This window comes from Spirosoma daeguense, assembly GCF_054776875.1.
The window spans coordinates 456,797-502,870 of sequence record NZ_BAAHBF010000008.1; the positions used below are offsets into that span (position 1 = coordinate 456,797).

The 46,074-nt window shown below is 47.0% G+C and carries 40 protein-coding genes; 26 read left to right on the forward strand and 14 right to left on the reverse strand.

Annotation, left to right across the window (positions count from 1 at the left end):
- The 10 genes from ACYVD4_RS25905 to ACYVD4_RS25950 all read left to right on the forward strand — a co-directional run.
- On the forward strand, positions 1-703 hold a 703-nt coding region (locus ACYVD4_RS25905; protein ID WP_460950636.1), incomplete at its 5' end, for a hypothetical protein.
- A gap of 187 nt (positions 704-890) precedes the next feature.
- Entirely contained in the window at positions 891-1,640 is a 750-nt protein-coding gene (gene sufC / locus ACYVD4_RS25910; protein WP_460950637.1) for a Fe-S cluster assembly ATPase SufC, read from the forward strand.
- Between the two features lie 114 nt (positions 1,641-1,754).
- Positions 1,755-3,080, forward strand: coding sequence for a Fe-S cluster assembly protein SufD (gene sufD, locus ACYVD4_RS25915; protein WP_460950639.1), 1,326 nt, complete (start codon positions 1,755-1,757; stop codon positions 3,078-3,080).
- Between the two features lie 152 nt (positions 3,081-3,232).
- Entirely contained in the window at positions 3,233-4,147 is a 915-nt protein-coding gene (locus ACYVD4_RS25920; RefSeq protein ID WP_460950640.1) for an esterase-like activity of phytase family protein, read from the forward strand.
- A gap of 82 nt (positions 4,148-4,229) precedes the next feature.
- Entirely contained in the window at positions 4,230-5,468 is a 1,239-nt protein-coding gene (locus tag ACYVD4_RS25925; protein ID WP_460950642.1) for a SufS family cysteine desulfurase, read from the forward strand.
- 20 nt (positions 5,469-5,488) lie between these two features.
- On the forward strand, positions 5,489-5,719 hold the full coding sequence (locus tag ACYVD4_RS25930; RefSeq protein ID WP_460950644.1) for a hypothetical protein: 231 nt from the start codon (positions 5,489-5,491) through the stop codon (positions 5,717-5,719).
- Positions 5,716-5,868, forward strand: coding sequence for a hypothetical protein (locus tag ACYVD4_RS25935; RefSeq protein ID WP_460950646.1), 153 nt, complete (start codon positions 5,716-5,718; stop codon positions 5,866-5,868). The genes ACYVD4_RS25930 and ACYVD4_RS25935 overlap by 4 nt, the downstream gene beginning before the upstream one ends.
- Before the next feature lie 134 nt (positions 5,869-6,002).
- On the forward strand, positions 6,003-6,425 hold the full coding sequence (locus tag ACYVD4_RS25940) for a SufE family protein (RefSeq protein ID WP_460950648.1): 423 nt from the start codon (positions 6,003-6,005) through the stop codon (positions 6,423-6,425).
- A gap of 88 nt (positions 6,426-6,513) precedes the next feature.
- Positions 6,514-6,825: a DUF59 domain-containing protein gene (locus tag ACYVD4_RS25945; protein ID WP_460950650.1), complete on the forward strand. Its 312-nt coding sequence runs from the start codon at positions 6,514-6,516 to the stop codon at positions 6,823-6,825.
- Positions 6,826-6,933: 108 nt separating this feature from the next.
- Positions 6,934-7,365: a BrxA/BrxB family bacilliredoxin gene (locus ACYVD4_RS25950; RefSeq protein WP_460950652.1), complete on the forward strand. Its 432-nt coding sequence runs from the start codon at positions 6,934-6,936 to the stop codon at positions 7,363-7,365.
- 117 nt (positions 7,366-7,482) lie between these two features.
- On the opposite strand, the gene ACYVD4_RS25955 is transcribed toward ACYVD4_RS25950, so the two are convergent.
- The 3 genes from ACYVD4_RS25955 to ACYVD4_RS25965 all read right to left on the reverse strand — a co-directional run bounded on the left by ACYVD4_RS25955 (position 7,483) and on the right by ACYVD4_RS25965 (position 11,242).
- Positions 7,483-8,505, reverse strand: coding sequence for an SPASM domain-containing protein (locus ACYVD4_RS25955; protein WP_460950654.1), 1,023 nt, complete (start codon positions 8,503-8,505; stop codon positions 7,483-7,485).
- Between the two features lie 74 nt (positions 8,506-8,579).
- On the reverse strand, positions 8,580-10,565 hold the full coding sequence (locus ACYVD4_RS25960) for an alpha-amylase family protein (RefSeq protein ID WP_460950656.1): 1,986 nt from the start codon (positions 10,563-10,565) through the stop codon (positions 8,580-8,582).
- A gap of 101 nt (positions 10,566-10,666) precedes the next feature.
- Positions 10,667-11,242 (reverse strand): hypothetical protein, encoded by a 576-nt coding sequence (locus ACYVD4_RS25965; protein WP_460950658.1) that lies wholly within the window; start codon positions 11,240-11,242, stop codon positions 10,667-10,669.
- 162 nt (positions 11,243-11,404) lie between these two features.
- Between ACYVD4_RS25965 and ACYVD4_RS25970 the strand changes: the two genes are divergently transcribed.
- Positions 11,405-11,905 (forward strand): OmpA family protein, encoded by a 501-nt coding sequence (locus ACYVD4_RS25970; RefSeq protein WP_460950660.1) that lies wholly within the window; start codon positions 11,405-11,407, stop codon positions 11,903-11,905.
- An 87-nt stretch (positions 11,906-11,992) separates the two neighbouring features.
- Entirely contained in the window at positions 11,993-14,527 is a 2,535-nt protein-coding gene (locus tag ACYVD4_RS25975) for a heavy metal translocating P-type ATPase (protein ID WP_460950662.1), read from the forward strand.
- A gap of 73 nt (positions 14,528-14,600) precedes the next feature.
- On the opposite strand, the gene ACYVD4_RS25980 is transcribed toward ACYVD4_RS25975, so the two are convergent.
- Complete coding sequence (locus ACYVD4_RS25980; RefSeq protein WP_460950664.1) at positions 14,601-15,947, reverse strand: hypothetical protein; 1,347 nt, start codon at positions 15,945-15,947, stop codon at positions 14,601-14,603.
- Positions 15,948-16,402: 455 nt separating this feature from the next.
- Here ACYVD4_RS25980 and ACYVD4_RS25985 point away from each other — a divergent pair, with 455 nt between their 5' ends.
- The 3 genes from ACYVD4_RS25985 (at position 16,403) to ACYVD4_RS25995 (ending at position 19,020) form a co-directional block, all read left to right on the forward strand.
- Positions 16,403-17,185: a phytanoyl-CoA dioxygenase family protein gene (locus tag ACYVD4_RS25985; RefSeq protein WP_460950666.1), complete on the forward strand. Its 783-nt coding sequence runs from the start codon at positions 16,403-16,405 to the stop codon at positions 17,183-17,185.
- 149 nt (positions 17,186-17,334) lie between these two features.
- Positions 17,335-18,243, forward strand: a complete 909-nt coding sequence (locus ACYVD4_RS25990; RefSeq protein WP_460950667.1) for a sugar phosphate isomerase/epimerase family protein — start codon at positions 17,335-17,337, stop codon at positions 18,241-18,243.
- A 66-nt stretch (positions 18,244-18,309) separates the two neighbouring features.
- On the forward strand, positions 18,310-19,020 hold the full coding sequence (locus ACYVD4_RS25995) for a helix-turn-helix domain-containing protein (protein WP_460950668.1): 711 nt from the start codon (positions 18,310-18,312) through the stop codon (positions 19,018-19,020).
- Between the two features lie 8 nt (positions 19,021-19,028).
- Here the strand turns inward: ACYVD4_RS25995 and ACYVD4_RS26000 are convergent, their stop codons facing one another.
- The gene (locus ACYVD4_RS26000) at positions 19,029-20,927 is read right to left on the reverse strand and encodes an AAA domain-containing protein (protein WP_460950670.1); all 1,899 of its coding nucleotides are present in this window, start codon (positions 20,925-20,927) and stop codon (positions 19,029-19,031) included.
- Positions 20,928-21,024: 97 nt separating this feature from the next.
- Between ACYVD4_RS26000 and ACYVD4_RS26005 the strand changes: the two genes are divergently transcribed.
- A complete protein-coding gene (locus ACYVD4_RS26005) occupies positions 21,025-22,890 on the forward strand; it encodes a CocE/NonD family hydrolase (RefSeq protein ID WP_460950671.1) in 1,866 nt (621 codons plus the stop codon).
- A gap of 122 nt (positions 22,891-23,012) precedes the next feature.
- On the opposite strand, the gene ACYVD4_RS26010 is transcribed toward ACYVD4_RS26005, so the two are convergent.
- The 4 genes from ACYVD4_RS26010 to ACYVD4_RS26025 all read right to left on the reverse strand — a co-directional run bounded on the left by ACYVD4_RS26010 (position 23,013) and on the right by ACYVD4_RS26025 (position 31,053).
- Positions 23,013-24,200 carry a hypothetical protein gene (locus tag ACYVD4_RS26010; RefSeq protein ID WP_460950673.1) on the reverse strand — a complete coding sequence of 396 codons (1,188 nt, stop codon included), beginning with the start codon at positions 24,198-24,200 and terminating at the stop codon, positions 23,013-23,015.
- Between the two features lie 51 nt (positions 24,201-24,251).
- The gene (locus ACYVD4_RS26015; protein ID WP_460950675.1) at positions 24,252-26,861 is read right to left on the reverse strand and encodes a T9SS type A sorting domain-containing protein; all 2,610 of its coding nucleotides are present in this window, start codon (positions 26,859-26,861) and stop codon (positions 24,252-24,254) included.
- Between the two features lie 253 nt (positions 26,862-27,114).
- The gene (locus ACYVD4_RS26020; protein WP_460950677.1) at positions 27,115-30,150 is read right to left on the reverse strand and encodes a ligand-binding sensor domain-containing protein; all 3,036 of its coding nucleotides are present in this window, start codon (positions 30,148-30,150) and stop codon (positions 27,115-27,117) included.
- Positions 30,151-30,162: 12 nt separating this feature from the next.
- Positions 30,163-31,053, reverse strand: a complete 891-nt coding sequence (locus ACYVD4_RS26025; RefSeq protein ID WP_460950678.1) for a LytR/AlgR family response regulator transcription factor — start codon at positions 31,051-31,053, stop codon at positions 30,163-30,165.
- 192 nt (positions 31,054-31,245) lie between these two features.
- On the opposite strand from ACYVD4_RS26025, the gene ACYVD4_RS26030 reads away from it, so the two are divergent.
- The 7 genes from ACYVD4_RS26030 to ACYVD4_RS26060 all read left to right on the forward strand — a co-directional run bounded on the left by ACYVD4_RS26030 (position 31,246) and on the right by ACYVD4_RS26060 (position 35,477).
- Positions 31,246-32,331 carry a hypothetical protein gene (locus ACYVD4_RS26030; RefSeq protein WP_460950680.1) on the forward strand — a complete coding sequence of 362 codons (1,086 nt, stop codon included), beginning with the start codon at positions 31,246-31,248 and terminating at the stop codon, positions 32,329-32,331.
- Positions 32,328-32,876, forward strand: coding sequence for a globin domain-containing protein (locus ACYVD4_RS26035; protein ID WP_460950681.1), 549 nt, complete (start codon positions 32,328-32,330; stop codon positions 32,874-32,876). The genes ACYVD4_RS26030 and ACYVD4_RS26035 overlap by 4 nt, the downstream gene beginning before the upstream one ends.
- Positions 32,877-32,921: 45 nt before the next feature.
- The gene (locus ACYVD4_RS26040) at positions 32,922-33,284 is read left to right on the forward strand and encodes a hypothetical protein (protein WP_460950682.1); all 363 of its coding nucleotides are present in this window, start codon (positions 32,922-32,924) and stop codon (positions 33,282-33,284) included.
- A 43-nt stretch (positions 33,285-33,327) separates the two neighbouring features.
- A complete protein-coding gene (locus ACYVD4_RS26045; RefSeq protein WP_460950684.1) occupies positions 33,328-33,732 on the forward strand; it encodes a DUF3592 domain-containing protein in 405 nt (134 codons plus the stop codon).
- Between the two features lie 196 nt (positions 33,733-33,928).
- Positions 33,929-34,576 carry a hypothetical protein gene (locus ACYVD4_RS26050; protein ID WP_460950686.1) on the forward strand — a complete coding sequence of 216 codons (648 nt, stop codon included), beginning with the start codon at positions 33,929-33,931 and terminating at the stop codon, positions 34,574-34,576.
- Between the two features lie 51 nt (positions 34,577-34,627).
- Positions 34,628-35,014, forward strand: a complete 387-nt coding sequence (locus ACYVD4_RS26055; protein WP_460950687.1) for a DUF805 domain-containing protein — start codon at positions 34,628-34,630, stop codon at positions 35,012-35,014.
- A gap of 94 nt (positions 35,015-35,108) precedes the next feature.
- A complete protein-coding gene (locus ACYVD4_RS26060) occupies positions 35,109-35,477 on the forward strand; it encodes a hypothetical protein (protein WP_460950689.1) in 369 nt (122 codons plus the stop codon).
- Between the two features lie 6 nt (positions 35,478-35,483).
- On the opposite strand, the gene ACYVD4_RS26065 is transcribed toward ACYVD4_RS26060, so the two are convergent.
- The 4 genes from ACYVD4_RS26065 to ACYVD4_RS26080 form a co-directional block, all read right to left on the reverse strand.
- Positions 35,484-36,302, reverse strand: coding sequence for a 5'-methylthioadenosine/adenosylhomocysteine nucleosidase (locus ACYVD4_RS26065; RefSeq protein ID WP_460950690.1), 819 nt, complete (start codon positions 36,300-36,302; stop codon positions 35,484-35,486).
- Positions 36,303-36,409: 107 nt separating this feature from the next.
- The gene (locus ACYVD4_RS26070) at positions 36,410-37,735 is read right to left on the reverse strand and encodes an NCS2 family permease (RefSeq protein WP_460950692.1); all 1,326 of its coding nucleotides are present in this window, start codon (positions 37,733-37,735) and stop codon (positions 36,410-36,412) included.
- Between the two features lie 87 nt (positions 37,736-37,822).
- The gene (locus tag ACYVD4_RS26075) at positions 37,823-38,545 is read right to left on the reverse strand and encodes a glucosamine-6-phosphate deaminase (RefSeq protein ID WP_460950694.1); all 723 of its coding nucleotides are present in this window, start codon (positions 38,543-38,545) and stop codon (positions 37,823-37,825) included.
- Between the two features lie 229 nt (positions 38,546-38,774).
- Positions 38,775-38,987: a hypothetical protein gene (locus ACYVD4_RS26080; protein ID WP_460950695.1), complete on the reverse strand. Its 213-nt coding sequence runs from the start codon at positions 38,985-38,987 to the stop codon at positions 38,775-38,777.
- A gap of 174 nt (positions 38,988-39,161) precedes the next feature.
- Here ACYVD4_RS26080 and ACYVD4_RS26085 point away from each other — a divergent pair, with 174 nt between their 5' ends.
- The 3 genes from ACYVD4_RS26085 (at position 39,162) to ACYVD4_RS26095 (ending at position 45,692) form a co-directional block, all read left to right on the forward strand.
- The gene (locus ACYVD4_RS26085; RefSeq protein ID WP_460950696.1) at positions 39,162-43,532 is read left to right on the forward strand and encodes a DUF7619 domain-containing protein; all 4,371 of its coding nucleotides are present in this window, start codon (positions 39,162-39,164) and stop codon (positions 43,530-43,532) included.
- Positions 43,533-43,628: 96 nt separating this feature from the next.
- Positions 43,629-44,882 (forward strand): diaminopimelate decarboxylase, encoded by a 1,254-nt coding sequence (gene lysA / locus ACYVD4_RS26090; protein ID WP_460950698.1) that lies wholly within the window; start codon positions 43,629-43,631, stop codon positions 44,880-44,882.
- Positions 44,883-44,978: 96 nt separating this feature from the next.
- On the forward strand, positions 44,979-45,692 hold the full coding sequence (locus tag ACYVD4_RS26095; protein ID WP_460950700.1) for a YebC/PmpR family DNA-binding transcriptional regulator: 714 nt from the start codon (positions 44,979-44,981) through the stop codon (positions 45,690-45,692).
- A 121-nt stretch (positions 45,693-45,813) separates the two neighbouring features.
- On the opposite strand, the gene ACYVD4_RS26100 is transcribed toward ACYVD4_RS26095, so the two are convergent.
- Positions 45,814-46,074: T9SS type B sorting domain-containing protein (locus tag ACYVD4_RS26100; protein WP_460950702.1), on the reverse strand; the 261-nt coding region annotated here is incomplete at its 5' end.

Genomic DNA, 46,074 nt, shown 5'->3' on the forward strand with positions numbered 1-46,074 from the left:
CATGGCTACCGTCAGCCTGCCCGGTTGCAGCACCACCACTGCTACGTACTCGGCACCAGCTTCCTGTTCTGTAGCACCTATCTGTTCGCTGACGGCCACAGCTACCGGAGGACTCTGTCAGCTAGCCACCAACTCTTACTCGGCTTACGTGTCGGTCAGCCTGAGCAATCCAGTGGCGGGCACGATTTCGGTGAGCATTCCGGGGGCAGCTCCGGTGAGCCAGACGGTGACCTCGGCCACTACGTCGTTGACAGTGATTGTGAGAGGTTTACCATCGGATGGAGCGACTCATACGGCGACGATCAGCCTGCCGGGTTGTGGCACTACCACCGCCAACTATACTGCACCAACGTCTTGCTCAGTAAGTTCAAGCTTGAGTCTGACGGTTGTTGATCCGGGTCCATGTCAGCCGGGTTCTAATACGTACTCGACTACGGGCGTAATCGGCTTCACGAATGCACCATCGGGAGTAGCTACGGTTACGGATGGTGCCAAGAGCCTGACCATAGCTATTGCGGCCGGAACGACTTCGGTGCCTTACTCAATGACTGGTTTGCCAAGTGGAACAGGGCTTCATACGGTAATTGTTACGTTTGCCGGACAAACTGCACAGGCCACTTACACCGCTCCAGACTCATGTGTATGCCCAACGTGCGTACCGTTTTCGATTCAACGTACCCGAACATCCAGACAAAGACGGTAGAAGTGGGTTGCTGAATTCTTGAAATAAAGCAAAGCCTGCCCTCTTCGGGTGGGCTTTGTTCATTTATCCACGAAGAAGACAAGCCAAGGTCAACTTTTAAACCCCTGATTTTGTTATCCTACAGAGTAGATACTGTTTCATCTGCTATCTTTGCGGCTTCATTTGGCCGTCACGCTATAATTCTATTATGTTATCCATCAATAATTTACAAGCCGTAATTGGCAACAAACAGATATTGAAAGGCCTTGACCTGGAAGTTAATGCAGGTGAAGTTCACGCCATTATGGGTCCAAATGGAGCTGGTAAAAGCACACTGGCATCAGTACTGGCAGGCCGACAAGACTATGAAGTGACGGGCGGTAGCGTATTGTTCGACGGAAAAGATTTGCTGGACCTCTCTCCCGAAGAACGGGCGGCTGAAGGTATTTTCCTGGCATTTCAGTATCCCATCGAGATTCCGGGCGTTAGCACAACCAACTTTCTGAAAACAGCATTGAACGAAATTCGGAAATATCGAGGACAAGATCCGCTCGATGCTGTGCAGTTTCTGAAGTTGATGAAAGAAAAAATGAAACTCGTTAACATCGACCAGTCTTTATTGAGCCGGTCGCTGAACGAAGGTTTTTCGGGTGGGGAGAAAAAACGGAACGAGATTTTCCAGATGGCCATGCTCGAACCGAAACTGGCAATTCTGGACGAAACCGATTCGGGGCTGGATATTGATGCACTACGTATCGTTGCCGATGGCGTAAACAAACTTCGTTCGCCAGAGCGGGCTACAATCGTCGTTACGCACTATCAGCGTCTGCTCGATTATATTGTTCCAGATTATGTTCATGTACTCTATCAGGGACGTATCGTGAAATCGGGTCCGAAAGAGCTGGCTCTTGAACTGGAAGAAAAAGGCTACGACTGGATAAAGGCAGAAGCAATCTGATGTATGATGTATTAGATGGGATATATGAATTAACTGATTGTTAGCCACTAATACGAGTTATTGACCGGTAATCCCGATATTATACAACACTACATCATACATCATACATCAACTATGACTCCATCCTACTCATCCTATAGCGATTTTAAAGAGCAGTTGCTGGCCGCTTTCCGCGATAACGAAGAACGCATGAACGGAGCCAGTAAAACGGCTTTACATCAGCTTCGCCGGGCGGCTCTGAAACGCTTTGATCAATTAGGATTCCCGACCATTCGCAACGAAGAATGGAAATACTCCAGCGTAAGTGGTTTGCTCAAAGAATCGTTCGACCTCGACGAAAGCACTACGTTAACGACCGACGATCTGGCTCCGCTCGAAATTCCGAACCTCGACGGTAATATTCTTTATTTTGTCAATGGTCGGTATCATCCTGAACTCTCGCGCATAATCAGCCCTCGTGAGCAGGTTCAGATTACCAGTTTTGCCGACGCGCTCAAAACCGAGCCAGACTTTATTGGTGCTCACTTTGCGAAGTACGCTGATTATCAGGAACATGCGTTTACTGCCTTGAACACCGCTTTGGCCAACGATGGTGTAGTGGTTCGGGTACCTGATAACACTACTGTCGAAGAGCCTATCATTCTTCGCTTTATTACCGACACTCGCGAAAAAAACAGCACGTCGCAGCCACGTAATCTGGTGGTGGTAGGCAAGAATGCCGAGGTTATGATGGCTGAATCGTATCGTACCTTGGGCGATCATGCCAGTTTTCTGAACGTAGTTACTGAAATTGTGCTTGATCGCGATGCACGGATGCAGTACTACAAAGTGCAGAACGAAACCGAAAAAGCGTATCACGTTGGTACAACACAGGTTCAACAGGCCGATAACAGCCATTTTTATTCGGCTACGGTTACGCTCAACGGCAATTTTGTTCGTAACAACCTGAACATTGTTCTCAATGGTCAGCATGCCGAAGCCTTCATGTACGGCCTGTATATGCCGAACGGAAAGCAACATGTTGACAATCATACGCTTGTTGACCATGCCATGCCAAACTCATACAGCAGCGAACTGTATAAAGGCATTCTGGACGACAGCAGTAAAGGCGTATTCAACGGAAAAATCTTCGTTCGGCCCGATGCGCAGAAAACAAATGCGTATCAGTCCTGCAAGAACGTAGTGTTGTCGCCGAATGCGTCGATGAATACCAAACCGCAGTTGGAAATCTTTGCCGACGACGTAAAATGTTCGCACGGAACCACCACCGGCCAGCTGAACGACGAAGCGTTGTTTTACATGCGTTCGCGCGGTATTCCAAAAGATGAAGCACGTACCCTATTGCTTTACGCGTTTTCGCAGGACGTACTGAGCCAGATCAAAATTCAATCAATTCGGGAATACCTCGAACGGGTTGTTACCGAGAAACTGACGAAATAATACGTAGTAATGCATAACAGGCAATGAAAAATGGATAATGGCCGTTCGGTTGTTATCCATTTTTCATTACAAGAGAAGTTGCCGAACAGCAAGGTTATACTCTAGCTGTCAATATATTGCCTAAATAATCTTCAAATTTTCATTCCCCATAAATGCGTTTTCTACTTATACTTTTTTTATCGCTGACAACCGGAGTCTTATCAGGCCAAAGCCTACAATTTGCATTTGAAGGCGATTCGATAACAGTCCCGTTTGTACGCGATAGTTTGCGGGGTATTTCGGGACTGGAAACGGTTTCGGGCGACTGGCATTTTGTGAGCGACCGAGGCTGGCACTACGTATTCACCAATATTAAAAATATCAATGATTTACGTGATAGTACCCACCTGAAATTGGCAAATAAAACGCCATTCTGGTTCGAAGGCGTACGCTATAACCCAAAAAACGCTACGTATTTCTGGACCGACGAGCACGAATTTGTTACGTCGTTATGGGCCGGGAAATCGCTGGGTGATACGTCAACCGGGAAAATCCTACTGAAGATGCCTCTTGCCAGCGAGAATAAAGGACTGGAAGGCATTGCGCTCACTCATTCAGGTGCCCTTTGGGTAGCTCCCGAAGCCGGTTGGGAAGGACAAACCCAGATGACGCAGGACACTATTACGTTTTTTCGCTACGCCAATCCATTAGCTGCTGACCCAGTTGTTGAACGCTACGCCTATCCGATGAATCGCTGCGATTTTGCGCAGGGTGAAGAACGGCAGAACGGAATTTCGGAACTATTGGCCGTCGATGAAAATCAGTTGCTCGTTCTCGAACGTTGTTACGATGCCCGTCAACGGCAGCTTACTGCCCGTCTCTACGTAGCAACATCGGACGTAGCAACACACACGCTACGTCGGGAATTGGCCTTCGACTTCAATCAGCAGTTTCCCGGCATCGTTTGTAATCTGGAAGCAATGGCCTGGACCGACGATACAAAACAAGCCATCGTGCTCATGGCCGACGATAATTTCCGGCGGAACCGAACCTTACGAAATCAGATGATTGTTCTACGAAAACGCTAATCACCGAACCGAACCACGGTCGATTACTGTTTTATAGACGACAGGTCAAGCGACGTTACGTCCTATTATTTCTGCGAATTTCATGCAATCAGCCACAGCTACTCCCCTCGATATTCAGAAAATACGGCAGGATTTCCCGATACTAAATCAGGAAGTTAACGGTCGGCCACTGGTTTATTTCGACAATGCCGCCACTAACCAGAAGCCACTGCCGGTAATAAATGCGCTTACCCGTTACTACGAAGGGTATAATGCTAATATTCACCGGGGTATCCACCATTTGGCCGAACAGGCAACGGCCGCTTTCGAAGCTTCACGCCGGGCCATTCAGGAGTTTCTGAATGCCAAACACTGGCAGGAAATCATCTTCACCTCTGGAACTACCGATGGTATAAATCTGGTAGCACAGACTTACGGACGGCGATTTCTGAAGGAAGGTGATGAGATAATTATCTCGACCATGGAGCACCACTCTAACATCGTGCCCTGGCAAATGCTGTGCGAGGAAAAAGGTTGTGTACTGAAGGTGATTCCGGTAAATGACAACGGCGAATTGCTGTTGGACGAGTACGAAAAACTGCTTACCGAACGTACCAAATTTGTTTCGTGCGTACACGTATCGAATGCACTCGGAACGATCAATCCGGTTAAAACCATTATCGACAAAGCCCACGCCGTTGGTGCCGTTGTTCTGATTGATGGTGCACAGGCCAGCTCTCACCTCGACCTTGACGTGCAGGCGCTTGACGCCGATTTCTACGTACTGTCGGCGCACAAGCTTTATGGTCCAACCGGTATGGGCGTTTTGTATGGCAAGAAGGAAATTCTTGATTCGATGCCACCCTATCGGGGCGGGGGTGAAATGATTAAGGAAGTTACGTTTGCCAAAACTACCTACGCTGACTTGCCGTATAAATTTGAAGCCGGTACGCCCAATATTGCCGACGTAGTAGCTGTAAAAACGGCACTGGAATATATGGCAGGGCTAGGCAAAGAGAATATTGCTGCCCACGAAAACGACTTGCTCCAGTACGCTACCGAGCAACTTACTACGTTGGATGGACTACATATCATTGGTCAGGCGAAAGAAAAGATTGGCGTTATTTCGTTTGTTATTGACGGCATTCATCATCAGGACATTGGCGTCATTCTCGACCAGCAAGGCATCGCGGTCAGAACAGGACACCACTGCACTATGCCGCTTATGCAACGCTTCGGAATTGCCGGAACTACACGGGCCTCGTTTGCCGTTTATAACACCAGAGACGAAGTTGATCGGCTGATAACAGGCCTGCGTCGGGTTCAGAAAATGATGTTGTAACTAACTATAGATTATTTAGTATGGAGCCGGAGACATTGCTGGACAAAAACCAGATTATTGAAAGCTTTAGTAATTTACCTGATCAGGTAACGGCCGATCAATTAGTTGAACGTATTTTGTTCATCCGCTTAATTAATGAAAGGCTTCAGGAAGCATCAACTACACCTGGCACGTCTCACGAGGATTTTATGCGCGAACTTGACGAAATGAAAGCCCAAAAAAAGGATGAGAAGAACAGAAGTAACGCATGAATTTAATCTGGAGTGACAGTGTAAAAGAAGAGGTTAGAAAAGCTTACAGTGATTACTATGATTATTCGCCTGTTTTAGCAGAAGATTGGTCAGATGAGTTAAACAAAAAAGTGGACTTACTGCTGAAATTTCCTGAAATGGGCGTATAGTACCAGATATCAATGTAAGTTTTATTCGAGAAGTGTTTGTACGAAAGTATAGGTTAGTTTATCAATATCAGGACACAACAATCCGAATATTAGCACTTCGTCCAATGGGCCAGCCTTTAGGCAGACTATAAATTATGACAATTAACGAAAAACAGGACGAAATAATTGAGGAGTTTGATTTGTTCGACGATCAGCTCGATAAAACGCAGTATATCATCGACTTAGGTAAGAAATTGCCGCCGATGCCTGAGTCACAGAAAACCGACGAGAACCGAATTATGGGTTGTCAGTCGAAAGTATGGGTCGATGCTGAACTGAAAGGCGACAAATTGTATTTTTATGGTGATAGTGAACCAACGGCGCAGATTTCGAAAGGGCTGGTGGGCTTGCTGATCCGCGTTTTATCAGGCGAAAAACCCGAAGATATTGCCAATGCCGACCTTTATTTTATTCCGAAAGTGGGCATGGGAAATTTGATTACATCGCTGCGGGCTGGTGGGCTGGCGTCGATGATTGAACGAATGAAAGCGTATGGTCGGGCCTATTCAACCGTGTAAATAATGAATAATGACCAGTGAAGAATGTATAATTATCGAGTCGGTAGAAAACCATTAATCATTATCCATTTTTCATTAAAATAAAGCAATGACAGACGAAGAATTAAAAGAACAAGTTGTATTGGCGCTGAAAGGCGTATATGACCCCGAAATTCCGGTAGACGTCTACGAACTAGGTCTGATTTACGAAATCAAGATATTTCCGATCAATAACGTGTATATCCTGATGACGCTAACATCACCTTCGTGCCCATCGGCAGGTTCCATTCCGGCTGAAATCGAAGAAAAAGTCCGGGCTATTGAAGGCGTTAACGACGTAAGCGTTGAGCTGACATTCGACCCACCCTACTCAACCGAACTAATGTCGGAAGTAGCTAAATTAGAATTAGGATTTATGTAAAAATAGGCCCCGACAGGCTCAGGCTGTCGGAGTCGCAACAGCGACTAACAAGTTAGTAAATGTGTAACCGACAGCCTGAGTCTGTCGAGGCCAATAACAACTAAAATTATGTATCCTCCTCATTTGCTTGTCCCAATGCGGGAAGACCTGACCAGCGTTGGGTTCGAAGAATTAACTACTGCTGCCGAAGTTGATGCGGCTTTGGCCGATCAGAAAGGTACGGCATTGGTTATGGTAAATTCGGTTTGCGGTTGTGCCGCTGGTGCAGCCCGGCCCGGTGTGAAAGCTGCCTTGGCCGCCAGTGCTGTCAAGCCTGATCAACTGTACACCGTATTTGCCGGTGGCGATCTGGAAGCAACCGCTAAAATGCGTGAATACCTGCTGCCTTATCCACCATCGTCTCCAGCAATTGGCATTTTCAAAGATGGCGAACTGGTACATTTCATCGAGCGGCACCATATCGAAGGTCGTTCGGCACAGATGATTGCCCAGCACCTCGAAATGGCACTGGACGAATTCTGTACGCCAGCAAACGCATAAGGAATAAAGCGTCAAAAATTAGGCCCTGACAGGCTCCGGCTGTCGGTTGTGTTGTAGCTACTAAGTAAGCCACTAACGCGACTCTAACAGCCAGAGCCTGTTAGGGCCTTACTTTTTTTATGCCCACACTTTTGTGCCTTCGGTACAGTTACGACACATTTCGATTTCGGAACGCGAACGTAGCAGTGTCTTACGGAAATCTGTATACGCATCGCCTTGCCAAAGATCAGCGAACGATTCCTGCTGAAGATTGCCCAGCCGATGATGTGCATCTTTATCGAAGCAACAAGGTACTACCAGTCCATCCCACGTAATAACGCAGGAGTGCCACATCTTCCAGCAATGATCGCCAAAACCATTTTTGATCCGATACGTACCATCGCTCTGAGTAGCATAGCGGCTGTATTTATCAATAGTTGGAATCAGGTCGGAACCTTGTTCATAATCGTAAATCTGCGCAGTTTTCAACCCAACTTCATCGACACCTAATTCATGCGCTAGTTGCTTCACCTCCGCAATCTGATGTTCGTTCGGTTTTACCACCAGAAACTGAAACACTACGTGGGGCGTCCGCGATTTTAGCTCTTTCTTCCAACGTAGTATGTTCTTCGTGCCTTCGAGTACTTTTTCGAGTTTTCCGCCTACCCTATACTGTTGATACACTTCCTGCGTAGTACCATCAATGGAAATGATGAGCCGATCCAGACCCGACTCAACAGTTTTGCGGGCATTGGCATCGGTCAGATAGTGCGCATTTGTGCTGGTGGCCGTATAAATATTACGTTCGGTTGCATAACGTACCAACTCCAGAAATTGCGGATGCAGATACGGCTCACCCTGAAAATAGAAAATCAGATAGAGCAGCGTTTCATGAAGCTCATCAATCGTGCGTTTGTATAGGTCTTCACCTAACATACCCGTTGGACGTGTAAACGAACGTAGTCCGCTCGGGCATTCGGGACAGCGCAGGTTGCAGGACGTAGTAGGCTCGAACGATACCGACATCGGCAGTCCGCGCTGTACTGGACGACCGGTTTGTTTCGCTACATAGTAACTCGACAGCACCTTCAGCGCATTAGCTACGCGTTTCGGAGTTAGTTTCGAAGCGAAATTAAGGCCATCTCTCAGGTTGCGATTCATAGAGTAAAGATACGCTCATCCGACTAACAAATCGCCATCTGGTGAAATCGCTACGTAGTTGCCCGAGGAAATTGTTAACCTTTGGCCATGCGCCAGACGCAGCAACCTGCTTCCTCAAAAACGAGTTCGCCCGATGGGATTTTTGCCAATGTTTTCGGCAATTTATCGGTCATGCTGGCCACGAAGACGTAACCTGTTGGCTCAGTATGCGCCCAGGCAATGTAGTTTTCCTTACTATCGGGCGGTATGAGCCAGCGGGTTTCTTTACCAGCAATTTCCGGCCAGATACTTTCAGCAAACAACCGAACCCGCAGGATAGCCTCAAACTGTTCAGCGTTTTGACCCCATACAAAAGGCTCGTGCGTCACTTTATCGGGCTGGCGGTCGTCTTCAATCTGAAACACGTAGAGCTTTGAGTATTCTTCATTAGCACCACGCTCTTCGTGCAGATTACGCACCTCAAAACCCAGGCCAACGTAGCTGGGCATATCGGTCAGAAAAAGTGCTGTGAAGTACCGAAATAGATTACCCGTTCGATAAAAGAGATCGAAACGAGGGTCATCTTTATCGGCGGTGATGACGGTAAAATTGGGTGCAAACTGGCGATTTTTCAGATGCTCATAATACGTACCAAACTGTTGCCGGAACGTATTCGAACCAACAACCATCGATTGTAAATCACCCAGTGTCGAATCGGCTTCAATGGCTTCCAGATGGTCGGGTTCGTTACCATAGCCCATCGTGTCGGGCGGTGCCAGAAACGTTTCGGCAAAAAAGGCGTAATACGGTACGTTCTTCTGTACGTATTTTTTGATAGCACGTAGCGGGTCATACCAATCGTCAATTTCTGTGGGTACGCCTTCCGGACGCATCTGCACGTGCGCCATATCGCCCCGCATAAAATCGAAACCATACTTCCGCTGGCAATCGCTTACATGCTGACAAATGTATTCCCAGGCGGGTAGATTGGGGCGACTGAAATCCAGCTCCCAGTTCTGATTATTATCCTTCGATTCGTAGAACCGATAACGCGCTAATGGCCCAAACACCCGCGACATGGTCTCTGGTTTATCAAAAGCGTATTGATACCAGGTTTGGCCGTATTCGTCGATGACGTAATCGTTTTCATCAATATGAATACCCCGATACGGTGGTCCCATCGTCATCGGTAGAGTTTCGTAACCTTGCCCGTTCAGATGCCGGATAAGCGCAATTCGACGCTTCTGTCTACCCTGATAATCATGCGGATAACCGAACAGAATTTGCTGACGCAGATTATCGCTCATGCCAACGAGGCTAGTACTGAGACCGAAAAAAGCATCTTTAGAAAACGCCAGCGGTGTTCCGTCGGCGGCTCCGTGAAATTTCAGAAATTGCCAGATGGCTTCTTCAACGTAACGGCACACCATGCTCGAGTGATCGAGCAATTTGGTCGGATTACCGGATTTTTCGTCTCGTTGCACCCACTCAAATAACGACGGACGGGTGAGCACCATTTCCGAAAACCGGTCGGTATGCGGAATCACATCCATACCCACGGTACGTCCCATGGCATGAAGCAGATTGACTACTACTTTCAGTTGTTTTTCAATCGAATTAAGCGCGGGTACGAACTTCGCCAGTTCTACGTCGAAAAATTCAGGATTGATCTGCCAGCTTACCATACCATATAAACTGCCCACAACGCCCGGCTCCCAAATGGGCAACAGGTGAATACTGTCGTGGCTGGCCGGAATTGTCAGTACGTAGTTGATCACATTCCAGAATGAGCCAATGGTACGAACGTTGATACCTACCATATTGCTACGTTTCAGCCACGAACTATCCGTAAAGTTTTTTACCGGACTATCGACGGTTTCGTTGGGATCGAGTGCCCGACGTAGCATTTCATTCCCCAGCCGTTTGTGCAGTATATCGAGCGTCTGATAAATGGTAAACCGCATGGCTGTTTGTGGCAGCAGTTGCGGTATAAACGATAAAGCTCCTGACTGGTAGGTGTTTGCGTGCTTCGCATACTCCCGATACCAGTTCGACTGTAAATCGGCAATTGTGTTCGGCATAAAGCAAATGTACTGGGTTTTTCTAAAAACAATTAAGTGAGGTTGGAGGGTTGTAAGGTTCTAACCCTATAACCTTACAACTATATAACTTTACAACTCCCCTAGTATGTTCGAAGCACGCGCAGGCGGTGGTTTTTGTTGACGCGAATGTGTGGATTACTTAACCTATTAAATATAATACCACTTAATACTAACGAACCCGTTACGGGCAATACGTTCCGGTTTAGCATTCCATTATTAACAAAATCGGCCAGCATATACACGCCACCCGCCAGTGGAAAAAGCATCCCTGCCGCCGTTATAAACGGAATTCGACGGTGAATGAAAACCTTCTGCACATCCTTTAACCGGAACGTGACAGGCTCATCCCGGTTCATAACTTCATTGGCCATTAGCACACTGAACGTACTATCGGTTACGTCGTAAATTTCCTCGCGGTATTTTTCTCCATTTGCCTTAAAGTGAAACTCATCGCCGATAAAAAAACGATACCGACGAAATCCGCCTAAATTGTGATTGACATCGAAAGCCAGATAGCGCGAAGGACGTAGCAAGGCCGTATACGAAGTGCCTTTACGTTGCAGAAGCTGTTCGGTAGTCAGCGTATCCTGAGGTTGTGCATAACCAATCGACGTAGTGAGTATGCTTAAAAGAGCGAAGTAACTGTAGAATCGCATGGTAACGTTAAGTAAAGTGGGTGGTTTTGTCTTGCAATGTAAAACCAAAACCGACTGCATTGTTTATTAAAAAAGCCTAAGCTGACAAAAGTCAGGCTTGTTTTAGAATTCCATGACGTAATTTCAATACGTATCGAGTTGTTAACCTGGCTAAACGCTACAATGATCGATTTTCTTTTACTAATTTCCATGCTTGTTTACGGCCATCTTTCCAGCCAAAAAGAGCCGCCAATAACGTATCAGACATGGTCTCAAATCAAGGCCAGCTTAGGCATCAACGTGTTGTCTTCGGTAGCACATAAACTCTCTGAACCAACCCAGCTCAACCTTCAAATCTATATTCTGTATTTCGATCAAAGTAGCTACGCGCTACGTCCTGGTGTGAAAAATCAGTTGGATTCAATTGCCCGACAACTCGTAGAACAGCCTAACTTACTGGCAACATTAACGGGTTATACAGATAATGTTGGTAGTCGGGAATTGAATTGGCAATTAGCTGAACGGCGCACAAAAACGGTAGAAAGTTATCTGAAACAACGTAGCGTTCGGGCAAACCAAATCAAGGTAAACTGGGAAGGGCCCGATACAAAAGATGCGGTCGGAAATCCGGGAACGGTAAAAACAATCAGTCGGCGAGTGATTCTCCAGCTCTCTCCGCGTTAACAAACGGCTCGATTATCCGATTTTTACGTTAATTCCCAATAACGGCCACCCTTCCAGCCCTAGGTCTGCCAGTTAATATGTAATTGAATGGAAAAACTACAGATAGATTTACCCGTACTGCTGCCCAATTTGCCCGACGAAAAAGACCAGTGTGTTCGTCGATTAATTGATTTATTGGAGGAACGTAGCGGTATCGATAAAGTACATATTCGCACAGAAGAACGTAACGATGCTACGTTGGAGCATACGTCTCAATTGTGCATTCACTATGACCCGCAGGTTATCTCGCTCAATCGGGTGCAGACGCTGGCGCAGCAGGCCGGTGCCGATATTACGCATCGCTACGGGCACTACGTTGGTTATCTGAAAGGCATTCGTCACGCGCGCCATGCCCGAACGGTAACGGAGCAGATTCGCGATTGGCAGGGTGTAGTAGAGGCTTCTGTATCGGCTTCGGGCGCGGTGCATCTGGAGTTCGACCAGCAGAAAACCAGCCTTGCTACGTTGCTGAATCATTTACGAGACAACGATACGCCCGCCGAAATCACTCCGGCAACTTCGCATAATCACTCACACGATCATAGTCACGACCACGATCATCACGATCACAAAGGGCAAGCCCACGGCGGGAAATCGGATAGTCATGCCGGACATTCGCATTCGGCGGGCGATGGACATAACCATGACCACGGCGGGATTTTTGGGCCAAATTCTGAGCTTATTTTTGCCATTCTGTGCGCCGTTTGTCTGGGCATTGGTTATGGCCTGTCATACGTAGCGAACCTGCCCAATTGGGTGAGCCTGAGTTTGTATGGACTAGCGTATATTTTCGGTGGTTTTTTCACGGCTAAAGAAGCCATTGAAACCATTCGTCGGGGGCAATTTGAGATTGATTTTCTGATGCTGGTAGCAGCTGCTGGAGCGGGTGCGCTGGGCGAATGGGCCGAAGGTGCGCTGCTGCTGGCGTTGTTCAGTATTGGGCACGCCCTCGAACACTACGCCATGAACCGCGCCCGAAAATCAATAGCGGCTCTGGCTGACTTGAGTGCGAAAACGGCCACTGTACGACGTAACGGCACAACTGAAGAAGTCGACGTAGCAGACTTGCAAATTGGCGATATTGTTTTGGTGAAACCCAACAGTAAAATTGCGGCTGACGGCGTAGTGGTGAAAGGTAGCGGCCCCGTGAATCAGGCGCCAATTACCGGCGAAAGCGTACCCGTCGATAAAATAGCTCTGACCGATCCAGATGTTGATATAGCAACGGCGAAAGCTGAAAATCGAGTGTTTGCCGGAACCATAAACAGTACCAGCGCCCTCGAAATAAAGGTTACTAAAGCAGCTAATGACTCTACACTGGCACGACTGATTAAACTCGTCAATGAAGCTGAATCACAACAATCGCCCACGCAGCAGTTCACCGACCGTTTCGAGAAATGGTTTGTTCCTGCTGTATTGATTTTGGTGATTAGTCTGTGTTTTGCGTTTCTGGTGATTAACGAACCGTTTTCGGCCAGTTTTTACCGGGCAATGGCTGTTTTGGTAGCCGCAAGCCCTTGTGCATTAGCCATTTCTACACCATCGGCGGTGCTGAGTGGAGTAGCTCGTGCCGCGCGTGATGGCGTACTGATTAAAGGCGGTCGGCCGCTGGAAGATCTGGGCGAACTGACGGCGGTAGCGTTTGATAAAACCGGAACCCTGACACAAGGCAAACCCAAATTAAACCAGATCATAACCCTCGACGGTACCGAAGCTGAACTCCTCAACGTAGCGGTAGCCGTCGAGCGTCTGAGTGACCATCCGTTGGCAGCGGCCATTGTGCAGGGAGCATCCGAAAAACTTGGTAAGGAAACCGTTTCTGAAGCCAAAAACCTGAAAGCGTTAACGGGGCGGGGTGTTCAGGCAGAGGTTAATGCTAAACCTGTTTTTATCGGCAACAAAGCCCTGTTCTATGAACAGAAAACGCTGACCGACGTAGTACGTAGCAAAGCCGATGAACTGGAAGCCAGCGGTCACACGGCTATGATTGTTCGTCAGGGCGATACGTTTCTGGGCATTCTGGGTGTCATGGACGTACCGCGCGCGGAAGCTAAATTAACATTAGCGGCTCTGAAAGACCTCGGAATCCGCCGTATGATTATGCTGACTGGCGATAATCAGCGGGTGGCCGATAGCATTGCGAAACAGGTAGGATTAACCGACGCGCTAGGTGATTTATTACCCGAAGCCAAAGTGCAATCGGTGCAACAGCTACGGCAGGAGGAAGGCAAAGTGGCGATGGTGGGCGATGGCGTTAACGATGCCCCAGCGATGGCCAAAAGCACCGTCGGTATTGCGATGGGAGCAGCCGGTTCGGACGTAGCACTCGAAACCGCCGATATCGCGCTCATGGGCGATAAGCTCGAAAAACTGCCGTTTGCTATCGGTTTGAGCCGCGCTGCCCGACGTATCATCCGGCAGAATCTATACATCAGTTTAGGTATGGTAATTATATTGATTCCACTCACTATTCTGGGCGTGGCCAGTATTGGTCCGGCAGTTATCGCGCACGAAGGGTCTACATTGGTTGTGGTGTTCAATGCGCTACGTCTGCTGGCGTATCGGAATAAATTTGCCGACTAAAACCAACACGCCACGTAGTCATCTTTGACAAAGTTTTGAACTTTGTCAAAGATGTTGTTTCCTGTAAAATTCGTTACTGAAGTCGCTTGGCTACAAAATAACCGTCGATTGTAAATCGATCCACTTCTTTTCCGCTACCTGTATCGAGCAGGCCAGCATTTGTTGCCGTAAACGTTCCTTTTACATAACCACCGACGTTTTCCATCTCCTCAATCTCGATAGAGCCGCCACTATTAATCGCGTGTTTATCTTCGTTTACGTACCAGCTCGATATGACAAATTTGGGAGCACCTTTCGCCGAAAAACTGGATAAGTGCTGTAGCGTATTAGGGTATTTTGGAGCGGGGTCTGTATAGGCATTCCACGTGTATTTGCCAACTCCTCCCCGCCAGAGAATCGTGAGTGATTCATGGATATAGTTGTCGGAAGAATCCTTTCGTATGGCAGATACGCCAAAGTAACCGGGTATGCCCTGCCCAACAACAGCACCCGGAATAAACGTCCAGACGCCTTTATTGATCCGATAAGAAAGCCCCGACTTTGGCGTAACGGTAATGGTTGAAAAGAGCATGTACTCGCCCGTAAAACTTCCGGTTGGATCAATCAGAACCACCGCCACACTAACATCGGTTGGTTCTTTTACAAAATCAGGCGCGGTATACGTAGCCGCCGAGCCACTACCAACAATCTCGCCCGGCCCACCAACCTGCCAGGAAGCACCTTTACCGCCATTTTTAACGTAGCGAGGATCAAGCGGTTTGGCATCACGCATATACATGTCTTTGGGCAATGTCTCGAATGGGTCTTTGCTGCCATCTTCCGAACTGATGAAATAATCGACAACCTGCAAATATACGGTACCGCCTTCTGGCGTGTTTTCGTAGCGCGGTTTTAGACTAAACCAATGTGCTAACGTCCAGTCGCTGAAGTGCGTAGTCGTAACCGAAACCGTTTTTCTGTTTTTGTTGACAACCGGATTCGCTGCGAATTTCCAGAATCCTTTTTCATCCTGATAAGCCAATCCCAACGCCTGCGTCGATCCCATTTTTGTGGCTACGTCGGCATAAGAAAGCTGTACTGTAATGGGCTTTTTGAATTGAATATCATGCGGTAACAACCGAAAACTTTGCCCCAGACCAGCCGGAGCCGTAGCCTCAACGGGCTGAATCGTGATTTTGGTGGGCGTACTCACAGCGCCAGCTGGAATCGTAAGTTTCAGCGAATTGTCAGGCAGGTCATAGTCGCCACCGGCCGACGTAACGGTGAAAGTGGTTTCGCCCCCCGTAGGTTGCCCGATAGGAAAAGCGGTTGGTACTTCGGGTTTATCTGATCCGGGATCAACATCAAGTGGTTCTTTCTTACATGACGTAGTGAGGGCAATAAACGTCCCGGCCATCATTACGTAACGGCTGATTTTCATGATAGTAGTAGTTGTGTTTACTGAGGAATGATCTGTTCGGCAGTAACCCGATTTGATACGTATCAAGCTGAAACAGACCGACAGTCAATGTCAAGACGAAGTTATTTTGACGCTACGTTCTACGTAGGTTATTTCTGGTGAGCTGCGTATTAATTGAGTCGAATCGATTATAAATAGCGCTGAATAACTTATAGCGTATCTGTAAAGAACGTATTGATTTTTCTGGGTTTACGGTAACTTTGTAATATGAGGATGGCACCAATGCTTTACTAACTTCTCCTTACTGTCTGTCTGACAGTACTGCCTTTTTTAGGCCCGGTTTCCTATTGCCTTTACTGAAGATTACGACCGAAACCGACACTATTCGTTGTGTTCGTATACTCTCTTTGGGCTTTCAATGGCTCGAATTCAGGAACAGGCGTATCTCTTATCTTCTCAATAGCAATTAAGTAATCATGGATAACGTATTGAATAAAAGTCAAATAGATCAGTTTATTAAGGAGGGGTTTGTTCGTATCGACAATGCATTTTCTCCGCAAACGGCGCAGGCGGCATGTGGCATTCTCTGGCACGATACGGGCCTTGATCCAAACGATTCAACCACCTGGACGAAGCCTGTTATTCGATTAGGAATGTATTCGCAGGAACCGTTCCTTCAGGCTGCCAATACACCAATATTGCATCAGGCATTTAATCAACTGGTTGGTTCAGGAAGATGGATTCCGCCGATGAGTATCGGCACGTTCCCGATTCGATTTCCATCGGATAAAGACCCTGATGATTCTGGCTGGCATGTTGATGCCAGTTTTCCCGGCGCTGAGCCTGCCAATTATTTCGAATGGCGAATTAACGTTCGTTCGAAGGGGAGAGGATTATTGATGCTGTTTCTTTTTTCGGACGTCAGCGAAGAGGATGCACCCACTCGCCTACGTATCGGTTCGCATCTGGACGTAGCAAGATTGCTGGAACCTACTGGCGAACAGGGACTTTCATTTATGGAGCTTGCCGAAAAATTAGCTGATTTGCCTGAGCGAGACGTAGTGCTGGCAACGGGTCAATCGGGGACTGTATATTTATGTCATCCGTTTCTGGCTCACGCTGCGCAGCCTCATCATGGCAAAAAACCGCGCTTTTTAGCGCAACCGCCATTACTGCTCAAAAAAGGATTGGTCATTAACGGTGATGAAGCTGAATTTTCGCCCGTAGAAGAAGCAATTCGTCTGGCATTGAAAAGCTAGTAACAACGTGAATGTTGTATTCTGACCGACTGATATCTAGCTCGGTCAGAATACATTGCTAAGGTATAAATATTGAAACGCGTTCTTTAAAAGCGTGTTAGCGTATAGCTTTGCGAAAATTCACCTATCTACGAATACAACCATCCTTTATGAAAACGCAGAATACAATTGCACGGAGAGATTTTCTGAAATATACGGCCGGAGCTTTGGCCGCCATCCCTACACTACCCACATTCGGCCAGCCGCTTACCCACGACGCGCCAACCGCCGGATTTTCGCTGCCATTGGGTGTCTGCACTACGTATGACAAAGCCGATTTATTGAAAAAACTAGGCTACACATTTGTGGAGGAGAGCGTAGGTAAATTTTTAATTCCTGATTCGGGCGGTGATACTCAGTATGAAGCCAATAAAACCGCGTTGAAGAAAGAAGGTGTGCCAGTACGTTCTTACATTTACTTTTTTCCGGGAAAGCTCAAGTCCGTCGGGCCCGATATTCACCACGAGGCCATTTTAGAACGGGCTGATCTGGCACTTCGGCGCGCAAAGGAGTGTGGCTCAAAAAATATTGTGTTTGGCAGTGGAGGTTCCCGATTCATTCCCGACGGTTTCGATCGGGATAAAGCCAAAGCGCAACACATCGCACTCTGCCAGAAAATGGCCCCTCTTGCCGAAAAACACGGCGTCACCCTTGCCGTTGAGCCATTAAATAGGGGCGAAACCAACTTTATCAATAGCCTTGCCGATGGCGTCGAAATTATTCGGGCGGTCAATAATCCGTGGTTCAAATTGCAGTGCGACATCTACCACATGTTGAAAGAAAGTGAAAGTCCCGATGAAATTGTAAAATATGCCGATTATATCACGCATTGCCATATTGCCGAAAAAGAAACCCGAAGCGCACCGGGTGTGAAAGGCGATGATTTCCGGCCGTACTTCCGGGCTCTGAAAAAAATAAAGTATAAGGGCGGCTTATCGCTGGAATGTGTCTGGACAGATTTCGACGCAGAAATTACCAAAGGTATAGCCGTAGTGAAACAGCAATTGGCTGAGGTTTAATATCCATTTAAGATTGGTTGCATTCGGTAACTCAGACAGCAAGATGCTGTCTGGGACAATTCATTTATGTATTCACTACGTAGTGACTTGGGTGTCATGTCGTTTATGGCCCCTGACCAAATCGTGACGTGGCACCCCGATGATGTTCCGGCAACTGAAGGCTGGTTGCTGATTTTCCATACCCATTTCATTCGAAATTACCCGCTGGGGCATAAAATCAGAGAATATGGCTTCTTTGGGTATGCGGTTCACGAAGCCCTTATTCTGTCGGAAGAAGAAGAACAGACTGTCGAAAATCTTATCCTATCAATACGTCAGGAAAGTCAGGCACGTATTGATACGTTTAGTCAGGACGTCATTGTTTCGCAGCTTGATTTACTACTGACGTATTGCAACCGATTTTACAGCCGCCAGTTTATCACCCGAAAAACGGCGAACAATGATTTACTGTCGAAGGTAGAAACGCTCTTGGCCGATTATTTCGATCAGGATAAAGCACAGCTCACTGGCTTGCCAACCGTTACGTATCTGGCCGAACGACTGAACATGTCGCCCAAATACCTGAGCGACATGCTACGTAATCTGACGGGCCAAAGTGCGCAACAACACATCCACGATAAGCTCATCGACAAGGCAAAGGAAATTCTGGTAACTACCAATTTATCCGTCGGCGAAATTGCGTATCAACTTGGTTTCGAATGCCCGCAATCGTTCAATAAGTTGTTTAAAAACAAGACGAACGTATCACCGCTAGAATTTCGACAATCGTTTAATTAAGCTACGTATTATATCCATTCCCAGGCGCTTTGGTAAGCATTGAGGTTTTCGGCATACGTAATGAAATCGGTGTAAAAGGGCAGGCTAGCCAACGTAGCACTGTCGCCCACCACGATTAATTTTTTACGGGCGCGGGTCATCGCTACGTTCATCCGCCGAATGTCGGACAGAAAACCAATCTCTCCTTCTGAATTGCTACGTGTCAGCGAAATATACACAATATCGCGCTCCTGACCCTGAAAACTGTCGATGGTATTTATCGAAATTTTATCAATATAAGGCTGTAATTCAGGGTTTTGCGTTAGTGAATCTTTCAGGATGCTGATTTGCTGTTTGTAGGGAGAGATAACCGCAATAGTTGGGAAATCTGCCGGAACGTAGCGCGTGCTCAAATCGGTTACGAGCTGCACAAGATGCTTCATCAGCAGGGCTGCTTCTTCGGGATTGGTTGAACTAGTGCCCTCCAGTTTTTCCTCGAAACCAGCTCCCGCCGTATCGACAAACGCCAGCGACGTATCGCCGTCAAACAACGCATGTCGGGCCACCGATTCGTGGGCTTTTACTTTGTTCTCGTAAAACACCTGCGACGAATAACCCATAATGTGTTCGTGCATTCGGTATTGCTCATCGAGCAACGTAACTGCCTCTGGATGAAGTAGTACGCATTTTTCCAGCAACGTAGTAGCCAGTCCATTGCGGGCTGCTTCGGCCGATTTTATAGTTGGTGGAAGCTGACAATGATCGCCAGCCAACACGACTTTTTGAGCTTTCAGAATCGGAATCCAGCAGGCCGGTTCAAGTGCCTGACCAGCTTCGTCAATCACAACGGTATGATACGTCAGATGTCGGACGGTGTAGTGATTAGCCCCGACCAACGTAGCGGTAATGACCTGTGCTTTGGCAATCAGATCGTCGATCACGTACTGTTCGGTGTTGGCTACGTCTTTCATGATCCGGTGTGCTTCATCGAACAGGGCTTTTCGTTGTTCTCGTTCGGCCTTACCGAAATTTCGCTTGTACTTATGTGCCATGTTCCGAAACTCATTCGCCTGTTTTTTCAGCTTTTTGGCTTCTTTCATGGCACCATGTTCAGCCACTTTATGATCGAGCGTCAACGCCATCAAACGGTCTGAAACGCGGGCAGGATTACCGACACGTAACACGTTAAGTCCTTCATTATGAAGTTTTTCGCTTAGTAAATCGACAGCCGTATTGCTGGGAGCCACCACCAGAATCTTCTTATTATCCTGTTTATGAAGTGCTTTTATGGCCTGTACCAACGTAGTGGTTTTGCCCGTACCGGGAGGGCCATGCACAATCGACAACTCGTTTGCTGTCAATATATTACCAACTGCTGAACGTTGACTTGGATTCAGTTTTTGAATAAATAGGGGTGGAGTCTCAGCATGAAACGTCGGTGATTTTTCGCCAGTCAGAATGTTAATCAGCCGATTTTCGGATTTATCGGCCAGCGTATTGGCCGTTTTCAGGGCCGTTTCCATTTCATCGTAGCTATTGTCGTCGAACAACGCTTCAACGCCCAGCTTGCCATCGCGCGACCAATCGGGGAGTTCGTCGGTACGTAGCGTTATTTTGAGTCGGTTGCCGCTCTGGTGCGTAACGGTGCCTTCTACGCGGTCATTTTTAGGGTCGTGATTGCTGAACAGAACGGCGGGCATACCAAACCGCAACTGATGCGGAATGTCCTGATGCGTAGTACGTTCTACCTCAACGGTCAGGTAATCGCCCCGGCTCATTTCGTTGCCGCGAATGGCAATCGGATACCACGTAAGACCATTGGCCCTTCGCTCGGCAATGGATGTTGATTCGGTAAGTTTTTGGTATTGTAAACGATCTTCTTCTCGCTCAATCTGAAGTAACTGGAGAAGATTTTTAAAGTAATCCATTCACAAAAATACGATTTCCTGAAACAGTACAGGTTTCGACAAAAAATACGGTTGTTATACGTATACTTGTTAAGCGAATCTTTTAAATACAACCTTCATGAAACGACTCTATTACCTTATTTTCCTGCTTTTCGCCACTTTGGCCAATGCGCAGACCATCGACTCGACCTGGTTCAGGGCCAATTACACCAAACTGGAACAGCAAATTCCGATGCGCGATGGAACCAAGCTGTTTACGTCTATTTACCTGCCCAAAAGCAATACCGAAAAACACCCGATTCTGATGAGCCGGACGCCGTATTCGTGCGCTCCCTATGGCGAAAATGCGTACCGACCTTTCTATTCGAACCACTACAAAGAATATCTGAAAGAAGGCTATATCATGGTGGTACAGGACGTTCGCGGACGCTGGATGAGCGATGGTGTGTTTGAAGACGTCCGTCCGTATAGCACAATCAAAAAAGGAAAGGATTTTGACGAGGCCAGTGATACGTATGACACGATTGACTGGCTGGTGAAGAACCTACCTAGCAACAATGGAAACGTGGGCGTATTTGGAATTTCGTATCCCGGTTTCTATTCAACGATGGCTGCCTTGAGCAATCACCCGGCGTTAAAAGCAGTAAGTCCACAGGCCCCCGTAACCGACTGGTTTTTAGGTGATGATTTTCACCACAACGGCGCATTTATGGCAATGGATGCGTTCAATTTTTACCTGCGCCGTGGCTTTGGTTTTCCGCATCCCAAACCTACTACGGTTGGCCCTAAAGGTATTTCTGTTCCTACAAACGACAGTTATGAGTTTTTCCTACGTAGCGGTGCCCTGCCCAATCTGACGCGATTTGCAGGCGATAGTGTACGGTTCTGGAATGAAATGATGCAACACCCAAATATGGATGCGTGGTGGAAGGCACGGAACGTCCGCAATTTTGTCGGCGCTATTTCGCCCAATATTGCTACGTTAGTGGTTGGCGGGCTGTTCGACGCCGAAGACTGTTTTGGTGCCTGGACAACGTATCAGGCTATTGAAGGTAAAGCGAAAAACAACAACCGGATTATTATGGGCCCCTGGTTTCATGGACAATGGGCGGGTCGTGGCAGCGATGGATCTTCACTTGGAAATGTACAGTTTGGTAGCCCAACCAGTACGTATTACGCTGATAACGTAGAAGTTCCGTTTTTTAATTATTACCTGAAAGGCAAAGGCGACGTCGATAAAATCAAGGAAGCAAACATTTTCTTCACTGGCGAAAACCAGTGGCATCAATTCGACAAATGGCCGCCTGCTGCTACGTCGAGCCGGGATATTTATCTGCAATCGGGTGGAAAATTAGGCTTTACGAAACCATCGGCGGGTAATACGTTCACTGAGTACGTGAGTGATCCGGCCAAACCTGTTCCGTATGCCGAAGGAGTGAAAGCCGCCCGCACCCGCGAATACATGACCGACGACCAACGGTTTGCTGCCGGACGTCCCGACGTACTGGTTTTCCAGACCGACGTATTAACCGAAGATTTAACGCTGGCAGGGCCGCTCGTGGCTGATTTGCAGGTCAGTATGACGGGTACAGACGCCGACTTTGTGGTGAAGCTAATCGACGTATTCCCGGATGATTTTACGTATAGCCCAACGGATAAATATATCATGAACGGCTATCAGATGATGGTACGTGGTGAAGTGATGCGGGGTCGTTTTCGTAAAAGCTTTGAAAAACCTGAGCCATTCGTGCCGGGGCAGATCAGCGAAGTGAAATACAGCTTGCCCGACGTTGCCCATACGTTCAAAAAAGGTCATCGGCTCATGGTGCAAATTCAAAGTACGTGGTTCCCGCTAGTAGATCGGAATCCGCAGAAGTATGTAGATATCTATCATGCTAAAGATTCTGATTTCCAGAAGTCGACTATTAAAATTCACCACGGTGCTACGTCTGCCAGTAAGATCAGTTTGCCGGTGAGTAAGTGATAAGGGTAAGCCACAGAGATGCCCGGAGGTAAAAAGAGATTCACAAAGAATAACCTCTGCGTATCTCTTTTTACCTCCGGGCATCTCTGTGGCTTAATTTAATTCGAGGGAGCAGGTGATTATCAAGGTTCCATGCACGATGCTTTGGTCGTTAAAAAGAGTGCTTTAAATTCCTTTTCCATTTGCTGATCTGGCGTTGCATAAGGAACGGGTTGTGTAACGAAACGCCACCAGCCCTGCATCAATTCTACCTGCGCCATCGCCACCCGATCAGTACGGTTGTATTTGTTTTTGAACTCATGTTCTAATTGTTCTGGTAATCCGCTGGTCTTTTTCTGGTCTTCGTGAAGCTGTTTCCAGTCCGATAGGAGTGATGTTGAATCGCCCGAAATGAGCGCATCAACATAAGGCTCAGCCGCTTTATCGTAAATAGTCTGACGTAGCAACGCTGGATTTTTATAGGCGTTGATAGCTAGTTTTTTTAACTGATATTCCGATTCCAGCGATTGTAACCGCTGCTCCTTCAGTTTCTTCCAATAAGGCACATCAACAACGGTCAGTTTTTTCAATTTCTCCTTCGTGCGTAGATAGTCCTGATGGAGTGTGTCGAGGTTGAGCTGTTGTATATCATCGGGAATGCCCGCAATGAAAAACGACTCAATATACCAACTGTCGAGCCAGAGAGCAGACGTAGCTGCCAATTGTGATTCGGTGTAACGCCACGGGTCATACGTACTCTCATACTCACATTGTTCCGTAGACCATTTATACGTCAACGTGTCGGACGTAGCGCTTTTTGGCACCTTTTCAGTGGCTTGCTTCGTTTCTGTTTTTCGGTTGCAGCTTGTCCACAACAAAATCACGGTTAAACTACCGATAAGTATAAATGTCCACTTCAGAAGCGGTCGAAAATCCCATTTCAACCACGTAGCGATAGTGACTATACCCACGCCTACCAGCAATAGGAACCAGCCTACCGGAATGGTGAGGAACAGCGTAGAGCCAACTCCAGAGTTGCGAGTGTCGTTATAATCGATTCCCTCAATCAGGGTTAGGTTAATGGCAATTACACCAATTAGTCCTGCTACGCCGATACGTAGCAACCACCACCACAGATTGTCGTTAATCCAGAATAAAGGGACGAAGGAAACCAGAACGCCCAGCAGCGCCAGATACCATTGCAGATTTTCGAGTTGGGCATTTCCGTCGGGCGTGGCAGGTTGGTTATTGCTGGTCAATATACGAGCAAAAATGAACAACAAGATCCAGACCAGTTCGGGGCCAATTAGATAAGGAGTCAGACGGTTCATGATGTTTGGTATTTCCTGATACCAATACCAGTATCAGGAAATACGTCTGGTTTAAGGTTTAATGATTCGGATTACTTTACTACGTCCTAACCCGCTGACACGTAGCAACAGGATGCCCGACGGTTGATTGCTAACATTTATCGTCTGGTGTTCCAGCGACTGAGCCTGTGCTACGTTCCGTTCGGTGATGCTACGTCCCTGTGTATCGAACAATTCCATACGTACTGGCTGGTTTTCGGCACCTTTAATTTCTAATTCAATCTCATTGTTAGTCAACGGGTTTTCCAAAACGACAACCGTTAATTCCGGGGTCTTTTCGGTTGAAATGCCTTGCCGTGCACCATTTACCGGGCACTGCGCCCGAATGTTCCAGCTATAGCTCACTTCCTGACCACTCTGACGGGCACGTAGTAAAATCGGAGCCGCATCAGCAGCAGTACGTAGTTCAGTATCGACAAACTGATTCGGGTTAGTGCTCCAGTCGGTTATGCCAATGGCCCGAAACTCAATTACGGCTCCGTTTCCGCCAGTAGTTTGGAATGTGAAGGCTCCACTAGTGCAGTTGTAGACAGGTGCCACCAATTGCAACGTACTACCACCGGGTGCAGGAGGATTTCCACCCACCGGACACAATGCACGAATATCCCACAAGTATGTAATCACCTGACCATTCTGGCGAGCCCAGAGCAGAATCGGAGCCGCATCAGCAGCCGTACGAAGTTCTACGTCCACAAACTGATTTGGATTCGAATTCCAGTCGGTTATACCAATGGCTTTAAATTCGACCGTTGATCCATTGTCGCCGGTCGTTTGAAAGGTGAAGGCTCCACTGGCACAGTTGTAAATAGGCGCTACTAGTTGCAACGTATTACCGCCGGGTGCGGGAGGGTTCCCACCTACCGGGCACTGCGCCCGAATGTTCCAGCTATAACTCACTTCCTGACCACTCTGACGGGCATGTAGTAAAATTGGAGCCGCATCGGCAGCCGTACGTAATTCACTATCGACAAACTGATTCGGGTTAGCATTCCAGTCCGTAATACCAATAGCTTTAAATTCAATGGGTGAGCCGTTTCCGCCAGTGGTTTGGAACGTAAACGCTCCACTAGTACAGTTATAGGTTGGGGTAATTAATTGTAAGGCCGCATTGACCGGGCCAACCGTTGCATTTACATTGACATACGCTACTGGCGTATTGGAAGGCCATAACTTATTCGTAATCTGGCCGGTATACGTACCGTTCGGCAAGTTATTCTTCAGCCGAACCTGGATATATTGATACAGACTTCCGTTTGCGTCCACATCCAGCGTCAGAACATCTGAGTAGGCTATTGGCGACGGTAGGGTTAATTCGTAACCCGTAGGCGCTGTAATCTGTAGTTTCTGTCCGGCCGGAGCTTTGACAACCGTTACCGTATACAGATTCAGGTAATCCGGTCCCGAAAAAGTCAGATTGTTGGGCTCGGCAATTACCGAAGTTATGTTAGGATCAACGCTTGGGCCTTTATACCGGAGGTCCATTGCCAGGACAGCAATATCACTCTTGTCATATTGCTTCGCCTGAATAACGGTAAATGCACCGAACGTAACTGTTGCGTTAGTCGGAACAGGGTAATTAGACGCAGGCAGTCGGACGTAAACGGTCAATATGCTTTGGCCAGCAGGCCAATTGAGCGCCAGTTTCTGAGTGAAAGTTCCGTTGGGCTGTGTGCTGAATTCAGCTAAAGTGGGCAACGTTTCAATGTTGAGCGTCAGGGCTTGCGACGGATCAACTTTTGATAACGTAATCGGTTGTGCGGCCGATGGTTGCAGATTCTGTGCTTCAAAGGGCTGAAACGCGGGCGACGTAACGGTAAAAAATGAATTGCAGGCGGGCGCAATGGCAAATGCGGCACTTGGCTGACTAGGTTTTGAATCGGGGATAATTGGCAGGGTCGAAAAAGGGTCGAGATAAGACGAAACCAGACGAATTTTATAGTTTCCACCGGCGGGTACATCGAAGGGAATTGGTGCGTAAAATGTTGTCCCAAATACGAAGCCCTCTAAAATTGGATACATGTTGGCAATCAAACGGGGTTGGTTGAAGTTTCCCTGCGCATCCGACAGAAATACTTTGTAGGTAGCCATATGATCGGCGAAATCACAATCGGTCAGGTTAAACTCGACTTTCATAAATCCACCCACACATATCGGTCTGGCTGGCTCCACCGCGCTAACCATAGGTGCACCTATAAAACCCGGTTCTGTAACTGTTAATACGGTACTAGCCGGACTTGTTGCCAATAAATTTCCGCCCATATAAGCCGCAACCTTGAGTTTATATTGGCCGGTGGCAGGGAACGTACCACTAGCCAGTTCCTGCATTCCCAGAGACGTAGTGGTTAAAATAGGATTCGTCAATACGTCCGGGAAATTGACCTCTGCATCCGACATATAAACCCGAAACTGGGTATTGGCCGGAAACGGGCATCCTGCATTGTTGTTGCTCAATAAAATGTTGATCGGTTGATAACGACATACGCTCACTTTGTTCATTTCGGGGCCTTTCAGTGCGTACGTGCAGAGTGGTTTGGCTTGTAGCTGCGAGACGCATAACAACACAAACAGAAAATTGAGCGCACCCCAGCAATTGGAGGAGAATTGACGTAGTAGATGTGTCATGAGGAGTATTTGTTGTAAGACAGGTCAAAAGTAGAGTCGCCGATTTGGCCTGCCTAAAAAGCTTCATCCACTGGGTGCTACGGTCGGTTGAATGGTGGAGAAGACCGCTTGAAAAGTTTGTGTAGACGTAGCATTAAAAAAAGGTTGTGCCACGGAGATGCACGAAGAAGACACAAAGATTTACAGAGTTTTTATCTTCTTCTCTGCGTATCTCTGTGTCTTCTTCGTGCATCTCCGTGGCACAAGTAAACGTCTAAAGCAACGGCACTTTTACCACGAACGTATCAGGTGTTTCTTCGATCAATAGTGGTCGTTCACTCAGGTAAGCGTATAGTTTTTTCAGGCTATCGAGCCCTTGTTTGTTCGACGTTTTTACAATGGCCTTGCGCTGAAGTGTATTCACTACGTTCAGGTAATCGTCTGCTACGTACACCTGTATACGTAACGGGCTATCTTCTTCGGTCGTGTTGTGTTTGATCGCGTTTTCGAACAGGTTCTGGAGCGTAACCGGAACAATTTCGTAGGAAAGATAATCCGACGGTACGTCTATCGTAATCTGCAAACCGTCCTCAAACTGAGCCTGTTGCAACTCAACGTAGTGTTGTACAAAAGCTAGTTCGCTGGATAGGCTAACAGTATCTTTTTCTTTGTTCTGTAAGATGTACCGATAAATAGACGATAACTTTTGAAGAAACGAAGACGCCTGTTTGGGATTGATGATAATCAGACTACCCAGCGAGGTCAGGCTATTGAAAAGGAAATGAGGATTGAGGTGATTGATCAGGTTTTGGTACTGAATTTCGGTTTTGTCGCGCTCCAGTCGGCTGGCCTGAACCTGCAAATGATGCAGTTGAGCCGTTTGCCTGACCCGGTAACGAATTAAAGCGATGCCTATGCCGATCAGCGATAACAATACGAGTGCACGGAAACCGGCTGTCTGATAGAAAACCGTATCGATATGGATCGCTAGCGAACGTATCGGAGTCGCCTGATTCGTGATCGAAATAGCCTTTACCTGAAACACATAATCGCCACCGGGCAGTTTATTATACCAGGCTGTAGTCTGATTGCTGGCCTTACTCCACTGATTCTCATAACCTTCCAGCTTGTACTGGTATTGATACTGATTCCCGTTTAGTGGACCTAATACCGCGTATTGAACCGAAAATGAATTGTCGGACGATTTCAGGCTTACGGATGGTGAAGGGCCGTTCAACAAATGGGTCGAATCGCCTGACGTCAGCCCACCCAGCAAAACTTTACCCGGTTGGGTCGTAAGTTGCGATAACACTTCCGGTTTAAATTCAATCAGATAATCATTGATCGAAGCCAGAATATGCCCATTACGTAGCCGCCAGAGATAGTTGAAATAGCCCCGGCTGTCTTCACTATAGGGAAGCGTAAGATTCAACACCTGATGGCGAGCTGGCGTAACCACAGAAAAAAGATTGAACGACCCAACCCATATATTGCCATACTGATCGGGTAAGGCCGCCAGACAGTGGTCGTCGCTTAGTCCATCCGACGAACGCCAGAAACGGTATTTTCGCGTATGGGGGTCATACCGGGCTAACCCATAGCCATTCGTAGCCATCCAGAAATACCCGTTTTTATCGCTGGTAAAACTGGAGATTGTATTTTCAAATTCGGGTTCGGCTGGGCCTGCTTCCACCCGAAAATGGCCTTTTGAGGGTATAAAACGGGCAAACCCTTCTGGATAAAGCTCCAGCCATAAGTCATTTTTTCGGTCGACCAGCGCGTGCCTGACCCAGAATTTCGGGTGCGTCGACGTAGAGAGAATCGGGTACTGATGCCATTGACCCGTCGAAATAGTATAACAAAGCCCTTGTTTACTCTCTGAAAAAAGCCAGATTAAGTCCTTCTGCCGAAGAATCTGGTATCGACCGGAACGTATTTTTTCCGTTTTAACGTAACTGGGAAACGGTATAGTTGTGTATTGACGCGTTTTTTTGGAGAAACGTAGCAATTGAGTTTGATTGGCTATGTATATATCTGACCCATACGCACAAAGCCCCCAGGCCACAAACGTACCGGGTGAGGGGAATATTTCGACCTGATCCATGCCGGGTGCGTGATGAATCAGCCCACGGGTATAGCCTTCGGTTCCCCACCAGGAGCCATCGTCCTCATCTTCATAAAAACCGCCGATCATTATCCCCGTTTTACGGGCGGGAAATCGCTTTCTTAGATCATAGGCTTCGTACAACGCACGGGTTGGATTGGTATACGAAATACCATTGAACGTACCCAGCCAGACAGTGCCATCGGTATCCTGCCAGCCCGACAGAAACGCACTCCCCGCAATGGACGTACGGCGGGTGTTGTCATGCATAATTTCGACGGGTCGATACGGGCCAGCTTTTATGTAGAACATCACATTTCCCCAACTACTGACCCAGATATTGTGTTGCCGATCCACAAAAACAGTTTGCACTTCGTCCATGCTACGTCCGGTCTGGCTAACGGGTGCAATAGTGCGGGTAATCTGCCGACTTTTCAGGTCATACATGATTATCTGCTCCGTATTGTTATTGGCGTAAACAAGTTGATTCCCATCCAGCGCCAGCCCCGACGTAAAGTGTTTGGTCAGTACAGGCAATTGCTTCGGGTTATGCGCATAGTTCTGAAACTCTTCGGTCGCAATGTCTAAATAATTCAGACCACCATAGAGTCGGGTGGCTATCCAGATTCCGTTACGTATCGGGTCTTCGAGTAACCCATGTATGGAAATCTGGTTTTCCGATAGCGAGCGTGGGTTGTTAGGATCGTGTGTGTACAGCTTGAACTGGTTCGTGCGGGGAGTGTACCGGAATAAACCATGATGAATCGTTGAAAACCAGACATCGCCAGATCGGTCGCAGATAATGCTCAGACAATTGCCAAGCTGTCGGTCAAATAACGCCTGGAAATTGCGGAACTGACCTGTTTGCGGATTAAACTCGCTGATACCATTGTCGGTTGCTAGCCACAAATGCCCCGCTTTGTCCTGACAGATGTCCTGTACGGTGTTATTTACCAGCGACGAAGAATTAGCCGGATTGTGTTTGAAAATGGTGAAATGCTGGCCATCGAATCGATTCAGGCCGTTGTTTGTACCAATCCAGAGGAACCCATCACGATCTTTGAATAAACAGTTAACGTAGTTAAACGATAACCCATCCTGTTGCTGGATATGATAAAATTCATACTGAAACAGCGACGGTTTCTGCGCCTGAAGGCTACTCGAAAGCCCTAAAATCAGCCAGCAAATGCAGAAAATATACTTCACAGCGTTCTAAAGTTATCGGTTCAGCCAGCGTTTGAAAGCGGGCGCTTTATGACGGCTAATCTGGACGTCTACTGTGTGATGTGGGGGGCGCAAACGTACCAGCAACTTATCGTTTTCGACACTCTTAACCGATTGCACGGTGTTACTATTTATAATTAATTGCCGATTGGCCCGAAAGAAATGAGCTGGATCAAGCAGTTCTTCAATTTGCTCTAACGTATCATAATCGATTGGATAGCGTTCGTTGGCCTGCGTGACCATGAAATTGATCGAATCATACTGAAAATAAGCAATATCGCTGGTTTTTACGGGAACCCATCCTGCCCGTGAGTTACCCAGAAAGGTTTCTTTAAAACTCGGTTTCAGGGCCATTCCCGGATTCTGAAAAGCGGCCAGTATCTGCTGTACGTCCAGCGGCAGACTGTGTTTACTTTTATAAAGCGAACGCGCCTTGTCGATGGCTATTTTTAAATCAGCCGGTTCTACGGGTTTGAGTAAATAATCGATTCCGTTGGCCTTGAATGCCTGAATCGCGTATTCGTTATAAGCGGTTACGAAAATGACCGGGCAGTTAAGTTGAAACTGCTTGAAAATCTCGAAACTCATGCCGTCGGCCAGTTCAATATCGGCAAATACCAGATCGGGTTCTTCGTTTTGACCAAACCAGTTCAGCGCCGTTTTCACCGATGGCAGGGTTTCGACAAGGCGAATGGTAGGGTCAATCTCAGCGATTTTGAAGGCCAGTTCTTTGGCAACCAGTTTCACATCTTCAATAATGACCGCGTTCATGAGTAGTGAGGCAAGAGAAAGGTGAATAATGGCCTGAATTTTAGAATAGGCGGGGAAATAAACAAAAATAAGCACTTGAATGGTAGCCAGATCGTCCTGAATGGTCGTAATCAAAGGAAGAGTTACCAACCGGCAGCGCAACTAGCTGGCGAGCATCTGAAGCAGGTTCAACTACGCTTCAAGCGGCTCTGTCAGCCATTCATGTTGCTAGCCCGATGCTTCGACTGGAAATAGTTGATAACCATCTGCTCGTACCGCCATTTTTGTGTAGTCAATCGGCAAACGAATCGGTCATTTTAAAATTATATGCAAATATTCGGCTACATCTTATTTGGCATCGTTACGTTATGCTACGTTGGTCTGGCGATGCTTACAGCCTCGAAACCAAACCTGACTGGCGACAGTGCCATGGGTTACGGACTGGGCTTAGCTTTTTTTGGCCTGGCCTTCACGCTCAGTAGTCTGGCCCTGACAATTGTTGCCAACCTGAATGGCGGATTTGCCTCGGTTTCCTCCGAACCATCAACCCGAACCATGTTTGTGATGGTGGTTTGGTTACTGGTAGCCCTATCTACCTTTTTTTGTGCCGTTTTCAAATGGGAATGGCATGGCGATAGTACGTATCCCCAGTTTTTACGCTGGATGGCCGTTTATCAGGGCCAGATATGGGCTCCTTTGCCATGGCTGATGGTGTGTTTGCTGGCCCTAAATCCCGGCTGGCAAGCTAGCTTGCCGGGCAATTCGCTTAAAATTCTGTTCTGGATTAGTCTGGCAATTAATGGGTTGTATAGTGGCGGTTTGCTAGTTGGTTATTTTCGGGATGCTGCACGGACTGCCGAAGTTAAAATGGCTGCCCGAACCGAAGATGAAAAACGCTGGCATCAGATTCGGCTCGATGAGATTGCTGCTCATAAACCCAGTGACTCTATTCTTGGCTTGTTAAAGTACTCAAGTCCTTATCAGGATAGCGATGTACGGCAGGCAGCTTTGATCAAAATCAAATCCCACCCCGATTGGGAAGCCCAGTTGCTGACTCTATTGCAGAATAAATACTACTGTCAGGAAGTGTATTATTTCCTGAATGGCAACGCTGTCGATCATCCTGATCAGTTTATTCAACCCTTGCAGCAAAGCATAACCACGCTGTCGGAACGTATCAGAGCTGAAATTATCGATAGTAACAATCTGCAATCCTGGAGTTTCGATTCGTATGGAATAGAACACCTGTTAGACGCTATTGATGGCCAGTTTAAACAGCAACGTAACGATCTATATCCCAGTGTGCTCAAGCTGAAGAAGGCATTGGTTACCAAGCGTCCTGAACGATTTAAAGATGTTTATTTTGCCGCGTCGGACGTAGTAGAACGGTGGTTGAAGACAAACCATAAATGAGCGTTAACGAACAACTGAAAGCAGCACACTACCAACGTATCACTACCTGTTATTCACAATCTGTTGTTTGGCCTTCGATGGTCTGTTTACATTTGGTGAAAACGGGTCGAACAGAAGCTACTATGACTGAGCAACAAATCGATACCGTAAAAAAATCGTGGCGGTTGCTACGTGGCATTGATCCGGTTTTACTGGGCGATGTGTTCTATAGCCGACTTTTTGTGAGCCATCCCGAATTACGTGTACTCTTTAAAGGATCAATGGAGACACAATCGAAAAAACTCATCGATATGCTGAGTTATCTGGTAGGGCAACTCCATCGGTTCGATGAATTGTCTGACGAAGTAGCCTCTTTGGGGCAACGGCATGTGCAGTACGGAGTAAAACCACCGCATTACGAATCCGTTGGGCAAGCCCTACTCTGGACACTGGAAAAAGGACTCGGCCGCGACTGGAACGACAACGTAGCACAGGCATGGGCCGCCATGTATGGCCTTATTACGCAGAAAATGATGGCGTCTGCCAATCAACACCAATCTGCCTGACGTAGCAATCAATCTAAAACCAATAAATTCAAACAACAGAAAACAATGAGCAACGTAAAAACTCTCCTCGATGAATGGGCGGTAAAAGACCTTGAAGATAACTCGTCAATCCGTGTTGTTGTCGAACATTGTACAGAATTAGGCAATCAGTCGTTACCGGGTATTCAGGTGTTCACCATGGGAACATTCATTACCTACGAACCAAATATTGTGGAACAATGGGCCTACAAAGCGTCGAAAGCGAACGTAACGGAATACCTGCTTGAAGACAAATCTTGGACAGTACACGAAGATCAGTACGTAAAACTATATTTAGTAGTTGGTGAACCGCTGAAAGCAAAAGTGGTTGTGAAAACACGTAGCTCCAAACCAACGTCGAGAGAATACGAGCTGCCGTTTGACGTCTAGCCAAAGCAGATACGTAATGAAATTTAAACGGATTTTTAGCCTTTTGGCTTTCCTGGTCGGTGGCGGGTTGTTGGTGGGTTGCTGGTATAGCTACTCCGACACCCGCCACTGGCTATCTACCGCTACCAAAACGCAGGGAGAAGTAGCCAATTTGCGACAACAGACTTCCTACGACCGGAAAAAACGGAGGGATAAGACGATGTATTATCCAGTGATCCGATTCATGTCTCCTTCGGGCGAAAACATTGAGTTCGAGTCGAATGTAGGCAGCAGCCCGCCATCGTACGATGTTGGCGAGCGGGTGGATGTGTATTACCAGCAAGCGCGACCGACTGATGCCCGAACCGGCGATTTTCTTGAACTATGGCTTCTGCCCCTTGTGTCTGGTTTCATTGGCGCCGTGTTCGTGATTATAGCGCTACTACTGTTCACCCGAGCTGGCCGGTAACGTTTTTCGGGCCTGATTCCACAGGTTGCAATAACCCGACCAATGGTGCAAAACGACCCAAATTAGTCTATCTACGCTTCATCGGGTTTTTCCTACCAGTCAGTCTAATTGAATTGCCCGCCCTTTGGTTAGCGTATACTTTTGAAACATCAAACAACAACGCGCCGGTAAAACCTTCTTCCAAAACACAAATACAATGAACTCCTTAACGTATCAAACCGACAGGCCTTACCAGAACGAAGCCTTAAATAAAATCTACGACAAACTGTTCTGCGATGATCTGGCTCTGTATCAATCGGAGCAGCCAATGGCCGACTATCCCTGGAATGTGCTACTGAATCAAAACCCGGTAGTGACCAACGTAGCAGCAGTAGCTGCGGATGCCTCTCTGAAGTCGCGGCAACGGTTGTTGGCGTATCGTCTGCTGACGAATTCGGGTTTCCCAATTGCAAAGCAGGAGTTGCTAGGCGTAGTGATTGAGGTTGCCATGCCTGAAGGACTTGACGTATTGGCGGCTTTCAGCGATGGTACGGCCCGCTATCTGAATTACTCCGAAAAGCTAATCGTCTGGGAAAGCAGAACTCCCGAAGCCAACCAGTTAATTAACCAGCTTTTTGCGCATAGTGGCAACGTAGTGGGTCGTATCGGACGCTGGGACGGAGCTCGTCGGCCTTTCCCGACAAATGGACAGCTACGACTGAATTTTCTGGTTTCGGATGGTCTGTATTTTGGCGAAGGCCCATTCAACGCATTATATGCCGATGTTATGGGTAAACCCGTTATTGATGCCGCTATCCAGTTGATGACGTATTTGACGCAGATGAGCCTGTCGAACAAAAATTAAAACCAGAATAGCTCACTTTCCTCAAGTTTAATTACCAACTACAAAACAAAAATGAACACCTCTTTTAACCCGGCTTCTCAAACGTCGATTCTGGACAACTACGTAGCAGTACTGAAAAAATACAATGATTTTAGCGGTCGCGCCCGACGTGGTGAATTCTGGGATTTTGTTATAGTAAATGTCGTTGTGGCGCAGGTGCTTAATTTGATAAATGCGTTATTGTTCAACGGCGCTACGCTCACCGGGGCTCTTACAGTTATATTGGCCTTGAACGTAGTTACGCTACTGCCTTCGGCGGCTGTTTTCGTTCGGCGTATGCACGACGTCGGCAAAAGTGGCTGGTACGTATTGATACCCGTTTATAGCCTGATTCTGGCTTATAAAGAGGGAGATAAGGGACTAAATAAATACGGCACTGATCCCAAAAAATCGCTTTAAAATATTCGATAAATAACCTGTATTTCGTAAAGGGCGCTACGTCTCTGTGAGCATTGACGTAGCGCCCTTTACAATTCACAACAACTCTTTATTCATGGAAACGAATTTTTCGCCTGATGGTACGTACCGGATAGAATTCGGTATGTATGAAATGGCTATGAGTCACTGGACGTATCCGCCAACGATTTATCACAATAGTGATCAGAAACAGCTATTCGATATGGGTAGCAGTCTATGGAGTGCGTCGGATATTGACTGGATTTCTGACTCAACCGTAGTATTGCACACTCGGCTTTATCCGGGTCGTGTCTATTGCGACTTGATCCTCGATTTAAAAACCCTGACCGGGAAAGCAACCCGGGGGAGCTATGCTTATTTGAGCCGGAAGGCGGGTGATCCTATTATTCAGCCTCCAATTTCAGTCGAAGGATCGCTTGGCGCAATCATGCAATGGCTGTCGTAAACAATTTTATAATGCCTTTACCAGCGCAATGACAACTTTAGCCGAATTGCGGGCCGCCATTGGGTAAAATTTATCATAAGCGATGTGTGCTTCAGCATCGGCCCGGTCGCTCAGGCTGCGAATAATCAGGTGCGGCACCTGAATCTGGTAACAAACCTGCGCTACTGCCGCACCTTCCATTTCAGTGGCATCAGCCTCGAAATCAGTACGTAAACTACTTACTTTTACGGGTGAGGCCACAAATACGTCGCCCGTAACAACAGTTCCGGTTGTCACCTTTACAGGGCGATCCGACGTACCACCCGAAGCCAGCGGAATAGCTTCAAACGTTACGCTTTTTACAACCGTTTCTGCGATACGTAGCAAGGCAGAATCAGCCGGGAAATAGACTGGATTAAACTCCTTCGTAATGGCATTTCTAGTCTGTCGGGTAGGCGTATTTTGATCCGTAATGGAACCGTAATCGTGGTGAGCCGTCCGGCGGGCTATCACAATATCGCCCGGTTGCAAATCAGGGTTGGTACCCCCGGCAATTCCCGTAAATAATACCCGCTCTGGGCGAAATCGGTTGAGTAGCAACGTAGTGGTCATAGCCGCATTGACTTTGCCAATACCCGTTTCGGCTAGTACAACTCGCTGTTTGCCCAACTTGCCACAGGTGAACGTAACACCATCGACAACTACGGTTTTCGGTTTAGTTAGGGATTCTTTTACTAAAGCGACTTCGGCTCCAAAAGCCCCCAGCAAACCAATAACAGGCTTAGGTTTATAGCGCTGACCGAATGCAAGCTGGGAAAGAAGCAGGAAGAAAATCGTTTTTTTCATGTTAATGCAGGTTGGTACGTTACAGTTTCACCGCAAAGTTCGCGGAGTCAGGCGCAAAGAACGCTAAGAAAATACTCTTTCGATACGTAGCATTAATTCGCGTTGTGTCAATGTCCTGTTGTTAAGGCCAGTAGGCAAAATACATCGACAATCCACAGGCCGGGTGAAACCTCTCTTGATTTACCAACAGCCACTTTTATCACCGTCCACGATAGAAATCCCCAGATAAGCCCCTGCGTAATGGAGTAGCTAAATGGAATCAGAACGAGTGCCAGAAATGCGGGTAACGCATCGTCTAATTGCCCCCAATTGATACGTGTAATGGGTTTCATCATAAACGCGCCCACCAGCACAAGAGCCGGAGCTGTAGCAATAGCAGGAATAACCGACAGCAGCGGAGATAGAAACAAAAACGGTAAAAAACAGCAGCCTGCCACAATCGCTGTCAGTCCAGTACGCCCGCCCTGCGCAATGCCCACTGCCGATTCGATATAGGCTGTTCCGGGACTGGTTCCGAAAATACCCGCCAACGTAGTAGCAACGGCATCGGTCAGTAACGAACGATTCAGATTCTGCGGATTACCGTCTGTGTCCTGAAGCCCACCCGCTTCGGCTACGCCAACAAACGTAGAGAGACTATCGAACAGATCGGTGAAGGCAAATGCAAAAATAACTGGCCATAACGACCATTTCAACGCACCTGCAAAATCCAGTTTGCCCAATAACGAAAAATCGGGACTGGCCCAGATTTGACCAAAATTGACCAGCGTTTTTTGTCCGAAATTAACCGCCGATGCATCGCCCCAAAATCTCCCAATTGGCCATGCAGCTATGGTTGTCAGCACAATTCCGATAATGATAGCACCCGGAACATCGCGCACCACCAGCACACTGGTTAGCAATAACCCAACTACAAATGTTAGAACAATCGGGTCGTTGAATTTGGCAATGCTGACCAACGTAGCGGGATTCGCCACAATGAACCGGGCATTTTCGAACCCGATCAACGTAATGAAAAGGCCAATACCGGCCGAAACCGCGTAACGTAGCGGCTGCGGAATGGCGCGTACAATGGCCGACCGAACATTCAAAACCGACAATAGCAGAAATAAAACGCCAGCCCAGAATACGGCTCCCAACGCCACTTCGGGCCGAATGCCAATGCCTTTTACGGCCGTAAATGTGAAAAAGGCATTCATGCCCATACCCGGTGCTACCACAATCGGGTTACGGGCATAAAGTCCCATCATCAGGCTGGAAAAGAAAGATAATAGGACGGTTGCCGTGAGCACACCACTAAATGGTAAACCCGACTGACTAAGAATCGCCGGGTTTACCACAATAATGTACATGGTGGCCAGAAACGTAGAAATTCCGGCCAGAACTTCGGTTTTTGTCGCGTGTGTTTTAGTAGTAAATGTTTCAGGTTGCATAAATCAGATTACGGCTGGGTTGCCAGAGCAGTTGTAGCCTACAAGTTCATCAATTCGGCGCAAACCTGAAACCTGAAATCCGAAACATTACAACAAACTTCCGGCAGCTTCGTCAAACCATACCCGCACATTGGGAGCCGTTTGCACAATGCTGGCCGGTACATCTTCGGTAACGGGGCCGGTCAGTGCTTGCTCCAACGTAGCGGCTTTCTTTGCGCCACTGACGAGCAAAATGGCATCGTGTGCGCCCGTCAGGTGACGTAATCCTAACGTAATGCCCTGCGTTAGTTCGGTTTCCTTGTCGAAATATTTCTGCCCAACTGTTATGGTACTTTCAGCTAGTTTTCCTACATGGCAGCCTAACGTAAAAGGCGTTCCTGGCTCATTCAGGCCAATATGCGCATTCAATCCCATGCCCACCAGCATCAAATCGAGCCCCCCGTGCGAATCGATCAACGTATCGATACGTTCGCATTCGGCGTCAAGATCATCGGACGTAGCGTCGAAAATATAAATCTGTTGGGAAGGTAAATTGAGCGGAGTGAACAGGTCACGGAACAGGTAATTGGTGCAGCTTCCGGCATCGGCAGGTGTGAAACCAACCCACTCATCCAAGCCAACAAACGTAGCACGGCTGATATCGACCTGTCCGGCTTTTACCAGCGCTACAAATCGGCGATACGTTTCGGTAGGTGTATCGCCCGACGTAACGCAAATTAGCGCGTCGGGTTTTTGCTGGATGACTGCCGCCATGTGCTCGGCGGTACGTTGTGAAAGGGTTTCGTGGTCAGGAAATTTCTGAAGTTTCATAAAAAAGGCCTACTGTTATTGAAATTTCTATCAAAGAGCTTCTTAACCGCAAAGGTCGCCAAGATTTACGCAAAGGTTCACAAAACTCTTCGCGAATCTTTGCGTAAACCTTAGCGACCTTTGCGGTTAAAAAAGAACTTCTCCCGCTCCTTATTAGTCGGTCATACTCAGGTTCGTTGACGTAAGTTTAATTTTCGACGCCGAAACGAAAAGTCAATAGGTCGGCCCGCTACTGCCATAGGCTTTGGGTTCGACACCGGATCGGGAAGTGCAGGCTCACCTTCTGGCCCCCGATCAACAGTTCGTACTCGTGCTTTTTTCCGGGGTCCACCAGCGTGGTGAGCAGGTGGGCTGTAAAAGCCGTTTTCCGGTCGGTTTGCGCTTGAGTGGGCAGATCGACCAACAGAAAGCTGATGAAGAAAAGTACGAAAGAGCGTATCATTAGATTCATATTGATCAGGTTGCAATATCGGTATTTTTAGACCGTAGATTACTGTTTTGCCGAGCGAAGGATACCGAAAAATATATTCATCAGAAACAATGAACAACTGTATTTTCTGAACTACACTTTCGATTTAAGTTTGCACTCCTCTTCTAATCAACACCGTTTCTTGTTATGAATGTACGTTTATACGTTTTAGGCTTTCTAGTTATCCTTTCGCTGACTTCTTCTGCTCAAACGCTTCAACGATTTGCAAACACACCAATGGGTAATGTCAGTGATATGGTTTATAATGACCGGCATGGGCTCTTTGTGGGAGGTTCGTTTGAGGGAGTAGGTATTCACACAGGTTCTGCTGCCATGTTTACCGACGGTAGTGATGTACCTGATCCTAACTTCCCCCGGTTTTATGAGCATATACAGGATATTATTTCGGACGATAACGGCGGCTGGTACGTAGCAGGAAGCGGTTTCCGAATGATTAACGAAAACGATTCCATTAGCTACAATAAATGGGGTGTTGTTCATGTGCTGCCTAACAATCAGATCGATATGAATTTTACATTGAATCTGACCGCTACGTTGCCTGCCCTCAATCACCAACGTAGCGTGGTAATAAAGTTGCTAAAAAAAGGTAGTAAACTATATGCGATTGGTGATTTTAACGATTCAAATAGCTATCAGATAAGCAGCATTGTGGCTGTAGATGCCAGCACCGGAACAGGTATCACGTTTCCGAAAATCAAAGGAATTGTACAGGCAGTAGAAGTCGATAATGTGTTGTATGCAGTGGGTGGTACGTTGCGCGACTCAGTCGATACGTATTATAACACTAATTTGATCGCTTTTGATCTGGTGCTCCAGCAACGCAAAAACTGGACACCAACCTTTACGGCTGATCAGAGACCCAATGGGAGCTTTATTTATTATTCGCAGGGAAAGATTATTGTTGATTATTATGCAGGTGGTTCGCTCTCTTATCCTGCCCACGTTGGTATTGCGGCTTTCGATACAACGAATTCGGGTACTGTATCGGCAAGCTGGACGTATCAGGTACCGTATGCGCATAGTTTGACAATAGGGGTTCAGGGATTGTTTTTCTATGGTCAAGCGGTATACGTACCCGTCTGGAGGAATGACGATACGTATGTTTTACAGGCGTTGAACGTAGCAAATGGAACGCCTGTAAGTGGCTGGAACGTCAATACGTTTATATTCCGGGGACCATCGGGCTTTCCCTATAATGCGGCTGTCGTTAAAGCTGTAGTGGTAGGTAGCAAGGTATATCTGCACGGGCGTTTTAATCAGGTTAACGACTCGATGCGAAACAATTGGGCTGCCATTGATCTATCTACCAATCAGATAACTCCGTGGGATTTACAGGCCAGCTCTGTGGTGACAAATTCTACTATCCTGTATGCCCATGGTAATAAACTGTTTTGTCTGGCACGTAGTGGCGATTCGTACTATAAATATACGTCGCGCCCGCATCTGGCCCTGCTGAATCCAGTTACGCAGGAAGTAATCCCAAAAACATTCCCGTTTCTGCCCACCAGCCCAACCAATACCTGGAGTGTGTATAAAATGGCTACCGTCGATAATACGTTGTGGGTAGTAACGAATGGACAAAATGCGCTGACAGAGTCAATCGGAGCTTATGATATTCCAACGGGCGATAAAGTGAATTCGGGTAGTTTTCAGTTTATGCAGCAGGGCTATCGAACGAATGCATTCACGAAATTGATTCCGGTCGATTCGGTACTTTATACCTTGGGTAATTATAGTTCTGTAAATGGTCAGAATCGGTTGGGCGGTATGGCTGCTATAACAACCCGAGGCAACGTATTACCCTTTACGCTGACAACCGATTCGCCAAGCGGAACACCGGGTTGGGGCAGCATCACCGATTTTGTCATTATTGGCGATTTGCTGTACATCAGTGGCAGTTTTACGCAAATCAATGGGGTTGCCCGCAAATACCTTGCTTCGGTAAACCGGTTTACAGGCCAGCTAACGAACTGGAACCCAAATCCGGCCAGCCCTATCACATCAATCGCTATATCAGGTAATAACGTATTCGTTTCGGGTACGCAAAACCAGATTGGTACGTTCATTAATCCTAAACCAAACCAGTTTACTAATTTCCTGATTGATCGAATTAGCGGTAAAGTTGTACATGCCTATGGTGATGGCGAAATTGCAAACAGTAATCTATCGAAAGAGCAGTACGTATTCTCTAGCTGGGGGATAAATGCTGAGTCTCCTTGCCCTGCTCTAACGTATTATAATACCGAGCGCAAAAAATATGGAGCCCCTTGTTTCATTAAACGCCCGCAATGGTACACTCCTCAATCAGCAATTTTCGCTGGAAATCGACTCTTTTTTACGGTAATTCCTGGCTATAACGAAAATCCTCGTCAGTCGCTATTTCAAGTTGCCTTTCCGCAGAATTTCTTTAGTAATCAGGTTGAATATTTTCCGAGAGTTGGTAGTAACGGCGGACTAGTAACCATCAATTTTTATGGATATAATTTATCGGCAGGAACGAAAGTAAGGCTCCTGAAAAATGGCCAGATACCTATTGTAATTCCCGATTCGGTTTTAAGTTATCCCGACAATTTCCGGGTACAGGCCGTCATGAACCTGCGTGATAAAGCCGTTGGCGATTGGGATATTGAGCTAACCTTACCGAACTACCAGAAAGTAGTTGTTACCAATGGCTTCAAGATTAAGCAGGCAACCCCACCCGATATGCACATCCGAATAATTGCTCCTGGTTTCACCCGCCCCGGCCGACCTACTAAAGTGACTATTGCTATCAGTAATCGAGGTGAAGGTGATGCTTATCTGGTTCCTTTCTGGATTGATGCACCGATAAATACCACTATTAAACTCCCCGTTTTAAACGCTAAAGATTCAAGTTTCATTAAGAAAGATACAATCTATTCAATTGAAATAATAACCGGAGGGCGTGGGCCCGGACAAAGGGGATGGATTGCCCTACCCAGAGTTGGCGGAGGAGAGGTTGCGCAAATTCCTATGATATTTACTCCCCCGCAAGGCAACCTTCCTCTCGACCTCTGCGGCCAAATGGGAGATCCCTTAACTGATCCATTTCAATATGGACACGGTACATTATTCCCTGATGTAAAACAATGTTTAGATCCTATTTTTGGAGCAATGAAAGACGTAGCAGGTATATTATTACCTGACGAAGTAGGTAAGATTTCAGGCTTTTTTGACAATGTGAATGCATTGGATGAAGCCATTAGAGAAAAAAAAATCCCTTTTCTGGATATTGGAGGTTCATTAGTACAAGGGGCTTTAGATAATCTTCCCGAAGGTGGCGCGGGCGATAGGTATGCGTATATGAAAAAATTTGGTGACGGTCTTTCAAAGGGCTTAGGATATTTACCGTTGATTGGCAATGTTCTGGAAATTCCAAGTGCTTGTGAGAAACTGAAACCAAAGCCTAAAAAAGAAGACTGTGCTTCAGTTCCAATTGTCGCATCGCAAGATCCAAATGATAAAATTGGTCCGATGGGTGTACATGCGCAACGATACATTACCGACAAAGACCCGCTGAGTTATCAGATTCGTTTTGAAAATTATGCCACGGCCACGGCGGCTGCCCAATTAGTACAGGTGCTTGATACGTTAGATGCCAGTAAATACGATTTTTCGTCGTTTCAATTTGGTCATTTCAACGTAGCAGATACGAATTTTTATGCACCTCCAGGGCGTAAAACCTTTCTGCACGATTGGGATATGCGCCCGGCTAAAGATCTGATACTACGTATGGAAGGAAATTTCAACGACGTAACGGGCATTCTGAAAGCTACTTATACAACACTCGACCCGGCTACTATGGAGTTGACCGAAGATCCCATTCTGGGCTTTTTACCACCGAACCATAATGCACCCGAAGGAGAAGGAAGCATTTTTTTCTCAATCAAGTCAAAAGCTGATTTACCCCACTCAACAACCATTTCGAATCGGGCATCAATTATTTTCGATTATAACGCCCCCATTCCAACGCCCGCCTGGACCAATACGTTAGATAAAACTCTACCGCAAAGTACGGTACAGGCACTTCCCGCTGTTAGTAACGATACAACGCTCGCACTACGTTGGGGAGGAAATGATACGGGTGCTGGCATAAAATTGTATACTGTTTATGTAGCCGTCAACGGAAATCCATACAAACCTGTTGTAACGAATACTTCTCTAAAAGAATTAACCTACATCGGTAAGGCAGATTCAACGTATCGGTTCTATTCGGTAGCCGTTGATAGCGTTGGCAACGAAGAGCCGGTTCCGGTCAATTTCGATACCCAAACCACTATTACACTCAGCAAAACGGTTCAATCGCTGATTTCCGGAAACTGGAATAATACGGCTACGTGGAATTGTGCTTGTATTCCGGGTTCACAAGATGTCATAACCATTATGAATGGCCATCAGGTAGTGATACCGAAATCCCAAGCGGCAAGGTTTAAAAAGCTAATAATGAGACCGAATGCCAGGTTAATCTATAGTCAATAAAATTGGGCAAAACTCGATTGGTTGTTGGTCGGTTTGCAAGAGAATACGTGGAGGACGCTATCTTGTTGATTATATTTGCGGCTCTTTTCAGAAGATATGCAACTCAATAACCAAACCTATCAGATTCAGGGCGTCAACGTACTGGATATTGCCGACGAATTCGGCCTTCCTTTATACGTGTACGACGCCGACAAAATTATCGAAAAAATCGGCTTGCTTCGGTCTGCGTTTCCGGGCGTTAATCTTAAGATAAAGTATGCGGCCAAAGCATTAACCAATTTATCGATTCTGAAGCTGATGCGCTTGCAGGGTATTGATATTGAAGTAGTTTCGGTGAACGAGGCCCGGCTGGCGTTGCTGGCAGGTTTCGAACCGGCTCAAATCATGTTTACGCCAAGTGGAAACGCTTGGGAAGAAATTCAGGAAGCGCTTCAGATGGGGCTTCAACTGAACGCCGACAGCCTGCCCCTGCTCGAGCAGATTGGTCAGACGTATGGCAGTCAGTACCCGATTGCGCTACGTATCAATCCAAGCATTGCCGAAGGCGGAAACTTTAAAATCCAGACCGGCCATGGCAACTCAAAATTTGGTATTCCGAACGATTATCGTGCTGATATTAAAGCTATTGTTGAAAAATATTCTATCCCACTCGTAGGGTTGCACATTCATACGGGTTCCGATTTTAAAGATGGTAATACGTTCCTGAAAATCGCCGATGTGCTGTTCGATCTGGCTTCTGATTATCCTGATCTGAAGTTTATTGATTTCGGAAGTGGCTTTAAAGTGGCGTATCGCCCTGGCGACAATTTTACCGATCTGGCCGATTTAGGTAAAAAAGTTTCCGCTGCTTTTCGTTCGTTCTGCGACCGATACGGACGTGAGCTGGAACTATGCTTTGAACCGGGTAAATTGCTGGTGAGCGAAAGCGGGCATCTGCTGACGGAAGTGAACGTAGTGAAACAGAATCCAACCCGTACGTTCGTACAGGTAAATTCGGGCTTGAATCACCTTATTCGTCCGATGATGTACGATTCGTATCACCACATTCTGAACGTATCGAATCCAGAAGGTGAGGAACAACTCTACGACGTAGTGGGCTACATTTGCGAAACCGATACGTTTGCCACCGACCGGATGCTTCCTGAAGTAAGCACCGGTGACGTATTGTCGTTTGAGAACGCAGGAGCCTATGGATTTTCGATGTCCTCGAACTATAACTCACGTCCCCGCCCGGCCGAAGTACTGGTATATGACGGCAAACCCTATCTGGTCCGTCAGCGTGAAACCTTCGAGGATATACTACGTGGACAAGAACTAATCGAATTTGAATCAACTGTTATAAATGAATAATACATAATGAAAAATGCATAATGTTCTATAGGCCAGATTTTTATGCATTGTTTATTATGTATTATTCATTGCTCATTCTACATTATTCATTAAAAAATGGGACGCGCATTTGAATACCGGAAAGCCCGCAAAATGAAACGCTGGGGGCAAATGGCTAAGACCTTTACCCGCATTGGCAAAGACATCGTGATGGCCGTGAAAGCCGCTGGACCCGACCCCGACAGTAACGGACGGCTTCGGGCTATTATCCAGAATGCCAAGGCTGCCAACATGCCGAAAGAAAATGTTGAGCGGGCTATCAAAAAAGCTTCGTCGAAAGATCAGGAAGACTATAAAGAAATCGTGTATGAGGCCTATGCGCCCCACGGTATTGGGCTGGTAATTGAAACGGCTACCGACAACCATAATCGGACTGTTGCCAACGTTCGTAGTTACCTCAATAAATTAGGGGGTAGTCTGGGTACGCAGGGTATGCTCGATTTTATGTTCGACCGCAAATCGGTGTTCCGGATTCCGGCCGAAGGTGTCGATCAGGACGAACTCGAGCTTGAATTGATCGACGTAGGTGGTGATGAAATCGAGTTTGATGACGAAACAGACCAGCTCGTTATCTACGGCGAATTTACTGCGTTTGGAAGTCTACAGAAATTTCTGGAAGAAAAAGGCTATGAAATCAAACAGGCTGAATTTGAGCGAATTCCGAACGACTACAAAGAGCTGACCGACGAACAGGTTGCCGACGTAGAGAAACTAATTGAACGTATCGAAGAAGACGACGATGTTCAGACGGTGTATCACAACATGAAATAGATCAATAAGACGTAGTATAAAAAAGGGAGAAGGTGCTAGCCTTCTCCCTTTTTTATACCAAATCAGTATAACGTAGTGAAATTGAGTTCTAAAACCCGATCCATTACGTCTTAACATTGTATCATCTCATACTGACTCCTTCGCGGAGGATTTGTACCCAGCCTTTGACGATTTGGGGCGGAGCATTGCGATCCACCATCGAGAAGCGTACCGTCGCTTCGTAATAGTACAACCCACTGGGCAGATCCGCTCCTCCCGCATCCTTGCCATCCCAGGCTAAACCAGCCGCCGTCTTCTCATAGACCTTCGAACCCCAGCGGTTGTAGACCACAAAGGCGACCTGCTCCACAAATCGAGGACAACGTAAGGGCGTAAACACATC

Bases quoted from the DNA above. Each gene is read 5' to 3' on its own strand.
- ACYVD4_RS26000 (WP_460950670.1), bottom strand. From the start codon at position 20,927: ATGGATTACTTTAAAAATCTTCTCCAGTTACTTCAGATTGAGCGAGAA.
- ACYVD4_RS26075 (WP_460950694.1), bottom strand. From the start codon at position 38,545: ATGAAACTTCAGAAATTTCCTGACCACGAAACCCTTTCACAACGTACC.
- ACYVD4_RS25980 (WP_460950664.1), bottom strand. From the start codon at position 15,947: ATGAAAATCAGCCGTTACGTAATGATGGCCGGGACGTTTATTGCCCTC.
- ACYVD4_RS25990 (WP_460950667.1), top strand. From the start codon at position 17,335: ATGAAAACGCAGAATACAATTGCACGGAGAGATTTTCTGAAATATACG.
- ACYVD4_RS26050 (WP_460950686.1), top strand. From the start codon at position 33,929: ATGAACTCCTTAACGTATCAAACCGACAGGCCTTACCAGAACGAAGCC.
- ACYVD4_RS25995 (WP_460950668.1), top strand. From the start codon at position 18,310: ATGTATTCACTACGTAGTGACTTGGGTGTCATGTCGTTTATGGCCCCT.
- ACYVD4_RS26005 (WP_460950671.1), top strand. From the start codon at position 21,025: ATGAAACGACTCTATTACCTTATTTTCCTGCTTTTCGCCACTTTGGCC.
- ACYVD4_RS26080 (WP_460950695.1), bottom strand. From the start codon at position 38,987: ATGATACGCTCTTTCGTACTTTTCTTCATCAGCTTTCTGTTGGTCGAT.
- ACYVD4_RS25955 (WP_460950654.1), bottom strand. From the start codon at position 8,505: ATGAATCGCAACCTGAGAGATGGCCTTAATTTCGCTTCGAAACTAACT.
- ACYVD4_RS26030 (WP_460950680.1), top strand. From the start codon at position 31,246: ATGCAAATATTCGGCTACATCTTATTTGGCATCGTTACGTTATGCTAC.
- ACYVD4_RS25935 (WP_460950646.1), top strand. From the start codon at position 5,716: ATGAATTTAATCTGGAGTGACAGTGTAAAAGAAGAGGTTAGAAAAGCT.
- ACYVD4_RS26070 (WP_460950692.1), bottom strand. From the start codon at position 37,735: ATGCAACCTGAAACATTTACTACTAAAACACACGCGACAAAAACCGAA.
- sufC (WP_460950637.1), top strand. From the start codon at position 891: ATGTTATCCATCAATAATTTACAAGCCGTAATTGGCAACAAACAGATA.
- ACYVD4_RS25945 (WP_460950650.1), top strand. From the start codon at position 6,514: ATGACAGACGAAGAATTAAAAGAACAAGTTGTATTGGCGCTGAAAGGC.
- ACYVD4_RS26055 (WP_460950687.1), top strand. From the start codon at position 34,628: ATGAACACCTCTTTTAACCCGGCTTCTCAAACGTCGATTCTGGACAAC.
- ACYVD4_RS25940 (WP_460950648.1), top strand. From the start codon at position 6,003: ATGACAATTAACGAAAAACAGGACGAAATAATTGAGGAGTTTGATTTG.
- ACYVD4_RS26040 (WP_460950682.1), top strand. From the start codon at position 32,922: ATGAGCAACGTAAAAACTCTCCTCGATGAATGGGCGGTAAAAGACCTT.
- ACYVD4_RS25970 (WP_460950660.1), top strand. From the start codon at position 11,405: ATGATCGATTTTCTTTTACTAATTTCCATGCTTGTTTACGGCCATCTT.
- ACYVD4_RS26095 (WP_460950700.1), top strand. From the start codon at position 44,979: ATGGGACGCGCATTTGAATACCGGAAAGCCCGCAAAATGAAACGCTGG.
- ACYVD4_RS26060 (WP_460950689.1), top strand. From the start codon at position 35,109: ATGGAAACGAATTTTTCGCCTGATGGTACGTACCGGATAGAATTCGGT.
- ACYVD4_RS25985 (WP_460950666.1), top strand. From the start codon at position 16,403: ATGGATAACGTATTGAATAAAAGTCAAATAGATCAGTTTATTAAGGAG.
- ACYVD4_RS25930 (WP_460950644.1), top strand. From the start codon at position 5,489: ATGGAGCCGGAGACATTGCTGGACAAAAACCAGATTATTGAAAGCTTT.
- ACYVD4_RS26065 (WP_460950690.1), bottom strand. From the start codon at position 36,302: ATGAAAAAAACGATTTTCTTCCTGCTTCTTTCCCAGCTTGCATTCGGT.
- ACYVD4_RS25965 (WP_460950658.1), bottom strand. From the start codon at position 11,242: ATGCGATTCTACAGTTACTTCGCTCTTTTAAGCATACTCACTACGTCG.
- ACYVD4_RS26010 (WP_460950673.1), bottom strand. From the start codon at position 24,200: ATGAACCGTCTGACTCCTTATCTAATTGGCCCCGAACTGGTCTGGATC.
- ACYVD4_RS26035 (WP_460950681.1), top strand. From the start codon at position 32,328: ATGAGCGTTAACGAACAACTGAAAGCAGCACACTACCAACGTATCACT.
- ACYVD4_RS26015 (WP_460950675.1), bottom strand. From the start codon at position 26,861: ATGACACATCTACTACGTCAATTCTCCTCCAATTGCTGGGGTGCGCTC.
- ACYVD4_RS25920 (WP_460950640.1), top strand. From the start codon at position 3,233: ATGCGTTTTCTACTTATACTTTTTTTATCGCTGACAACCGGAGTCTTA.
- ACYVD4_RS25960 (WP_460950656.1), bottom strand. From the start codon at position 10,565: ATGCCGAACACAATTGCCGATTTACAGTCGAACTGGTATCGGGAGTAT.
- ACYVD4_RS26085 (WP_460950696.1), top strand. From the start codon at position 39,162: ATGAATGTACGTTTATACGTTTTAGGCTTTCTAGTTATCCTTTCGCTG.
- lysA (WP_460950698.1), top strand. From the start codon at position 43,629: ATGCAACTCAATAACCAAACCTATCAGATTCAGGGCGTCAACGTACTG.
- ACYVD4_RS25925 (WP_460950642.1), top strand. From the start codon at position 4,230: ATGCAATCAGCCACAGCTACTCCCCTCGATATTCAGAAAATACGGCAG.
- ACYVD4_RS25950 (WP_460950652.1), top strand. From the start codon at position 6,934: ATGTATCCTCCTCATTTGCTTGTCCCAATGCGGGAAGACCTGACCAGC.
- ACYVD4_RS25975 (WP_460950662.1), top strand. From the start codon at position 11,993: ATGGAAAAACTACAGATAGATTTACCCGTACTGCTGCCCAATTTGCCC.
- sufD (WP_460950639.1), top strand. From the start codon at position 1,755: ATGACTCCATCCTACTCATCCTATAGCGATTTTAAAGAGCAGTTGCTG.